This is a genomic window from Actinomadura chibensis NBRC 106107 (genome assembly GCF_001552135.1).
In the GTDB taxonomy this organism is placed as follows: Bacteria; Actinomycetota; Actinomycetes; order Streptosporangiales; family Streptosporangiaceae; genus Spirillospora; species Spirillospora chibensis.
Window position 1 is genome coordinate 54,854 of the sequence record NZ_BCQP01000045.1, and the last position, 55,693, is coordinate 110,546.

Annotated in this window: 52 protein-coding genes (1 of these 52 only partly in view); 28 read left to right on the forward strand and 24 right to left on the reverse strand. The window is 73.2% G+C overall.

The window, feature by feature from the left end:
• Together ACH01S_RS25975 and ACH01S_RS25980 are read right to left on the reverse strand one after the other, a co-directional pair.
• On the reverse strand, positions 1 to 41 hold the start of the coding sequence (locus tag ACH01S_RS25975) for an SCO6745 family protein (RefSeq protein WP_067896723.1). It extends 715 nt beyond the left edge of the window; the window shows 41 of its 756 coding nt (coding positions 1-41); it begins with the start codon at positions 39 to 41; its stop codon lies off the left edge, out of view.
• 60 nt (positions 42 to 101) lie between these two features.
• A complete protein-coding gene (locus tag ACH01S_RS25980) occupies positions 102 to 893 on the reverse strand; it encodes an SAM-dependent methyltransferase (protein WP_067896725.1) in 792 nt (263 codons plus the stop codon).
• A 115-nt stretch (positions 894 to 1,008) separates the two neighbouring features.
• Here ACH01S_RS25980 and ACH01S_RS25985 point away from each other — a divergent pair, with 115 nt between their 5' ends.
• Both ACH01S_RS25985 and ACH01S_RS25990 read left to right on the forward strand, forming a co-directional pair.
• Positions 1,009 to 1,881: an alpha/beta fold hydrolase gene (locus ACH01S_RS25985; RefSeq protein ID WP_067896728.1), complete on the forward strand. Its 873-nt coding sequence runs from the start codon at positions 1,009 to 1,011 to the stop codon at positions 1,879 to 1,881.
• A 121-nt stretch (positions 1,882 to 2,002) separates the two neighbouring features.
• Positions 2,003 to 2,794, forward strand: a complete 792-nt coding sequence (locus ACH01S_RS25990; RefSeq protein WP_067896731.1) for an SDR family oxidoreductase — start codon at positions 2,003 to 2,005, stop codon at positions 2,792 to 2,794.
• A 20-nt stretch (positions 2,795 to 2,814) separates the two neighbouring features.
• On the opposite strand, the gene casG is transcribed toward ACH01S_RS25990, so the two are convergent.
• Both casG and ACH01S_RS26000 read right to left on the reverse strand, forming a co-directional pair.
• Entirely contained in the window at positions 2,815 to 4,428 is a 1,614-nt protein-coding gene (casG, locus tag ACH01S_RS25995) for a steroid-24-oyl-CoA synthetase (protein WP_246236700.1), read from the reverse strand.
• 152 nt (positions 4,429 to 4,580) lie between these two features.
• Positions 4,581 to 5,924: an MFS transporter gene (locus tag ACH01S_RS26000; RefSeq protein ID WP_218010394.1), complete on the reverse strand. Its 1,344-nt coding sequence runs from the start codon at positions 5,922 to 5,924 to the stop codon at positions 4,581 to 4,583.
• Positions 5,925 to 5,944: 20 nt separating this feature from the next.
• On the opposite strand from ACH01S_RS26000, the gene ACH01S_RS26005 reads away from it, so the two are divergent.
• Positions 5,945 to 6,292 carry an ArsR/SmtB family transcription factor gene (locus ACH01S_RS26005; protein WP_067896737.1) on the forward strand — a complete coding sequence of 116 codons (348 nt, stop codon included), beginning with the start codon at positions 5,945 to 5,947 and terminating at the stop codon, positions 6,290 to 6,292.
• Between the two features lie 7 nt (positions 6,293 to 6,299).
• Here ACH01S_RS26005 and ACH01S_RS26010 read toward each other — a convergent pair whose 3' ends face one another.
• Positions 6,300 to 6,827, reverse strand: a complete 528-nt coding sequence (locus ACH01S_RS26010) for a CGNR zinc finger domain-containing protein (RefSeq protein WP_067896740.1) — start codon at positions 6,825 to 6,827, stop codon at positions 6,300 to 6,302.
• 26 nt (positions 6,828 to 6,853) lie between these two features.
• On the opposite strand from ACH01S_RS26010, the gene ACH01S_RS46180 reads away from it, so the two are divergent.
• The 4 genes from ACH01S_RS46180 to ACH01S_RS45470 are packed head-to-tail and all read left to right on the forward strand — an operon-like array spanning position 6,854 to position 10,168.
• Positions 6,854 to 7,213 carry a GNAT family N-acetyltransferase gene (locus tag ACH01S_RS46180; protein ID WP_067896743.1) on the forward strand — a complete coding sequence of 120 codons (360 nt, stop codon included), beginning with the start codon at positions 6,854 to 6,856 and terminating at the stop codon, positions 7,211 to 7,213.
• Positions 7,210 to 8,484 carry an MFS transporter gene (locus ACH01S_RS26020; protein ID WP_067896881.1) on the forward strand — a complete coding sequence of 425 codons (1,275 nt, stop codon included), beginning with the start codon at positions 7,210 to 7,212 and terminating at the stop codon, positions 8,482 to 8,484. The genes ACH01S_RS46180 and ACH01S_RS26020 overlap by 4 nt, the downstream gene beginning before the upstream one ends.
• Positions 8,481 to 9,470, forward strand: coding sequence for an RNA polymerase subunit sigma-70 (locus ACH01S_RS26025; protein WP_067896746.1), 990 nt, complete (start codon positions 8,481 to 8,483; stop codon positions 9,468 to 9,470). Before ACH01S_RS26020 ends, ACH01S_RS26025 begins: the two co-directional genes overlap by 4 nt.
• Positions 9,471 to 9,475: 5 nt before the next feature.
• A complete protein-coding gene (locus ACH01S_RS45470) occupies positions 9,476 to 10,168 on the forward strand; it encodes a DUF6069 family protein (RefSeq protein ID WP_067896750.1) in 693 nt (230 codons plus the stop codon).
• Positions 10,169 to 10,233: 65 nt separating this feature from the next.
• Here ACH01S_RS45470 and ACH01S_RS26035 read toward each other — a convergent pair whose 3' ends face one another.
• The 3 genes from ACH01S_RS26035 to ACH01S_RS26045 are packed head-to-tail and all read right to left on the reverse strand — an operon-like array spanning position 10,234 to position 13,054.
• Positions 10,234 to 10,926, reverse strand: a complete 693-nt coding sequence (locus ACH01S_RS26035; RefSeq protein ID WP_067896753.1) for a response regulator — start codon at positions 10,924 to 10,926, stop codon at positions 10,234 to 10,236.
• 4 nt (positions 10,927 to 10,930) lie between these two features.
• Complete coding sequence (locus tag ACH01S_RS26040; RefSeq protein WP_067896883.1) at positions 10,931 to 12,139, reverse strand: sensor histidine kinase; 1,209 nt, start codon at positions 12,137 to 12,139, stop codon at positions 10,931 to 10,933.
• A gap of 18 nt (positions 12,140 to 12,157) precedes the next feature.
• Positions 12,158 to 13,054 carry a CPBP family intramembrane glutamic endopeptidase gene (locus tag ACH01S_RS26045; protein WP_083981145.1) on the reverse strand — a complete coding sequence of 299 codons (897 nt, stop codon included), beginning with the start codon at positions 13,052 to 13,054 and terminating at the stop codon, positions 12,158 to 12,160.
• 466 nt (positions 13,055 to 13,520) lie between these two features.
• On the opposite strand from ACH01S_RS26045, the gene ACH01S_RS26050 reads away from it, so the two are divergent.
• From ACH01S_RS26050 to ACH01S_RS26095, 10 genes are all read left to right on the forward strand, one after another.
• Positions 13,521 to 13,901: a hypothetical protein gene (locus ACH01S_RS26050; protein ID WP_157406311.1), complete on the forward strand. Its 381-nt coding sequence runs from the start codon at positions 13,521 to 13,523 to the stop codon at positions 13,899 to 13,901.
• A gap of 74 nt (positions 13,902 to 13,975) precedes the next feature.
• Positions 13,976 to 15,157 (forward strand): NADH:flavin oxidoreductase, encoded by a 1,182-nt coding sequence (locus ACH01S_RS26055; RefSeq protein ID WP_067896759.1) that lies wholly within the window; start codon positions 13,976 to 13,978, stop codon positions 15,155 to 15,157.
• 6 nt (positions 15,158 to 15,163) lie between these two features.
• On the forward strand, positions 15,164 to 16,819 hold the full coding sequence (gene casI, locus ACH01S_RS26060) for a steroid-22-oyl-CoA synthetase (RefSeq protein ID WP_067896762.1): 1,656 nt from the start codon (positions 15,164 to 15,166) through the stop codon (positions 16,817 to 16,819).
• Between the two features lie 9 nt (positions 16,820 to 16,828).
• Complete coding sequence (locus ACH01S_RS26065) at positions 16,829 to 17,992, forward strand: acyl-CoA dehydrogenase family protein (RefSeq protein WP_067896765.1); 1,164 nt, start codon at positions 16,829 to 16,831, stop codon at positions 17,990 to 17,992.
• Entirely contained in the window at positions 17,989 to 18,927 is a 939-nt protein-coding gene (locus ACH01S_RS26070; RefSeq protein ID WP_067896768.1) for a bifunctional MaoC family dehydratase N-terminal/OB-fold nucleic acid binding domain-containing protein, read from the forward strand. The genes ACH01S_RS26065 and ACH01S_RS26070 overlap by 4 nt, the downstream gene beginning before the upstream one ends.
• Entirely contained in the window at positions 18,928 to 19,995 is a 1,068-nt protein-coding gene (locus ACH01S_RS26075) for an acyl-CoA dehydrogenase family protein (RefSeq protein WP_067896771.1), read from the forward strand.
• Entirely contained in the window at positions 19,992 to 20,414 is a 423-nt protein-coding gene (locus tag ACH01S_RS26080; protein WP_067896774.1) for a MaoC family dehydratase, read from the forward strand. The genes ACH01S_RS26075 and ACH01S_RS26080 overlap by 4 nt, the downstream gene beginning before the upstream one ends.
• On the forward strand, positions 20,411 to 21,586 hold the full coding sequence (locus ACH01S_RS26085; protein WP_067896776.1) for a lipid-transfer protein: 1,176 nt from the start codon (positions 20,411 to 20,413) through the stop codon (positions 21,584 to 21,586). Before ACH01S_RS26080 ends, ACH01S_RS26085 begins: the two co-directional genes overlap by 4 nt.
• A gap of 272 nt (positions 21,587 to 21,858) precedes the next feature.
• Positions 21,859 to 22,488: an HNH endonuclease family protein gene (locus ACH01S_RS26090; RefSeq protein WP_083981146.1), complete on the forward strand. Its 630-nt coding sequence runs from the start codon at positions 21,859 to 21,861 to the stop codon at positions 22,486 to 22,488.
• A 134-nt stretch (positions 22,489 to 22,622) separates the two neighbouring features.
• Positions 22,623 to 24,182: a FadD3 family acyl-CoA ligase gene (locus ACH01S_RS26095; protein WP_067896778.1), complete on the forward strand. Its 1,560-nt coding sequence runs from the start codon at positions 22,623 to 22,625 to the stop codon at positions 24,180 to 24,182.
• Here the strand turns inward: ACH01S_RS26095 and ACH01S_RS26100 are convergent.
• Both ACH01S_RS26100 and ACH01S_RS26105 read right to left on the reverse strand, forming a co-directional pair.
• A complete protein-coding gene (locus ACH01S_RS26100) occupies positions 24,166 to 25,065 on the reverse strand; it encodes an acyl-CoA dehydrogenase family protein (RefSeq protein WP_067896781.1) in 900 nt (299 codons plus the stop codon). The genes ACH01S_RS26095 and ACH01S_RS26100 overlap by 17 nt on opposite strands.
• Complete coding sequence (locus ACH01S_RS26105; RefSeq protein WP_067896785.1) at positions 25,062 to 26,192, reverse strand: acyl-CoA dehydrogenase family protein; 1,131 nt, start codon at positions 26,190 to 26,192, stop codon at positions 25,062 to 25,064. The genes ACH01S_RS26100 and ACH01S_RS26105 overlap by 4 nt, the downstream gene beginning before the upstream one ends.
• A gap of 348 nt (positions 26,193 to 26,540) precedes the next feature.
• Between ACH01S_RS26105 and ACH01S_RS26110 the strand changes: the two genes are divergently transcribed.
• The 3 genes from ACH01S_RS26110 to ACH01S_RS26120 all read left to right on the forward strand — a co-directional run bounded on the left by ACH01S_RS26110 (position 26,541) and on the right by ACH01S_RS26120 (position 30,520).
• The gene (locus ACH01S_RS26110; protein WP_067896788.1) at positions 26,541 to 28,184 is read left to right on the forward strand and encodes a carboxylesterase/lipase family protein; all 1,644 of its coding nucleotides are present in this window, start codon (positions 26,541 to 26,543) and stop codon (positions 28,182 to 28,184) included.
• A gap of 90 nt (positions 28,185 to 28,274) precedes the next feature.
• Positions 28,275 to 28,748: a LytR/AlgR family response regulator transcription factor gene (locus ACH01S_RS26115; protein WP_246198372.1), complete on the forward strand. Its 474-nt coding sequence runs from the start codon at positions 28,275 to 28,277 to the stop codon at positions 28,746 to 28,748.
• 188 nt (positions 28,749 to 28,936) lie between these two features.
• Positions 28,937 to 30,520, forward strand: a complete 1,584-nt coding sequence (locus ACH01S_RS26120) for an outer membrane protein assembly factor BamB family protein (RefSeq protein ID WP_067896795.1) — start codon at positions 28,937 to 28,939, stop codon at positions 30,518 to 30,520.
• Positions 30,521 to 30,579: 59 nt separating this feature from the next.
• Here ACH01S_RS26120 and ACH01S_RS26125 read toward each other — a convergent pair whose 3' ends face one another.
• The 4 genes from ACH01S_RS26125 to ACH01S_RS26135 all read right to left on the reverse strand — a co-directional run bounded on the left by ACH01S_RS26125 (position 30,580) and on the right by ACH01S_RS26135 (position 36,389).
• Positions 30,580 to 31,893: a phosphodiester glycosidase family protein gene (locus ACH01S_RS26125; protein WP_218010397.1), complete on the reverse strand. Its 1,314-nt coding sequence runs from the start codon at positions 31,891 to 31,893 to the stop codon at positions 30,580 to 30,582.
• A 107-nt stretch (positions 31,894 to 32,000) separates the two neighbouring features.
• On the reverse strand, positions 32,001 to 32,819 hold the full coding sequence (locus ACH01S_RS26130) for an SAM-dependent methyltransferase (protein ID WP_067896798.1): 819 nt from the start codon (positions 32,817 to 32,819) through the stop codon (positions 32,001 to 32,003).
• Positions 32,820 to 32,936: 117 nt separating this feature from the next.
• Entirely contained in the window at positions 32,937 to 33,074 is a 138-nt protein-coding gene (locus ACH01S_RS43850) for a hypothetical protein (RefSeq protein WP_157406313.1), read from the reverse strand.
• Between the two features lie 156 nt (positions 33,075 to 33,230).
• Positions 33,231 to 36,389, reverse strand: a complete 3,159-nt coding sequence (locus ACH01S_RS26135; protein WP_067896801.1) for an AfsR/SARP family transcriptional regulator — start codon at positions 36,387 to 36,389, stop codon at positions 33,231 to 33,233.
• A gap of 240 nt (positions 36,390 to 36,629) precedes the next feature.
• On the opposite strand from ACH01S_RS26135, the gene ACH01S_RS26140 reads away from it, so the two are divergent.
• From ACH01S_RS26140 to ACH01S_RS26150, 3 genes are read left to right on the forward strand one after another with little or no spacing between them, the layout of a single operon-like run.
• On the forward strand, positions 36,630 to 37,754 hold the full coding sequence (locus tag ACH01S_RS26140) for a hypothetical protein (protein WP_067896803.1): 1,125 nt from the start codon (positions 36,630 to 36,632) through the stop codon (positions 37,752 to 37,754).
• A 2-nt stretch (positions 37,755 to 37,756) separates the two neighbouring features.
• Positions 37,757 to 39,001 (forward strand): hypothetical protein, encoded by a 1,245-nt coding sequence (locus ACH01S_RS26145; RefSeq protein ID WP_067896806.1) that lies wholly within the window; start codon positions 37,757 to 37,759, stop codon positions 38,999 to 39,001.
• On the forward strand, positions 39,001 to 39,561 hold the full coding sequence (locus ACH01S_RS26150; protein WP_067896809.1) for a hypothetical protein: 561 nt from the start codon (positions 39,001 to 39,003) through the stop codon (positions 39,559 to 39,561). The genes ACH01S_RS26145 and ACH01S_RS26150 overlap by 1 nt, the downstream gene beginning before the upstream one ends.
• On the opposite strand, the gene ACH01S_RS26155 is transcribed toward ACH01S_RS26150, so the two are convergent.
• The 3 genes from ACH01S_RS26155 to ACH01S_RS26165 form a co-directional block, all read right to left on the reverse strand.
• Positions 39,480 to 41,600 carry an ATP-binding protein gene (locus ACH01S_RS26155; RefSeq protein ID WP_169809355.1) on the reverse strand — a complete coding sequence of 707 codons (2,121 nt, stop codon included), beginning with the start codon at positions 41,598 to 41,600 and terminating at the stop codon, positions 39,480 to 39,482. The two genes, ACH01S_RS26150 and ACH01S_RS26155, sit on opposite strands and share 82 nt — an antisense overlap.
• Positions 41,601 to 41,761: 161 nt before the next feature.
• Positions 41,762 to 42,718, reverse strand: a complete 957-nt coding sequence (locus ACH01S_RS26160) for a DUF5954 family protein (protein WP_067896815.1) — start codon at positions 42,716 to 42,718, stop codon at positions 41,762 to 41,764.
• 127 nt (positions 42,719 to 42,845) lie between these two features.
• Positions 42,846 to 43,898, reverse strand: coding sequence for a glucose 1-dehydrogenase (locus ACH01S_RS26165; protein ID WP_067896817.1), 1,053 nt, complete (start codon positions 43,896 to 43,898; stop codon positions 42,846 to 42,848).
• Positions 43,899 to 44,133: 235 nt separating this feature from the next.
• Here ACH01S_RS26165 and pqqA point away from each other — a divergent pair, with 235 nt between their 5' ends.
• Genes pqqA through pqqE form a run of 5 tightly spaced genes read left to right on the forward strand, consistent with a single transcriptional unit; the run spans position 44,134 to position 47,303 of the window.
• Positions 44,134 to 44,259 (forward strand): pyrroloquinoline quinone precursor peptide PqqA, encoded by a 126-nt coding sequence (gene pqqA, locus ACH01S_RS26170; protein WP_083981149.1) that lies wholly within the window; start codon positions 44,134 to 44,136, stop codon positions 44,257 to 44,259.
• 10 nt (positions 44,260 to 44,269) lie between these two features.
• Positions 44,270 to 45,169: a pyrroloquinoline quinone biosynthesis protein PqqB gene (gene pqqB / locus ACH01S_RS26175; protein WP_067896824.1), complete on the forward strand. Its 900-nt coding sequence runs from the start codon at positions 44,270 to 44,272 to the stop codon at positions 45,167 to 45,169.
• Between the two features lie 16 nt (positions 45,170 to 45,185).
• The gene (gene pqqC, locus ACH01S_RS26180) at positions 45,186 to 45,941 is read left to right on the forward strand and encodes a pyrroloquinoline-quinone synthase PqqC (RefSeq protein WP_169809356.1); all 756 of its coding nucleotides are present in this window, start codon (positions 45,186 to 45,188) and stop codon (positions 45,939 to 45,941) included.
• The gene (gene pqqD, locus ACH01S_RS26185; RefSeq protein ID WP_067896827.1) at positions 45,934 to 46,215 is read left to right on the forward strand and encodes a pyrroloquinoline quinone biosynthesis peptide chaperone PqqD; all 282 of its coding nucleotides are present in this window, start codon (positions 45,934 to 45,936) and stop codon (positions 46,213 to 46,215) included. Before pqqC ends, pqqD begins: the two co-directional genes overlap by 8 nt.
• Complete coding sequence (gene pqqE / locus ACH01S_RS26190; RefSeq protein ID WP_083981157.1) at positions 46,212 to 47,303, forward strand: pyrroloquinoline quinone biosynthesis protein PqqE; 1,092 nt, start codon at positions 46,212 to 46,214, stop codon at positions 47,301 to 47,303. Before pqqD ends, pqqE begins: the two co-directional genes overlap by 4 nt.
• A gap of 1 nt (position 47,304) precedes the next feature.
• On the opposite strand, the gene ACH01S_RS26195 is transcribed toward pqqE, so the two are convergent.
• Genes ACH01S_RS26195 through ACH01S_RS26225 form a run of 7 tightly spaced genes read right to left on the reverse strand, consistent with a single transcriptional unit; the run spans position 47,305 to position 55,656 of the window.
• Entirely contained in the window at positions 47,305 to 48,006 is a 702-nt protein-coding gene (locus tag ACH01S_RS26195) for a spherulation-specific family 4 protein (protein ID WP_169809357.1), read from the reverse strand.
• The gene (locus tag ACH01S_RS26200; protein ID WP_067896834.1) at positions 47,991 to 48,902 is read right to left on the reverse strand and encodes an NAD-dependent epimerase/dehydratase family protein; all 912 of its coding nucleotides are present in this window, start codon (positions 48,900 to 48,902) and stop codon (positions 47,991 to 47,993) included. Before ACH01S_RS26200 ends, ACH01S_RS26195 begins: the two co-directional genes overlap by 16 nt.
• A gap of 52 nt (positions 48,903 to 48,954) precedes the next feature.
• Positions 48,955 to 49,725 carry a sugar phosphate nucleotidyltransferase gene (locus tag ACH01S_RS26205; protein ID WP_083981150.1) on the reverse strand — a complete coding sequence of 257 codons (771 nt, stop codon included), beginning with the start codon at positions 49,723 to 49,725 and terminating at the stop codon, positions 48,955 to 48,957.
• A gap of 24 nt (positions 49,726 to 49,749) precedes the next feature.
• Positions 49,750 to 50,745 carry an SDR family NAD(P)-dependent oxidoreductase gene (locus tag ACH01S_RS26210; RefSeq protein ID WP_067896837.1) on the reverse strand — a complete coding sequence of 332 codons (996 nt, stop codon included), beginning with the start codon at positions 50,743 to 50,745 and terminating at the stop codon, positions 49,750 to 49,752.
• A 26-nt stretch (positions 50,746 to 50,771) separates the two neighbouring features.
• Positions 50,772 to 52,187 (reverse strand): hypothetical protein, encoded by a 1,416-nt coding sequence (locus ACH01S_RS26215; protein WP_067896839.1) that lies wholly within the window; start codon positions 52,185 to 52,187, stop codon positions 50,772 to 50,774.
• Positions 52,184 to 53,644: a GT4 family glycosyltransferase PelF gene (gene pelF / locus ACH01S_RS26220; RefSeq protein WP_218010398.1), complete on the reverse strand. Its 1,461-nt coding sequence runs from the start codon at positions 53,642 to 53,644 to the stop codon at positions 52,184 to 52,186. The genes ACH01S_RS26215 and pelF overlap by 4 nt, the downstream gene beginning before the upstream one ends.
• A 2-nt stretch (positions 53,645 to 53,646) precedes the next feature.
• Positions 53,647 to 55,656 carry an Agd3-related carbohydrate-binding protein gene (locus ACH01S_RS26225; RefSeq protein ID WP_067896845.1) on the reverse strand — a complete coding sequence of 670 codons (2,010 nt, stop codon included), beginning with the start codon at positions 55,654 to 55,656 and terminating at the stop codon, positions 53,647 to 53,649.
• Positions 55,657 to 55,693: the final 37 nt, after the last annotated feature.

The following is a 55,693-nucleotide window of genomic DNA, read 5'->3' on the forward strand; positions in this document are numbered from 1 at the left end:
CGTCCGATCGGCTCCGCCACCGCCGCCGCGATCTCCCGCATCCCCGTCGCCCCTTCCTAGAACCGAATTTCATTCAACCACGGCCCGGCGGGGAGCCCGGGTCAGGGCTTGCGGCCCACGCCGCCCGCGCAGGACACCAGGGGCGGGTCGCCGAACGGGCTGGGGTCGGGCCGCCACTCCGGGACGAGGACGACGCCGGGCTCCAGCACGTCCAGCCCGTCGAGATACCGCGCGATCTGCTCGATGCTGCGCGGCGTGTAGGGGACGGCGCCGGTGCCGGCGTTGTAGCGCCTGATGGCCTCGACATATCCCGGATCGGTGTCGGTGCCGTCGTAAACGGCGAGATGGCTGCCCGACGGCAATGCCGACAACAGCCGGTCGACGATCGAGCGCGCCTCGTCGTAATCGGCGACGAGACCGAGAATTCCCATGAGCATCAGCCCGACCGGACGGCTGAAGTCCAGGGTCTTGGACGCCTGCTCCAAGATGACGTCGGGCCGGCGGACGTCCGCCTGAATGTAGTCGGTCGCCCCTTCGGGGGTGCTCGTCAGCAGAGCCTGGGCGTGGACGAGAACGAGCGGGTCGTTGTCGACGTAGACGATCCGCGATTCCGGCGCGACGCGCTGCGCGACCTCGTGGGTGTTGTCCACGGTCGGAAGGCCGGTCCCGATGTCGAGGAACTGGCGGATTCCCGCGTCGGCGGCGAGGTAGCGCACCACCCGCGCCAGCATGTAGCGGGAATGGCGGGTGAGGTCGACCATGCCCGGGAAGACCTGGCGGACGGCGTCACCGGCCGCCTGGTCGACGGGATAGTTGTCCTTGCCGCCAAGAAGGTAATTCCAGACCCGCGCCGAATGCGGGACCGAGGTGTCGATCTCGGGGTGTGCGCTCACGGCTGCTCTCCCTGCTCTCCGTGGCTCTCCGTGCTCGCGACCGATGCTTCCAGGCGGACAACCCGCCCACAACCAGCACGGCCACGCGGAACCGGCCGTTCGGTACGGTCGGAGCATGGCGGCGGACGAGTTCGACCTCGACGCGGGCGGCGGGCGGAGGCTGCACGCCTACGACACCGGGACGGCCGCCCCTGGTGGACCCGTCGTCTTCTGGCACCACGGCACGCCGAACATCGGCGCGCCTCCGCGTCCGCTTTTCGCGGTCGCCCCGGACATTCGGTGGGTGTCGTTCGACCGTCCCGGATATGGCGGCTCGGATTCGGTCCCGGGACGCGATGTGGCGTCCGCCGCCGCCGATACGGCGGCCGTCGCCGACGCGCTCGGCATCGACCGGTTCGCGGTCATGGGGCATTCGGGCGGCGGCCCGCACGCGCTGGCCTGCGCCGCGCTTCTGCCGGACCGTGTCCTCGGGGCGGTCAGCGTCTCCGCATTGGCCCCCTTCAACGCCGACTTCCGCGCGGTCTTCGGGGCCGACTTCGGCGCGGACGGGCTCGACTGGTTCGCGGGAATGGGCCCTTCCAGCGCCGCTTCACTGCGCGCCGCCGCGGCCGGACGGGCCGCGAAAGAGCGATACGAGGCGGCCGCCGAGTACGACCCGGAAATGTTCACTCCGGCCGACCACGCCGCGCTCCAAGGCGAATGGTCGTGGTTCGAGGAAGTGGTCGGCCCCGCCGTCGAGAACGGCATCGGCGGCCTGGTCGACGACGACCTCGCCTATGTCGCGCCGTGGGGATTCGACCCGGCCGCGATAGAGGTGCCGCTCCTCGTCGTCCACGGGGAGCGGGATCGGATCGTCCCGAGTTCGCACGGGCGGTGGCTGGCGGCCACCTGCCCGACCGCGCGGCTGCGCCTTTCCCCGGAGGACGGGCACATCTCCGTCCTCGGCACGGCGCCCTCGGCGCTCGGCTGGCTCCGCCGGTGCGCCTGATGAGCTTCAGGTCACAAAAGGCCATGTCACATCCACTGTTCGGTGCTCCGTCCTTGGTGGTGAACCGCGCATCGAATCGGTTCGGCCGGGGACGATCCCCCGGCGAGGGTCTGGAGGAGCCATGGCGTCAACGATCCTGGTCACCGGCGGTACCGGAACGCTCGGACGGCAGGTCGTCCCGCTGCTGCGGGACGCGGGCCGCGACGTGCGCGTGCTCACCCGGCGCGCCCGCGAGTCCGCGGACGGCGTCGACTACGTGACCGGCGACCTGGCCGAGGACGTGGGGGTGCGGGCCGCCGTGGAGGGGGCCTCCGTCGTCCTGCACCTGGCGGGCGGCGCGAAGGGCGACGACGTGGTGGCGCGCAACCTGGTGCGGGCCGCGAAGGCCGCCGGTGTCGAGCACCTGGTGCTGATCTCCGTCACCGGCGCGGACCGGCTCCCGCTGAAATGGGTGCGGACCCAGCACGAGGTCGAGAAGACCGTGATGGAGTCGGGCATCCCGTGGACGATCCTGCGCGCCGCGCAATTCCATGACCTCGTCCTGAAAATGGTGCGGACGATGGCGAAGTCACCGGTCGTCCCCGTCCCGCGCGGGCTGCGGATGCAGCCCGTCGACGCGCGGGACGTCGCGGAACGGCTCGCGGAACTGACGCTCGGCGCCCCCTCCGGCCGCGTGCCCGATTTGGTCGGCCCCAAGGTCTACGGAATGGGCGAACTGATCCGGAGTTACCTGCGGGCGAGCGGGAAACGCCGCGCGCTGCCCGCCGTTCCCATCCCCGGCAAGGTCGGACGCGTCTATCGCGCGGGCGAGAACATCGTCCTGGAAGGCGCCGTGCACGGCACCTGCACGTGGGAGGAGTTCCTCGCCGACCACGTGACCCGCGCCGCGAAGGCCCCCGCCGCGTCCAGGTGACCCGGCCGGGACCTACGGCCTCAGGTCATGGACGCCTCGACCTGCCGCCGCATGACCTTCCCGGTCGCGTTGCGGGGGAGCGGGTCGGACGTGATGTGCCAATGTGACGGCACCTTGAAATAGGCGAGGCGTTCGCGCGCGTAGGCGGTCAGTTCCTCCGGAGTGGGCGGGAGCCCGGTGAACACGACCACCGCCCCGACCTCCTGCCCGAGGTCGGGATGCGGGACGCCGAGGACGACGCACTCCCGCACCGCCGGATGCTCCGCGAGGACGTGCTCGACCTCCGCCGGGTACACGTTCTCGCCGCCGCGGATGATGAGGTCGGAGCGGCGGGTGGTGAGCCGGAGCCGCCCCTGCTCCATGACGCCGATGTCGCCGGTGCGCAGGCGGCGGTCCGCGTCGAGGGCGCGCGCGGTGGCGTCCGGGTCCCGCCAGTAGCCGATCATGTTGTAGGCGCTGCGGGCGCAGACCTCGCCCTCGACGCCGTCCGGGACGGGACGGTCGTCCGGCCCGCGGATCTCCACGTCGACGCCGATCGTCGGACGGCCCAGCGTGCCGGGCGCCTCGGCGAGGTCGGCGGGCGTCGCGACGGAGATCGCGGTGCACGACTCGGTGAGGCCGTAGCTGTCGACCAGCGCGCCCTTCGCGGGCGGGAACACGGCCCGCAGCCGCTCCTTGAACGCGGCCGACGACGGGGCGGTGGCCAGCGCGAACGCCGTCAGCGACGACACGTCGTAGCGGGACAGGTCGCCGTGCTCGACCAGCCGGTGCGCCATCGTCGGGACGGCGCCCCAGTTCGTCACCCGCTCCTTCTCGATCAGCCCGAGCACGGCGTCCACGTCGAAGCCGCCCTCGTGCATGATCACCGCGGTTCCGGTGGCGAGCCTCGGGACGGCCAGGTTGTGCAGGCACGCGATGTGGAACAGCGGCAGCGCCAGCAGGTACCGGCGGGCGGACGGGTCGTCCCCGAACGCGCGCAGCATCGCGTCGTTGAACCGGTGGTACTCGATCACCGAGGTCAGGTTGCGGTGCGAGTGGACGGCGCCCTTCGGGCGTCCCGACGTGCCGCTCGTGTAGAGGATCACGGCCGGGTCGTCCTCGGCGACGTCCGGGACCTCCAGCTCGGCGCCGGGGTAGCGGCGGGTCAGCGAGGGCACGTCGGACTCGACGGTGAGGACGTCCTCGGACGTCAGCGCCGCCCGCTTCCCGTCCGCGACGACGATCTTCGGGTCGGTGTGGCCGAGCGCGTACTCCACTTCGCGCGGCGCCCACCAGGCGTTGTAGCCGACCGCGACGGCGCCGGCCGCGATCGCCGCCCAGAACGAGATGATCCACTCCGGGCTGTTGGCGGCGTTGATCGCGATGCGGTCGCCCGGCTCGACGCCGAGATCGTCCCGCAGCGCCTTCGCCATCGACGCGACCGCCGCCGCGTGCTCGGCGAACGTGATCCGCCGGGACGCGGTGACGAGGTAGTCGCGGTCGCCGTAGGAGGCGGAGCGCCGCAGGACCTCGCCGAGGCTCCGGGCGCGGTTGGCGAACACGGGCAGCCGGGCGCCGAGGACGTCCTCGTCCCGCAGCTCGAACTCGCCGCCGGGGCCGGTCAGCTCCTGGACGATCTCCATCGGACTGGACACCCGCGACCTCCTCGTGCGCACCGGACGGCCCATTCTCCGTCCCCACCCCCACCACCCCCAGCGCCATACCGCTCAGCGGGACGTCCCTCACAACGCCCGCGCGTTGACGGCGGCGAAGAGGCCTTGAAGGTCGCTTGCGAAGGGCGCGGCGATCAGGCCGCAGGTGTCGTATCCCACGGATGACTACCGCGCGGGCTGCTGAGGCCGCGCTCGCGGTGGCCGGTGCGGGTGAGTGCGAGCAGTGCGAGGAGTACGAGCAGGCATAGGGCGGCGACGGTTCCGGCGAACCAGGTCACGGCGGTGGTGAGGCCGATGGCGGTGGCGAGGACGCCGACGCCGAGGACGGGCAGCCCGACGCCCGCGTAGACGATGACGTAGAAACCGGACAGCACCTCGGCCCGGTTGCTGCTGGGAGCGGCGTTGTTGACGGCGGTGAGTCCGCCGAGGAACACCAGTCCGTGGCCGATGCCAGCCAGCGCTGTCGCTCCGAGAAGTAGGGCGAGGGAGGATCGGTCTCCGGCAAGCACGAGGAGTCCCAGCCCCAGGGCCAGCAAGGGCAGGCCGGCGAGTTGCAGGTGGCGTGGCGGGCGTCCGTAGCCGAGAAGTTGGACGGTCGCCGAACTCGCCAGCATCAAAGCCGCGGTTCCTCCACCGAGGAGCGGGTCGGTGCTTTTCGCGAGCGCGGCGACGTAAGCCGGGATGAGGGTCAGGAACAGCCCGATCACTGCGAACGCCAGGAAATTGGCTGTGCCGCTGGTTGCGAACACCGCTCGCATCGCGGGAGGAATCGCGGGGCGCCGGGGGCGCCACCGAGTCTGCTGGTGCGTGGTCGGCAGCCCCATGACGGCGACGGCCGCTGGAACCAGCAGGACGATTTCGGCGACGAACGGCACCACGTCCGGCGCCGTCGCGATGTATCGGGCGACCAGGCCCGCCAGGACGGGGCCGAGACCCAATCCGCCGACGGACGCCACGGTCGAGACGAGGGCGGCCTTGCGGTGGCTGCCCGACGGTTCGAGTTCACTCAGCGCGGCGGTCAATGCCCCCGATGCCGCACCAACGGCAAGGCCCTGCGATATGCGCGCGGCGAACAGCCACCAGGTATCGGTTGCGAGTGCGAATCCCAGCGATCCCAGGCCCGCCAGCGCGAGGGCGGGCAGGAGGACCCGGCGGCGGCCGACCGCGTCCGACAACGGGCCTGCCACCAGCAGGGACGGGATGAGCGCGGCCACATAGACGGCGAAGATCAGCGTGACGACGAAGGGCGAGAATCCGAACCTGTCCTCGTAGCCGCGATAGAGCGGTGTCGGCAGGTTCGTTCCGGTCAGCAGGATCAGCAGCGTGTAGGCCGTGGCCCAGAACCGCCACCGGCCCGCACCCGGGCCCGGCGCCCGACCACGTCCCGCTCCGGTGTCGCTGAGATCGTTCGGCACGTCTCCCGCCTCCATCATGTTCGGCTTTTCCGAACATAACAGATGTTCGCGAGAGCCGAACATGTCCGGATAGGATCGAGACCATGGCGAGCCGCACCGCGACCAGGCTTGTGCATCCCGACCGGAGCGAGTTGGAGTTCACGGCCGTGATGGCCGCGCTCAGCGACCCCGTCCGGCTGGCCATCGTCACCCGGCTCGCCGACGCCGGGCCCGATGGCGAACTGGCCTGCGCCACCTTCGCGCTGCCGGTCAGCAAGTCCACCCAGAGCGGCCACTTCAAGACCCTGCGCGAGGCGGGGGTCATCTACCAGCGGGACGAGGGAACGCGACGGTTGAACCGGCTCCGTCGCGACGACCTCGACGCCCGCTTTCCCGGTCTCCTTGAACTGGCCGTCCCGCAAGGGCGCGACATCATCGCCCGCTGGGCGTGAACGCGGATCAGGGTGTGGAGGTGGTTCGGGCGCGGTGGCGGCGCACGGCGTCGCGGTTGGCGCACCGGTGGGAGCAGTAGCGCTGCCGGCCGAGCCGGGTCGTGTCGGCGAAGATCGTGGTGCATTCGCGGACGGCGCACCGCCCGAGCCGGTGCATGCCCCGTCCGGCCAGGTGCAGCGCGGTGCCGACCGGGATCAGCGCGGACAGCACGGCGCCGAGCGGCTGGAGGTCGTCGCGGTAGTGCAGGTGCCAGCCGCTGCCCGCGTGGTCGGTCAGCCGCGGGTAGGCGACGGCCGCCGCGAGGAGCCGGTCGACCCGCTCGGCGCGCTCGGGTCCGGCCGCCGCGTCGACGATCTTCTCCCACTCGTCCAGGAGGGCGAGGGTCTGGTCCAGGTCGCGCGGGGCGACGGGGCGTTCCAGCACCAGCCCGAGGGCGCGGCAGCGGTCCGCGAGTTCTCCGGCGGTCGCGGGACGCTGGTTGGCCAGGTCGGCGGCCAGCTTCACGGCATCCGCGCCGTAAGGGTTGAGATGCATAAGCCTATTACAGCACCGTGGGCGCCATGGCACCTGGCACCCACGTACGGCAGGCGGCGGAGACCGACGTCGCCGAGCTCGTCCGCCTCCGCGCGCTGCTGTTCGGCACCCTCGGCGGCGACTTCTTCAACCCCGCTTCGGCGGGCGACGAATGGCGCGACGCGCTGGCCCGGGTCTTCAAGGAGAAGCTGAAGGACGCCGACGCGCGGATCCTGGTCGTGGACGGCGACGGCCACGGACGCGCGATCATGCAGGCCCTGCTCGCCTGGTTCCGCGAACGCGACGCCGTCCGAGTGGACCTGTACGCGTCGCGCGACGGGGAGCCGCTCTACCGGGAACTCGGCTTCTTCGACCATCCCGACCCCGCGTTGTGCTGGCGTCCGTGACGGACGTCCGCCCGCACCCGGCGACCGGGCAGCCGCACCACGCCTGGCGCTACCGGTGGACGATCCTCGGCGTCGCCACCTTCGTCCAGGCCGCCTCCGGCTTCTTCGTGCAGGGCATCGGCGCGATGGGCGTCCATCTCCAACGCGATCTGCACCTGAGTACGGCGGAACTGGGATTGCTGCTCTCGGCCGCCCAACTGGTCCCGCTGGTCGGGCTGCTGGTGGCGGGGGAAATGCTCGACCGCTACAACGAGCGCTGGGTCGTCGGCGCGGGGGCGGGCGTCGTCGCCGTGAGCCTCGGCCTGGGGAGCATGGCGCCGGGTTATGTGTCGCTGCTTCTCGTCCTGCTGGTGGTCGGCGCGGGGTACAGCACCGTCCAGCCTGGCGGTAGCAAATCGGTGGCGTCCTGGTTCGGCGAGTCCCAGCGCGGGCTGGCGATGGGCATACGCCAGGCGGGCCTGCCGCTCGGCGGCGTGGTCGCCGCCGCCGCGATGCCCGTCCTCGCCACCGCCTTCGGCTGGCGGGTCACGCTCACGGTCGGCGGGCTCGTCGCGCTGGCAGGAGCGGCCGCGTTCATGGGCTTCTACCGCAGGCCGCCCGTCCGAGGCCGGTCCCTGGAGCGCACACAGCGGGACGTCACGCTCAAGGCCCGGCTGCGGATACTCCGCCAGCCGCCCATGGTGAAGATCATCCTTTCCGGGGTGTGCCTGGTCTCCGTGCACAGCGCCGTGGGCGTCCTGACCGTGGTGTATCTCCACGAGACGGCGTCGATGGGGGCGGGCGACGCGGCCCTCGTCCTGGTGGCGGCCCAAGGAGCGGGCGCCGCCGGACGCGTCTGCCTCGCAGCGTGGAGCGACCGCGGCGGATCGTCCGGACGCTACGGCACCGTCATGACCTGCATGGTCGCCGTGACCGCGGGGATGGCGGCGCTGATGACCCCGGCCGGACACTCGCCCATCGCGGCCTCCCTGCTGTTCCTCTGGCTCGGCTTCTTCGGAATCGGCTGGTACGGGCCGTGGGTCGCCCACCTGGCCGAATCGGCGCCGCCCGGCCAGACCGGATTCGCCATCGGCCTGGCCATGGCCGTCACCCAGATCGCCGTCATCCTCGCCCCGCCGTCCCTCGGCCTGCTCAAGGACGCGACCCACAGCTTCACCCCGGTCTGGGGGGCCCTCTCCGCGATGACCGTCCTCGCCCTGGTGATGAGTTCTCGCGTCCGGACCCGTCATACCTGTGACAGGACGCGACGAGGCGGAAGGGTGAGGTCATGAAGGCGAACACGCTGCTGGAGGAGCTGGGCGTGAGCGGTATGGACGAGGTCGACGAGCCGGCGTTCTCCGGCCTGGCGGAGCGGCACCGGCGGGAGCTGCACGTGCACTGCTACCGGATGCTCGGGTCGTTCGAGGACGCGGAGGACACCGTCCAGGAGACGTTCCTGCGCGCCTGGCGTCGGCGGGAGACCTTCGTGGGACGGTCGACGTTCCGGGCCTGGCTGTACCGGATCGCCACCAACGCCTGCCTGGACCTGCTCGCCCGGCGCCGCCCGGAGCCCGCGTCCGGCGGCGAGGTGCCCTGGCTCCAGCCCTACCCGGACCGGCTGCTGGACGAGCTGCCCGCCGGCGACGCCGACGAGCCGGAGAGCGTCGCCGTCGCGCGGGAGACGATCGAGCTGGCGTACCTGGTCGCGGTCCAGCACCTCGCGCCGCGGCCACGGGCCGTGCTGATCCTGCGGGACGTGCTCGGCTGGCCCGCCAAGGACGTCGCGGAACTCCTCGGGGACTCGGTCAACTCCGTCAACAGCGCGTTGCAGCGGGCCCGCGCCGGTATGCGGGAGCACCTGCCCGCCGAGCGCCAGGACTGGACGGGCAGCGACGAAGACGCCGAAACACGCGAACTGGTGCGCCGCTACACCGAAGCCAGCGTGGCCACGGACATCGACGCGCTCGCCGCGATGCTGCGCGACGACGTCCGCTTCTCGATGCCGCCGACGCCGGGGCTGCACGTCGGCCGGGACACGATCGTGAACGGCTGGGTCGAGAGCGGTTTCGACGAACTGAAGGGCCTGCGCGGCCTCCCGACCGCCGTGAACCGGCAGCCCGCCGTCGCCTTCTACCTGTGGCGCGAGCGCGAGGGCGCGTACCTGCCGCTGACGATCGACGTCCTGCGCGTCACCGGCGGGACGATCACTGAGATCATCACCTTCCACGACGACCGTTTCCCGCGGCTCGGGCTGCCCGAGCGCCTCCCGGCCGAGTAGTCCCGGTGCGGACGCTCGCGCTGCGCGGCGGCGTGCGTGTCGCGGTGGTCGCCGCCGAATGGCGCGACGCGTTCGGCGTCGTCACCCATGGGCGGGTGCAACTGGAACTCCGCAATGGCGAGCCCGGCCCGGTCCTCGGCCCCGACGCGGGGTTCTGGCTCCGGGGCACCGGCGTCCGAGCCCTGCGCAACCCAGACCGCCGCACGGCCAAGGTGCGCATCGTCACCCGCCAGTCGACAAACTCCGACGCCCGTCACCGAACAACGGAGCACAACATGAACGACACCAGGATCGCCGCAGCCCCGGCATCACACCGATTCCGTGGCCTCGCGATCAGGGGCTTGATCGCCACACTCGCAGCGATGGCGGCCACCACCCTCGCCGCCGCACTCGCCCGAACAGCCGGAGCCGACTTCGAAATCCCCGCCGACGGCGAGCCAATTCCCCTGCCCGGATTCGCCGTCGTGACGGGCTTCTTCTGCCTCGTGGGCACCGCCATAGCCGCCGCACTCCTCCGCTGGAGCGCCCGCCCCGCCACACGATTCCTCTGGACGACGGTGTCACTGACCGCGATCTCGCTGATCCCGCCCCTGATCTCCGGCGCGAACACCGCCACAACCACGGCCCTTCTCGCCCTGCACCTCGTCCCCGCGGCGATAATGATCCCCACCCTGACCCGAACCCTCCAAACCCCGTGACAAGGCCACCGCACCCCAAGCCGTCTCTCGTGCTCACTTCGGTGTCCAGGTCGACGAGCGCAGGGTCAGTCGGTGGGGGAGACCAGGCCGATCCGGTAGGCGAGGACGACGGCCTGGACTCGGTCGCGCAGGCCGAGTTTGGCGAGAATCCTCGACACGTAGGTCTTGACCGTCTCGGGGGTGATGAAGAGCTCCGCGGCGATCTCCGCGTTCGACAGCCCCTCGGCGATCTGCCGGAGCACCTCCAGCTCGCGCGGGGTCAGTGCCCGTACCACGTCCTCCCTGGCCGACCGGGAGGTATCGGCCGGGCGCAGGTGCTCGGCGAAGTGGCCGATGAGGTGGCGGGTGACGGCGGGGGCCAGCAGGGCCTCGCCCCTGGCGACCGTCCGGACGCCGTTGACCAGCTCCGCCGGGGGCGCGTCCTTGAGGAGGAAGCCGCTGGCCCCGGCCCGCAGCGCGTCGTAGACGTAGGCGTCGACGTTGAAGGTGGTGACGACCAGCACCTTCGGTGGCGCCTCGGCGTCGGGACCGGCCAGTTGCCGGGTCGCCTGGATGCCGCCGAGCAGGGGCATCCGGATGTCCATCACCACCACGTCGGGCCGCAGGCGCCCCGCGGCCTGGACCGCCTCGTGCCCGTTCTCGGCCTCCCCGACGACCTCCATGTCGGGCTGGGCGGCGAAGATGGTGACGTAGCCGGTGCGCACCAGTGCCTGATCGTCGCAGACGAGCACACGGATCGGTGGCGGCGCATCGCTCACGGGGTCACTCCGATGCGGGCTTGGACGGGATCGTGGCGTGGACCTCGAACCCGCCTTCGGGCCGGGGTCCGGCCTCCAGTTCACCATCGACCATCCGCGCCCGTGCGCGCAGCCCCGCCAGTCCACGCCCGCCCGCGGGGGCCGCTTCCCGGACGGCGGGTGCGGCCGCCGGGGAGGCGTCGGTGGTCACCGTGATCTCGATGCGCTCCTCGCCGTGCCGGACCAGGACCTGTGTCGGCTGCCCGGCGGCGTACTTCATCGCGTTGGTGAGCGCCTCCTGCACCACCCTGTACGCGGCCAGTTCCACGTCCACGGACTGCGCTCGCCGCTCGCCCCGCTCGCTGAACTCGACCGGCTGCCCCGACCTGCGGGCCTGTTCGACCAGGTCCCCGAGCCGTCCCAGGGCGGGCGCCTGGTCCGCGCGCGCCGGGTCGGCGGACGCCGACTCGCCGGTCGCCTCCAGCACGTCGAGCAGGTAGCGCAGCTCTGCCAGCGCCCGACGGCCGGTGTCGCTGATGGCCGAGAGTCCCTCGCCCGCCTTGTCCGGTGCGGAGGTGAGGACGAACTGTGCCGCGTCCGCCTGGACCACCATGGCCGTCACATGATGGGTGACCACGTCGTGCAACTCGCTGGCGATTCGTGCCCGCTCCGCGGCCGTGGCCACGTCGGCGGCCAGCCGCCGCCGCTGCGCCTCTTCCGTCCGCCGTGTGCGCACGATGCTTCCCACCAGCCAGAACGCGGCCAGAACCAGGTAGAACGCGAGATAGTCCGCGATGCCCAGCGGTGAGCCGAGCCGGTCCAGGACGAGGGCCAGCGCGGCATAGCCCGCGCTCACCACGCCCGCCAGACCATGGCGGAAACGGACCTGGTGGGCGCCGGCCGAGTACAGGGCCAGGTAGAGTCCCAGACTCCCGAACGTCGTCGCGAAGCCCAGCGCCTGGTACGCGGCGAACGGGCCCGCGACGACGGCCAGACAGCCCGCGGGCCACCTCCGGCGGACCGCCAGCGGCAGTGTCTGGGCCAGGATCAGCCCGACGCTCAGCGCGCTCGCCGGCCGCTCGGGCAGATCTCCGATCTGCGCTCCGATGCCGGACAGGGTGGGAACGAAGGCCAACAGGGCCAGCGCCAGGGCGAGGAAGCCGTCCTTGAGGAAGGCGTCCCGCTCCTTCCACCAGTCGAGCGGCGCACGGCTCCAGGGCGCCTGAGCGGACATCACTACCGTTTCCTCCGGTCAGGCCTGAGTGCGTCGAGCGGATCGCCGGGGCAGCAGACGGCCGCCCCGGCGGGCGAGGACGAACATTCGGAAGGCGAGCAGCGTACCGAGGACGACGGGCGCCAGCGCCGCCTCCAGGCCGAAGGCACCGCCGCTCAGCGCGGCGGACCCATGCACGTCGACGGTGAACAGGCCCTTGGAGGCGTGCCCGGAGACCGGGATGCCGAGCAGTTGCTCGGCGGTGTTCCAGGCGAAGTGCAGACCCACGACGAACCAGATGTTACGCCGCCACAGGAACGCGGCCCCGAGCATCACGCCCGCCTCCAACGCGATCGCCAGCGCACTCCACGCATTGGCTCCCGGAGTGCCCAGATGGGCGATGCCGAAGAACAGCCCGGTGATCACGATGGCGGCCCGGCTGCCCCACCTCTGCTCCAGAGCCTGCAGCGCGAGACCGCGGAACAACAACTCCTCGGTGACCGCGGCGCCGATCTGCACCATGACCGCGGACCAGACGACCGCCATGAAGCCATGGCCCGCCCAGGAGAACGAGTAGCCGCCGAACGCCGTGATCAGCAAGGCGGACACCGCGACGAAGCCGAGGCCGATCGCGCCGCCCAGCAGCGCCTCCCGGCCCGCTCCCCGGCGGGCGATCTCCGGCGTCTCGCGTCGCGCGACACGACGCGTGACCAGCCAGTACACGGCCACCGCGGCCACCGCGCCCAGCGCCGGAACCGGACCAGGCCCCGTCGCGGTCAGACCCGAGACCAAGCCGACGCCGACCATGCCCGTCAGCATCCAGCCGAGCGGAGAGCGGACGATCCGGCCGAGACGACCACCGCGAGCGTCGTGACCGTCGGGGCCCGTGTCCGGGCAGGGGCCTCCGTCGTGCCGCGCGGTGGACGTCGTACTCATCGTGGCCTCCTCTGTAGCGGTCGCACCGGCTGCGACCCGACGACCACGCTAAAAATCCGGCGCCGTCCACGAATCACCCGCACATGGACAGCTCTTGTAGCTCTCGCGGGGGATGCGCCCCGAAAGCGGTGAGTTCGTCCTGCAAATCGCGCTGGAACCTGAGCACATTGATGAGCAGCACAGCGTCGGACCGCTCCTGAGCCGACACCCCGGAGAGCGGTAGGCCCCCGAAATGAGCGACGATGAGTGAAATCGCATCATCCGCTTGGTGAAGCAGGACGAGCCCGCGTCTGGCTGGGGGTTTGGGACTCGTCGGACGTCATGCCGGTGTGCAGGGGAGACGACGACGGGCTTGGCGGAAGAGGGCTGCCGCTCGTGGCGGCTCTGGCGGCTGGGTGCGGGGCCTATCGCGTCCTGCCGTGTGGGAAATGGGTGTGGGCTCGGGTCGAGCGAAAGGGTGTGTGAGGTGGCGCGGGGTGTGTGTCAGGCGGTCGCGCGGTGGCGGCTCGTCCTGGAAGTGCGGACGCACCTGGGCCATGAGGAGGCGGTCAGGAGATTGGAGCTGCTCCGGGTGGCGCTCATGCCGAAGGGGTGGCGGAGCGTCGGGCTGTACGAGAAGCGGGAGTTTCGGTTCCCGGTTCCGCTGCTGTGGGTCTATGCGAGTGGGGCGGCCGATGACGTCGGGGCCGTGGTCACCGTCCGGGCCGTGCCGGGTGAGGCGTGGGGCTACTTCGAGGCGGGGGACGGGCGGGGCGGGTTCGTGTCGCCGTGCGGGGACGTCGAGGCCGCGGCCGAGGCGCTCGACTTGATCCTGAAGGACCGCATGTTCCCCCGCCGGGACTGGTAGCGCTCCCGGTCAGCGGGATCTCCGGAGCCGTCCGCCGTCTCGCTGATTAACGTCGTGGGTCGGACGGAGGACTGATGGACGACCCGACACCCGACGTGCTCGCTCCCGCCGAACTGGGGCCCGTCACCTTGCGGAACCGCGTGATCAAGGCGGCGACGTACGAGGGGCTCAGCAAGAACAGCCTGGTCACCGATGAGTTGATCGAGTTCCATGTGCGGCACGCCGCCGGGGGCGTCGGCATGACGACCGTGGCCTACTGCGCGGTCGCGCCGGACGGGCGCACCGAGCGCAAGCAGCTCCTCTGGACCGACGACGCCCTCCCCGGCCTGCGGAAGCTGACCGAGGCCGTGCACGCCGAGGGCGCCGCCGTCGCCGCGCAGATCGGGCACGCGGGGCCGGTCGCCGGGTCGAAGAGCAACCGCCTGCCCGCGCTCGCGCCCAGCCGCTTCTACGCGGCCGCCAGCACCGGCTTCACCAAGGCGGCGACGCGGGCCGACATCGAGCGGGTCGTCCAGGGGCACGCGCACGCGGGGCGGATGGCGATCGAGGCCGGGTTCGACGCCGTCGAGATCCACTTGGGCCACAACTACCTGGCCAGCTCGTTCCTCAGCCCGCGGATCAACCGCCGCAAGGACGAGTACGGCGGCTCGCTGGAGAACCGGGCCCGGCTCTCCCGGGAGATCGCGCGGGCCGTCCGGGACGCCGTCGGCGACCGCATCGCGATCACCGCAAAGCTCAACATGGACGACGGCGTCCGCCGCGGCTTCCGGCTGGACGAGGCGACCCGGGTCGCGCAATGGCTGGAGGCGGACGGCTCCCTCGACGCCCTCGAACTCACCGCGGGCAGCTCGCTGCTCAACCCGATGTACCTGTTCAAGGGGGACGCGCCGCTCCGCGAGTTCGCCGCCGCCATGCCGCAGCCGGTGCGGCTCGGCATGCGGCTGGTCGGCCGCTGGTTCCTGCACGAATACCCCTACGAGGACCTCTACCTCCTCAAGGACGCCCGGAAGATCCGCGCCGCGGTGAAGATGCCGCTGATCCTGCTCGGCGGCGTCACCGACAAGGCGGGCATGGACACGGCGATGGCGGAGGGCTTCCAGTTCGTCGCGATGGGGCGGGCGCTGCTTCGCGAGCCCGACCTGATCAACCGCATCAACGACGAGCCGGACACCAAGTCGCTCTGCATCCACTGCAACAGGTGCATGCCCACGATCTACAGCGGGACGCGCTGCGTCCTGGTCGAGCAGGCGGGCTGAGCGCGCATGCGGGACGAGACGATCGCCGGGATGCTGCTGGCCAGGCTGGGGGACGACCGCCCCGGCCTCCGCAGCCGCGACCGGACGTGGACCTGGGACGAAGTCGTCCGGGAGAGCGCGGCCCGCGCCGGGCTGGCTCGCGCGCTGCGTCGGGAAGGACCGTTCCACATCGGCGTGCTGCTGGAGAACGTCCCCGAGTACGTGCTGTGGCTCGGCGCGGCGGCGCTGAGCGGCGCGACGATCGTCGGGATCAACCCGACCCGGACCGGCTCCTATCTGGAGCAGGAGGTCAGGCACACCGACCTTCAACTGCTCGTCACCGACCGGGCCGGGGTCGAACTGCTGGACGGGCTCGACATCGGCGTTCCGCGCGACCGTTTCCTGCTCGTCGATGACGACGGCTATCGAGCCGAAGTCGAAGCGCACGTGTGCGAGCCCGAGCTCGACCCCTCGATCACTCCTAAGACGCAGATTCTGTTGCTGTTCACGTCCGGGACGACGGGTGCGTCCAAGGCGGCGCGCTGTTCGCAGGGAAGGCTCGCCGAGCTGGGACGCAACAACGCCGCCAAATACGACGTCAAGCGCGACGACATCAGCTATTGCCCGATGCCCCTCTTCCACGGCAACGCGCTGATGGCGCTCTGGGCGCCGTCGCTCGCGGTCGGCGCGACGGTCGTGCTGACGGAGAAGTTCTCCGCGTCCGGATTCCTCCAAGACGTGCGCTATTTCGGTGCGACGTTCTTCACCTACGTCGGCAAGGCCATCGGCTACGTCCTCGCCACACCCGAACAGCCGGACGACAGCGACAACACCCTCACCCACGGGTTCGGCACGGAAGCGTCCCCGGAAGACAAGGCCGAATTCCGCCGCCGCTTCGGCGCGGAACTCCTTGAGGGCTACGGCTCCAGCGAGAGCGCGGGGATGATCAAGCGGGTGCCGGGCACGCCGCCGACCGCGTTCGGGAAACCGGCCCGCGACGGCGTCCGGATCGTCAATCCGGAGACGCGCGAGTTCTGCGCGCCCGCCGTCCTGGACGAGCACGGACGCGTCACCAACGCCGAAGCCGCCATCGGCGAAATCGTCGACATCGACGGCGCCGACCGCTTCGAGGGCTATTACAAGAACCCGGAGGCGGACGCCGAACGCGTCCGGCACGGCTGGTACTGGACGGGCGACCTCGGCTACGTCGACGGCGACGGCTTCCTCTATTTCGGTGGCCGTTCCGGCGACTGGATTCGCGTCGACTCGGAGAACATCTCCGCGCTGCTCACCCAGAACGTCGTCCGGCGGCATCCGAGGATCGTGGACGCGGTGGCGTTCGGCGTCCCCGACCCGCGCTCCGGCGACCAGGTGATGGCGGCCATCGAAATCCCCGCCGGCGTCGAATTCGAAGATCTCGACTTCCCCGCCTTCCTCGCCGCTCAGGACGACCTCGGCACGAAGGGCGCGCCGCGTTTCGTCCGCGTCTCGCACGCGCTGCCGACGACCGGCTCCGGAAAGCTCAGGAAGAAGGAGATGCAGCTCGACGGCTGGCGCACCGCCGATCCCGTCTACCGCTGGGCCGGACGGGGCGCGCCCGAATACACGCTGATGACCGAGGCCGACAAGGAGGCGCTCCGCGCGGAGTTCGCCGCCGCCGGACGTCAGCGCTTCCTTCCGTGAGGGGTGTGAATGGATCTGCGTGAGACGGCGGCGCACCGGGAGCTGCGCGCGGAGCTGAGAGCCTATTTCGCGAACCTGCTGCCCGCCGACGTGCGCCGCCGTGCCGGGGAGCAGGGCGTCGGCGGCGACCGGTTCCGCGAGATCGTCAAGATGCTCGGCAACGACGGCTGGCTCGGCTACGGCTGGCCGGAGGAATACGGCGGGCAGGGGAAGTCGATCTCCGAGCAGTACGTGTTCTTCGACGAAGTTCAGCGGGCAGGGCTGCCGTTCCCGTTCGTCACCGTGAACACGGTCGGCCCGACGCTGATGCGCTACGGAACGGACGAACAGAAGCGCGCCTATCTGCCCGGCATCCTCTCCGGCGACATCGTCTTCGCCATCGGCTACACCGAGCCCGACGCGGGCACCGATCTCGCCTCCCTCCGGACGAAGGCCGTCCTCGACGGCGACCATTTCGTCATCGACGGCAGCAAGGTGTTCACCAGCGGCGCGAACACCGCCGACCACATCTGGCTCGCCGCCCGGACCGATCCGGACGCCCCCAAGCACAAGGGCATTTCCATCCTGATCGTGCCGACCGACGCGGACGGGTTCTCCTGGAGCCCGATCCAAACCGTCGGCGGAATGGTCGTCACGGCCACGTACTACAACGGCGTCAAGGTGCCCGCGTCGGCCGTGGTCGGGGACGTCGACGGCGGCTGGACGCTGATCACCACCCAGCTCAACCACGAGCGCATCGGCCTGGCCGCGCTCGGCGGCCGGATGGTGCGGCTGTGGGAGGACGTCCGCGACTGGGCGCGCGACACCGGCGTCCTCGACCTGCCCTGGGTGCGCGCCGACCTGGCCCGCACGCACGCCAGGCTGGAGGCGATGCGGCTGATGAACTGGAAGATGACCATGGCCGTGGAGGCGGGCACGCTGACCGGCGCGCAGGCCGGGGCCGCGAAGGCGTACGGGACGGAGACGCACATCGACGTCCAGCGCACGCTGACCGGCATCCTCGGCGCGGCCGGGCGCGTCCGTCCCGAGTCGCCCGGCGCCGTCCTCCACGGGCAGATCGAGCAGCTCTCCCGCCAGGGGATCGTGAACACGTTCGGCGGCGGCGTCAACGAGGTGCTGCGCGACATGGTCGCCGTCCAAGGGCTGGGCCTGCCGAGGTCGAGGCGCTCATGACCGACTACGAGGCCCGTCTCCAAGCGTGGACGGGACGCGAGCTGATGGCGCCCCGCTTCGGCCAGGACGCGGTGAACGTCCCGATGATCCGCCATTGGGTCGAGGCAATGGAGGACGACAATCCCGTCTACCTGGACGAGAAGGCGGCAAAGGCGACGGGACGCGACGGGATCGTGGCACCCGCCTCGATGATGCAGGCGTGGACGATGCGCGGCTACGCGGCGTCCGTCCGGCCGCCCGCCGCCCCATCGCCCGCCGACGAATTGACCGAACTGCTCGCCGAAGGCGGATACACGTCCGTCGTCGCGACCGATTCGGAGTTCGAGTTCCACCGCGAACTGGTGCCGGGCGACCGCGTCAGCGTGGAGGAGACCGTCGAGTCGATCTCGCCGGAGAAGAAGACCGCACTCGGCGCGGGCCGCTTCGTCAGCACCCGGAAAACCTACCGGGACGCGAACGGCGAGGTCGTCGCGACTCAACTGTGGCGGATACTCCGCTTCCGCCCCGCCGAAAAGCCGCAGGAGAAACCCCCGCGCCCGCGACCCGCGATCAACCATGACAACAAGTTCTGGTTCGACGCGGCACGCGAGCACCGCCTCGTCATCCAGCGGTGCGCCGAATGCAAATCGCTGCGGCATCCGCCTGGCCCGTGCTGCCCGCAATGCGGCTCGTTCGACTGGGACACGGTCGAGTCGTCCGGCGAAGGGCACGTCTACACCTACGTCGTCAACCACCACCCCCGCCACCCCGCGTTCGAGTACCCGCTGATCGTCGCGGTGATCGAGTTGGCGGAGGGGACGCGCCTGATCGCAAACCTCATCGATATCGAACCCGCCGACGTCGAGATCGGAATGCCGGTCGTCCTCGACTGGATCGACGCGGACCCCGACCTTTCCCTGCCCGCGTTCCGTCCCGCTGAGAAGAAGGGCAGCTAAATGGACTTCACCCTCGGCGAGGAATTGGAGGCCGTCCGGGACCTCGCCCGGCGGATATTCACCGACCACGCCACCCAGGAACGGATCAGGGCCGCGGAACGGTCGGTCACCGGGCTCGACGAGACGCTCTGGTCCGCGCTCGCCGACGCGGGCCTGCTCGGCGTCGCGCTGCCCGAGGACGCGGGCGGCGCGGGGCTCGGCGCCGGCGGGCTCGCCGTCCTGCTGGAGGAGCAGGGCCGCGCGGTCGCGCCCGTCCCGGTGTGGCCCGCCGTCGTCTCGGCGCTCACCCTCGCCGGGCACGGCACGCCGGAGCAGCGCGAACTCCTCCCCGCGTTCGCGGACGGCTCGCAACGCGCCACCCTCGCGCTCGAAGAGTTCACGCCGGGCGAGCCGCGCTGCGCGGCCGTCCCCAATGGCGACGGCTGGGTCCTGACCGGGACGAAGGCGGTCGTCCCGACCCCGTACGGCGCGAGCCACGTGCTGGTCGCGGCCCGGTCGGCGGACGGCCCCGGCCTCTACCTGCTCGACGCGTCCGCGCCCGGCACGTCCTGGGAGCGCGCCGAGACCACCACCCACGACAGCGCCGGTCACCTCACCCTCGACGCGGCCCCCGCCCAGCCCCTCGGCCCCGACGCGCTCGGCGCCGCGCTGCGGCTGGCGCGCGTCGCGGTCGCCGCCGCCCAGGTCGGCGTCGCGGAGGGCGCGCTGCGCCTGGCCGCCGCCCACCTCGCCGGACGCGAGCAGTTCGGACGCCCGCTCGCCGCGTTCCAGGCCGTCCAGCACCAGCTCGCCGACTGCTACATCGAGATCGACGCGCTCCGCGTCTGCCTGTGGCACGCGGTCTCGCTGATCGCCGCCGGGGAGGACGCCGAGTCCGCCGTCCTCGTCGCCAAGTGGTGGTCGGACGAGGGCGGGCTGAACGTCGTCCACCGCGTCCAGCACCTGCACGGCGGGATCGGCGTGGACGTCGACTACCCCGTCCACCGGCACTTCCTGTGGGGCAAGCAGCTCTCCGGGACGCTCGGCGGCGCGTCCGCCGACCTGGCCCTGCTCGGGGCGGCGCTGTGAGCCGCCGCTTCGAGGACGTCACCGTCGGCGACGCGCTGCCTCCGCTGGACATCCCGCTGACCCGGACGCTGATCGTCGCGACCGCCATCGCGAGCCGCGACTACCAGGACGTCCACCACGACCCGTCGCTCGCCGTCGAGCGCGGCTCCAAGGACGTCTTCATGAACATCCTGACCACGAACGGCCTGGTCGACCGGTACGTGACCGGCTGGGCGGGGCCCGCGGCCGTCGTCACGGCCATCAAGATCAGGCTGGGCGCGCCGAACTACCCGGGCGACACGATGGTGCTGACCGGGTCCGTCTCGGCCAAGCACCCGGACGACCGCCGCGTCGAGATCGCCGTGCGCGGCGTCAACGCGCTCGGCCCGCACGTCACCGGCACGGTCGTCGTCCGACTGGCAGGGGAGGACGGGGCATGAGCGTGCTGCCGGGCGCCGCCGCGATCGCGGGCATCGGCGCGACCGAGTTCTCCAAGGACTCCGGGCGCAGCGAACTGCGGCTCGCCTGCGAGGCGGTGCTCGCCGCCGTCACCGACGCGGGGCTCCAGCCGTCCGACGTGGACGGCATGGTCACCTTCACCGCCGACACCAGCTCGGAGATCCACCTCGCCCGCAACCTGGGCATCGGGGAGCTGACGTTCTTCTCCCGGATCGGGCACGGCGGGGGAGCGGCGTGCGCGACCGTCCAGCAGGCGGCGATGGCCGTCGCGACCGGCGTCGCGGAGGTCGTCGTCTGCTACCGCGCGTTCAACGAGCGGTCCGGCGAACGGTACGGGCTGGGGCAGGCGGACCGGCCGCTGGGGGCCGGCGCGGACCGCGCCGCCTACTCGTGGATGACGCCGTTCGGCCTCGCGACGCCCGCGCAGTGGGTCGCCATGTTCGCCCGCCGCTACATGCACGAGTACGGCGCGACCAGCGAGGACTTCGGCCGGGTCGCCGTCGTCGACCGCCGCCACGCCGCCGCCAACCCGGCCGCCTGGTTCTACGGGCGCCCGATCACGCTCGAAGACCACCAGGCGTCCCGGTGGATCGCCGAGCCGCTGCGCCTCCTCGACTGCTGCCAGGAGAGCGACGGCGGGCAGGCGCTCGTGGTCGTGTCCGCCGAGCGGGCCCGTGATCTCCCGCACCGCCCGGCGCTGGTCTGGGGGGCGGCGCAGGGGTCCGGCAACGACCAGCACATGATGACGAGCTACTACCGCTCCGAGATCACCGGCATCCCCGAGATGGGCCTCGTCGGACGGCAGCTCTACGCGCAGTCGCGGCTCACCCCGGCCGACGTGCAGGCCGCGATCCTGTACGACCACTTCACGCCGCTCGTCCTGCCGCAGCTCGAAGAGCTGGGCTTCTGCGCCAAGGGCGAGGCCAAGGACTTCGTCGCGGACGGCAACCTCGACCTCGGCGGGCGGCTCCCGTTCAACACCCACGGCGGGCAGCTCGGCGAGGCCTACATCCACGGGATGAACGGGATCGCGGAGGGCGTCCGGCTCGTGCGCGGCACGTCGCCGAACCAGCCGGGCGACGTGCACAACGTCCTCGTCACCGCCGGGACGGGCGTCCCGACGAGCGGCCTGATCCTCGGCGCGGACGCCTAGCGAGCCGACGCGGAAAGGGCGCGTTAGCCAGGTTTTCACCGCCGCGACGGCCCCGCGTACCGCCGTCCGGCGCCCGCCCCGGCGGGCATCGTCGCAGGTCAGCCGCCGGGCCGGGGGGAGCCAAGGGCAGGTTCCGCCCAACCCGCCCCGCGCCTTGGGCAAAGCGTGACATTTAAGACACTTACCGTAAATGTCACGGTCCTAGTGCCGCCGTTCCCGCCCCCCTCAGGAGCCTCCGGCCCTGGCCGGGAACGGCCGCAGGAGGGCACCCCATGCGACGAATGGTCCTGTTCCCGCTGCTCGCCGTCCTCGGCGCGGTGCTGCTCGGCGTCCTCGGGACACCGGCGTCCGCGACCCCGCCGAACATCCCGTCCGCCGCCACGGCCGCGTCCCGGCTGGCCGAGCTGACCGTCGCCGCCGAGTCCCACGGCGACACCTACGACCGCAGCCTGTTCCCGCACTGGATCACCATCTCCGGGACGTGCAACACCCGCGAGACGGTCCTCAAGCGGGACGGCACGAACGTCGTCACCGACTCCTCGTGCGCCGCGACGTCCGGCTCCTGGTACTCGCCCTACGACGGCGCCACCTGGACGCAGGCGTCCGACCTCGACATCGACCACATGGTCCCGCTCGCGGAGGCGTGGGCGTCCGGCGCCTGGTCCTGGACGACGGCCCGCCGCCAGTCCTACGCCAACGACCTTGGCGGCCCGGAGCTGTGGGCCGTCACCGACAACGTCAACCAGGCCAAGGGCGACAAGGACCCGGCCGAGTGGCAGCCGTCGCGCGCCGCCTTCCGCTGCACCTACGCCCGCGCCTGGATCCAGGTGAAGTGGTACTACGGCCTCACCGTCGACGGCGCCGAGAAGAACGCCCTGACCACGATGCTCGGCACCTGCTGACCGCCCGGCGGCGCGAGCGTCGCGCCCGGTCGGCCGGACGGTCGGACGGCCGGACGCGACGCTCGCCACCCGGGGTATCGGTGAGCGGGACCGCGCGATGCCCGCGGACCGGGTGGCGGTCATCATGGAAAGTTATGGACGAGCTGACGATCCCGGGCGTGCTGGCGCGGGCCGCCGAGGAGTTCCCGGACGTGGAGGCCGTTGTGGACGGCGACGTCCGCGTCACCTACGCCGAGCTTCGGGAGCGGGTGCGGGAGGCGGCGGGCGCGTTCGCCGCCGCCGGGATCGGGCCGGGCGACCGCATCGCGATCTGGGCGCCGAACAGCCTGCGCTGGATCGTCGCCGTGCTCGGCGCGCTGCGCGCGGGCGCGACGCTCGTCCCGCTGAACACGCGGTTCAAGGGGGACGAGGCCCGGTGGCCGCTCACCAAGGCCGAGGTCCGGATCCTCTTCATCGAGGACGGCTTCCTCGGCATCGACTACCCGGGCATGCTCGGGCTCGACGCGTCCGGCGACGTCCCGGGACTGCCCGCGCTGCGGACGATCGTCACCTTCAACGGCCCGGCGCGGCCGGGCGTCACCGCCTGGGACGATTTCACCGCCAAGGCCGCACCGGCCGGCGCGGCGGAGGCCCGGCCCGGTGACATCGCCGACATCCTGTTCACGTCCGGGACGACGGGACGTCCCAAGGGCGTGCTGTGCACGCACGAGCAGAACGTCCGCACGTTCCTGGCGTGGGCGGGACGGACGGGCGTCCGCCCCGGCGACCGGTACCTGATCGTCAACCCGCTGTTCCACTCGTTCGGCTACAAGGCGGGCGTGCTGGCGTGCCTGCTGATGGGCGCGACGATGGTGCTCCAGCGGACGTTCGACGTCCCCGAGACGCTGGAGCTGATCGAGCGGGAGAAGATCACCGTCCTGCCGGGGCCGCCGACGATCTACACGTCGCTGCTCGACGCGCCCGGCCGGGACGGCCGCGACCTGTCCTCGCTGCGGCTCGCCGTGACCGGCGCGGCGGACGTGCCGGTCGCGCTCGTCCGGCGGCTGCGCGCCGAGCTGTTCCCGCAGGTCGTGACCGCGTACGGGCTGACCGAGGCGACCGGGACGGTGTCCGCGTGCTCGGTGGACGACGACGCCGAGACCATCGCCACCACCTGCGGCAGGCCGATCGCCGACGTGGAGGTCGCGATCGTCGGCCCGGACGGCGAGCGGCTCCCGGCGGGCACGGACGGCCGGGTCCTCGTCCGCGGCTACAACGTGATGAAGGGCTACCTGGACGACCCGGAGGCGACGGCCGCCGCGATCCAGGACGGCTGGCTCGACACCGGCGACCGGGGCCGCCTGGACGAGCGCGGCAACCTCGCCATCACCGGCCGGACCAAGGAGATGTTCGTCGTCGGCGGGTTCAACGTGTACCCGGCGGAGGTCGAGGACGCCCTCGCCCGGCACGACGCCGTCGCCGAGTCGGGCGTCGTCGGCGTCCCGGACGCCCGGCTCGGCGAGGTGGGACGCGCCTACGTGCGGCTCCGCCCCGGCCGCGCCGCCACCGCGGACGAGCTCATCGCCCACTGCCGGGAGCGGCTCGCGAACTTCAAGGTCCCCCGGGAGGTCGTCTTCGTGGACGACCTCCCGAAGACCGCGTCCGGCAAGGTCCGCCGCGTCGAGTTGAAGGGCGCGCTCAGAGCGCGGCCATGACCCGCGCCCGGTGCTCGGCCACCGACCCCCACGCCGCGTACAGGGCGCGCGCCTTCCGGATCCACAGCGACGGGTCGTACTCGTCGGTGTAGCCGATCGCGCCGTGCACCTGGAGGGCGGTCTTGGCCGTCTTGTAGGACGCCTCCGAGGCGGCGACCTTGGCGGCGGACACGTCGCGCGCGAAGTCCGGCGTCCCGTACGACAGCGCCGCCCCGTAGACGAGCGGGCGGGCGAACTCCAGCTCGACCAGCGCGCTCGCCAGATGGTGCTTGACCGCCTGGTACTCGCCGATCGGACGCCCGAACTGCCGCCGCGTCTTCGCGTACTCGACGGACACGTCCAGCAGCGCCCGGCCGAGCCCGATTTGCTGCGCCGCGCACAGCAGCGCACCGAAGCCGGTGAACCCGCCGCCCTCCGGGACGCGGAACAGCCGCCGCGCCGGGTCCAGCGACGCGACCCGCTCCCCGGCCGCGCGCTCGACGCCGTCCGGGGTGAGGACGAGGTCGGCGGCGTCGGCGTCCAGCGCGTGCGGGACGGCGAGCGACACGACCGCCGCGCCTTCCGCGATCCGCGGCAGCCACGGCGACTCGCCCAGCAGCTCCGCCGCCGCGAGCGTCTCCACGTACGGGCCGGGGGCGGCGGCACGCCCCAGCTCCTCCAGCGCGACGACCAGCTCGACGGGCAGCAACCCGGCGCCGCCGAACTCCTCGGGGACGGCCAGCGCGAACACCCCGGCCTCGGCGACCGCCGACCACAGCGCGCGGCCGGGCCCGGCGTCCCCGGCCGCCCACGCGCGGACCGCCTTCGGCGTCCCCGCCTCCGCGAGCAGCCTCCGCAGCGTCGCGCCGAACATCGCCTGCTCATCCGACAGAACGAACTTCATCGTGAACCCCTCGGAAGGCCGAGCAGGCGCTCGGCGATCACGTTGCGCTGGATCTCGTTGGTGCCCGCGTAGATCGGCCCGGCGAGGGAGAAGACGTAGTTCTCCAGCCAGTCCGACTCCAGCTCGCCGTCCGGGCCGAGGAGGTCGAGGGCCGTCTCGTGGAGCGCGACGTCCAGCTCCGACCAGAACACCTTGTTCAGGCTGGACTCGGAGCCGATGTCGTCGTCCCGCGAGATCGTCTCGAAGCCCTTCAGCCGGTACGCGCGGGACCTGATCCAGGCGTCCGCGACCCGGTCCCGCAGCGCCGTGTCGGACGGGTCGGCCCGCTCCTTCCACAGCGCGACGAGCCGCTCCGCCGCCGCCGTGAAGCGGCCGGGGGAGCGCAGGGTGAGGCCGCGCTCGTTGCCCGCCGTGGCCATCGCGACGCGCCAGCCGTCGCCGGGGGCGCCGATCACGTCCTCGTCCGGGACGAACACCCCGTCGAGGAACAGCTCGGCGAACGCGGGCTTGCCGTCCAGGCGCCCGATGGGGCGGACGGTCACGCCGTCCGCGTCCAGGGGGAACATCAGGTAGGTGAGCCCGCGGTGCCGCTCCGCGTCGGGGTCGGAGCGGAACAGGCCGAACCCGCGGTCGGCGAACGCGGCGCGCGAGCTCCAGGTCTTCTGCCCGTCGAGGAGCCAGCCGCCGTCCGCCCGGGTGGCGGTGGCGCGCAGGCCCGCGAGGTCGCTGCCCGCGCCGGGCTCCGACCACGCCTGCGCCCAGATCACCTCGCCCGCCGCCATCGGCGGCAGCACCCGCGCGAGCTGGTCGGCCGTGCCGTGCTTGAGCAGCGTCGGCGCGAGCAGGTTGATGCCGTTCGCGCTGACCCGTCCCGGCGCGCCCGCCGCGTAGTACTCCTCCTCGAAGATCAGCCAGCGCAGCGCGGACGCGCCGCGCCCGCCGTACTCCCGCGGCCACGACACGACGCCGAGCCGGGCCGCGCCGAGCGTCCGCTCCCACTCGCGGTGCGCGGCGAAGCCCGCCGCCGTCTCCAGCGACGGCAGCGGCTCGGCCGGGACGTGGTCGCGCAGCCAGGCCCGCACGTCGGCGCGGAACTCCTCGTCCGCCGCCGCGAAGTCCAGGTCCATCTCGCCCCCCCTTCTTTCTAACAATTGTTTGGTAGAGTAAACGCCCGCTGGCCGGTCGCGCGAGCCCCCCTCCCGGGGACCGCCCGTTGGAACCGCTTGGCGAGTGGACGCCGCCGCCCGCCGCGCCCGGCCCGGCTGCCCCTGTCAAACCGCCTGTAACCGGATTTATCGTCCTGCCGCTGAGTCAACACTTCTCATCCGGCCCGCCTCGCCGAGGCAAGGCCCGTCCTCACCCGACCGAGGATGAGGGGTGATCAGCCGACGGGACGGCCGACGCCGAGGTCGGCACGAGGACCGCGCGCATGTCGGACGCCCGTCGAACCGCTCCCGACGGTGAAGGAAACAGGCATGAAGACACCGGGCAAAGCACCGGGCAGAACGCGGAGATGGCTGCTCCCGGCGGTCGGCGCGGCGGTGGTCGCGCTCACTCCCGCGATCCCCGCCGCCATGGCCGACGACGGTGGAGGCGCCGCCAAGGTCGCGGCGTGTTCGGACGGCACGACCGTCACCACGGACAAGGGCCCCGTCTGCGGCACCATCGCCGACGGCGTCAAGACGTGGCTCGGCGTCCCGTACGCGGCGCCGCCCCTCGCCAACCTCCGCTGGGCCGCGCCGCAGCCGCACGCGGCGTGGACGACCCCCATCCAGGCCACCGACCAGGGCCAGCCCTGCGCGCAGCCGGCCGGGCTCGGCAACCAGTCCACCAACGAGGACTGCCTGAAGGTCAACATCACGGCGCCGCAGAACGCCACCGGCCCGCTGCCGGTGATGGTCGAGCTGCACGGCGGCGGCTTCAGGTTCGGCGGGCCGTCCGACGGCAAGACCCTGGTCAAGGCCGGGCCGGTCATCCACGTCGGCGTCCGCTACCGGCTCAACGTGATGGGCTTCCTCGCGCACAAGGGCTTCGGCGAGCACGCGGGCAACTACGCGTTCCGCGACCAGCAGGCCGCGCTGCGCTGGGTCCAGACCAACATCGCGAAGTTCGGCGGCGACCCGAAGAACGTGACGATCTTCGGCGCGTCCGCGGGCGGGTCGAGCGTGTGCGCCAACGCCGTCTCGCCGGGCTCGAAGGGGCTCTTCCAGAAGGGCATCCCGCAGAGCGGCGAGTACAACTCGCGGCTCGGCAACGACGTCCAGTGGCAGCCGCAGGACTGCGCCGCCAAGCTGCCGACCGAGGCCGAGGCGCAGGCGGCGGGTGACCGCTTCGCCGCGGCCGTGGGCTGCGGGAACGTCGCCGACGCGGCGGCGTGCCTGCGGGCCGTCCCGGTGGAGAAGCTGCTCCAGCAGTCCGGCCGGGGCGTCGGCGCGGACGTCGGCACCCAGGGCCCCGTCGTGGACGGCGAGGTCCTCCCGCAGTCGCCCGGCCAGGCGTTCGCCGACGGCAACATCAACGACATCGTGATGATGCACGGGGTGAACCGCGACGAGACGCAGCTCCCGGCCGCCACCACGCCAGAGCAGTACAAGACGAACGTCCAGCAGCAGTACGGGCCGATCGCGGACCAGGTCATGAAGCTGTACCCGATCGAGCGGTTCCCGGACCCCACCGGGTTCATCGCCTACCGGACGATCGTGGCCGACTCCAACTCCGTCTGCCCCGCGCTGGTCATCGACCAGCGGATGGCCAAGAAGATCAAGGTGTACGCGTGGCAGAACGACAACGCCGACGCGCCGCCGATGTTCTTCCTCGACAAGACGAAGCCGAACGGCGCCTACCACATCAGCGAAAGCATGTACCTCAGCCCGATGCCGAACCAGGCCGAGCTGACGCCGAACCAGAAGGCGCTCGCCGCGCAGGTCGTCTCCCAGTGGACGGGCTTCGCCCGCACCGGGACGCCCGAGGTGCCCGGCACGCCCGCGTGGACGCCGTTCACCACGTCCGACAACGCGGTGCTCTCGCTGGTCTCGGCCGGTGACAGCGAGCTGACGAGGGAGATCTCGCGGCAGCACCACTGCGACTTCTGGTCGAAGTACGTCGCGTTCAAGAAGTGAGTTGTTGTGGGATGCCGCAACGTGTGCCGTACGTGCCAGATGTCGCACCCGCCCCTTGATCGTCCCCGGCCGCGCGGATTCCATGAAGCCATGGGAGCCACAGTGATCGTGGTCGTCGTGCGGTCCGGGGAAGGCGGGGACCGCAGGGACGACGGCGCCGACGAGCTGATTCCCGTCGGGCTGGGGCGCGCGGTCCGGTTCGTCCGGCGGTCGGACGTCCGGTACGCCGAGGCGCAGGGCGACTACGCGCGCCTGTACACGCAGGCGGGCAGCCACCTCGTCCGGGTCTCCCTCGCGGCCCTTGAGGAGGCTTGGGGGGACGCGGGCTTCGTCCGCATCCACCGGTCGCACCTGGTCTCGCTCGCGCACGTCGACGAGATGGTCGTCGAGTCGGGGCGGTGCACGCTCCGGGTCGGCGGCGCGCGGTTGACCGTGAGCCGGCGCAACACGGGCGCGCTCCGGGACCGGCTGGTCCGGGGCGTGCTGCCTGGGGCATCCCGCAACGCCCGGGCACCGCGGGGAGCGCGCGACCCCCGCGGTTCCCGGGCCCTGCCCAGCCCCTGAGACCAGCCCCTGAGACACGCTGAAAGACTCCCGCTCCCGGGCCGTCGGCTCGTGGGCTGCCAAGCTCCTGGCCCCAGAGGGTCCGGATGATCTGAGGCCCCGCACCCGGGGCCTCGCACCCCCGCCAGCCTCGGACCCACGATCGCCTCCGGGCCCGAGGCGTCCAGCTCCCGAAGGGAAAACGAGACATGCGTCTCACGAGACGTGCGGCGGCGCTGGTCGCCGCCGCGTGCCTGGTCGTGAGCGGAGCCGTCGCCTCCGGGCCGGCCGCGTCCGGGCGCCCGCGCGCCGCGGACTGGCCGTCCTGGCAGAAGGACCTGAACGGCACCCGCTACAACCCGGCCGAACGCGCCATCACGCCGGAGAACGTCGGCAACCTGAAGCTCAAGTGGGCGTTCGGCTTCCCGAAGCAGGCCGGCTCCCCGCACAGCCAGCCCGCCGTCGTCGGCGACACGATCTACTTCGGCGGCCCGGACGGGATCTACCGCGCGGCCGACGCCAAGACCGGCAAGGTGAAGTGGCAGTTCAACGTCGGCACCGTCGGCACCGGCCAGGCGCAGGTCCGCGACGGCGCCGCCGTGGCCAACGGCAAGGTGTTCTTCGGCGACACCCGCGGCTACTTCTTCGCCGTGGACCAGGCGACCGGCAAGCTCGCCTGGTCGCAGCGCGTCGACACCACCATCAGCGCCAACACGACCAGCTCCCCGATCGTGTTCGAGGGCCGGGTCTACGTCGGCGTGTCCAGCGGCGAGAACATCCTCGGCAAGGACCACGCCTGCTGCACGTTCCGCGGCCACCTCGACGCGATGGACGTCAACACCGGCAAGCTCGACTGGCGCTACTACACCGTCCCCGAGCCGAAGCAGAACGGCACCTGGCCGAACGGCCAGCCCCGCTACGAGCCGTCCGGCGCCGGCGTGTGGAGCACCCCGTCGATCGACCCGGAGACGAAGACCATCTACGTCGGCACCGGCCAGAACTACACCGGCAGCGGCGGGCACTTCGACTCCGTCCTGGCGCTTGACACGGCGACGGGCAAGGAGCGCTGGACGCGCAAGATGACCGACGTCGACACCTGGCGCCGGGAGTGCAACAGCCAGTCCCCCGAGGACCAGAAGTACTGCCCGAACCTGAAGGACGGCACCGCGCTGGACTTCGACCTCGGCGCGGCCCCGAACGTGTTCACCGCGGGCGGCAAGCGGCTGATCGGCATCGGCCAGAAGGTCGGCGTCTACCACGTCCTCGACGCGGCCACCGGCGACATCGTGTGGCAGCGCCAGCTCTCCACCCCGATGCCGGGCGGCGGGCTGAGCGGCATCCAGTGGGGGACGAGCTTCGACGGGCAGCGCCTCTACGTCGCCACCTACATGGGCAACCCGGGCACGCTGTACGCGATCGACCCCGCCAACGGCCACGTCATCTGGAGCACGCCGAACCCGTCGGACGGCTGCACCACCGGCGGCGCGGCCCAGTACCCGAACGTGTGCAAGCTCGCCCACCCGCCCGCGGTGTCGAGCACGCCCGGCATCGTCTGGGAGGGCAGCGGCGACGGCAAGTTCCGCGCCTACTCGGCCGAGACCGGCAAGGTGCTGTGGGCGTTCGACACGATCGCGGACTTCCCGACCGTCAACGGCGGCACCGGACGGGGCGGCGCCCTCTCCGGCGGCGGCGGCGCGGTCATCGCCAACGGGATGGTCTACGTCCTGACCGGCGAGATGTTCGTGAACTACCCGAATGACAAGGGCTACGTCCTGCTGGCCTTCGGCCAGTGATCGAGTGATCGCGCCCTGAAACGCGCGGGCGGCGTCGTGCACGGCGCCGCCCGCGTCCTTTACCGGCGGCGGGCGTCGGTGAAGACGCCGATGCCGTTCGCGACCGCCCGTTCCTCGCCGTCCGAGGGGACGTTGCGGACGTCGGTCCCGTCGCCGTCGCGGGTGACGACCGTGGACGAGCCGCCGCCGTCGAGGTTCACCGCGTCGTCGGCGCCGACCCCGTCCAGCAGGGACGCCAGCTCGGCGACCGTCACCCCGGCGCTCTCGGCGGAGCGCCCGTCGACCACGACGAGGAACACGCGGCGGCCGTCGCGGCTCACCCCGGCCGCCGTGCGCGGGGCCGGGCCCTTCGGGTCGAGGCCCTGGAGGGGCTCGCCGTCCCGCAGGATCGGGAACCCGCCCACCGCGAAGCGATAGCGGGCGCCGAACCCATAGTCGACCTTCACCCTGTCGCCGGGCCTGAGGCGGCGCAGGTCGTCCGCGCCCTTCTCGCGTCCGACCAGCACGACCGTGTCGGCGGGGATCGCGCCCGCGCCGACCTCGCCCGCCACCGCCGTGACGACGCCCCGCCGGACGGTCACCTCCGCCGTGTCGGTGCTGCACGGGGCGTTGCGGGCGGTGTCCGTTCCGCACACCGCGCGCCGCCGCGACACCGCGCCCCAGTCGGCGGTGAACGCGCCCGCGCTCCCGACCGGGATCGCGTACTGGTTGAGGCCGCGCAGCGCCACCTCGACGCCCTTCCTGCGGCCGCCGTCCGTGCGGACGACGCCGGTCAGGTGGAGGCGCTCCACGCGGGCCCGGCCGTCGGCGGCGATCCCGACGACGTCCTCGGCGGACGTGCCGGGCGGTAGCGCCGGGCCGAACCGCTGGCCGTCCGGCACCGCGCCCTTGAGCGGCCGCCCGGCGTCCACCTCCGGACCGGACGACGACCCGGTCGGCGGCACCCCGGGGTGCGTCTCGCTGATGTTGAAGAAGTCGCCGTTGATCCCGGCGACGGCCCGCTGGGCCTCCGCCATCTCCGACACCGTCCGCCGCTGCGCGATCGCGGGCGGGTGCAGCAGGCCCACGCGCACGCCCGGGCTGCTCAGGTCCACGTTCACCAGGTAGCCGACGACCGGGCCGCCGACGCCGGTCGTCTCGAACGTCCGGAACTCCACGCCCGGCGCCGGGCGGCTCGCCGACGTGAACCGCAGCGCCCCGACCCGGGCGGACGGCGGCAGCGCCCGCGCCCGCGCGTCCGGCCGCTCGCCCGAACCGGCGCCGTCCGCGCCCGGCACGCCGGGCACGACCGGCGCGCCCGCGGCCGCCGGGACGACCCCGACCACGACGACCCCGACCACGGCGGCGGCCGCCCCGACCAGCACTCTTCGCACCGCGACGCTCCTCTCAGCGGGAAACCAGGCCCGCTGATCATGACGCGCGGCGGATTAAGGCAGGGCGATCTCCGGCTCAACAATCCCCGAAGATCGCGTTGCCCCGGTCACGGGACGCGGGCGACGCCGCAGAACGCGTCCACCTCGGGCGGCTCGGCGAACGGGGACGGCTCGGGCCGCCACCGCGACACCGTGACCACGCCCGGCTCCAGCAGCTCCAGGCCGCTGAAGTAGCCGGTGATCCGCTCGGGGGAGCGCAGGTTGTAGGCGATGCCGCCCGCCTCGACGTAGCGGGCGATCGCGCGGGCGCGGGCGCTCTCGTCGACGCCGTCCGCGCCCGGCGTCCCGACGACGTCGGTGCCGTCGTTGATCACGACGTGGCTGCCGGGGGCGAGCGCCGCGACCAGGCGGCCGAGGACGCCCTCCGGGTCCTCCTCGTCGGTGAGGTGGCCGAGGATGCCGAGCAGGAGCAGCGCCACCGGACGGTCGAAGTCGAGGGTCTCGGCGGCGCTCGCGAGGATCGCGTCCGGGTCGCGGATGTCGGCGTCCACGTAGGCCGTGGCGCCCTCCGGCGTGGACGTGAGCAGCGCGCGGGCGTGGACGAGCACCAGCGGGTCGTTGTCGACGTAGACGATGCGGGCGTCGGGCGCGACGCGCTGCGCCACCTCGTGCGTGTTGTCGACGGTCGGGAGGCCGGTGCCGACGTCCAGGAACTGCCGCACCCCCGCCTCGCCCGCCAGGTACCGGACGGCGCGGCCGAGGAACGCCCGCGAATGGCGCGCGATGTCGACCTGCCCCGGAAAGATGCTGACGAACTCGTCCCCGACCTCGCGGTCGACCGGGTAGTTGTCCTTGCCGCCCAGCCAGTGGTTCCAGATGCGCGCCGAGTGCGGGACGGACGTGTCGATCTCCGGATGCCCCGTCATGGGCCCCTCCAACGCGGGGGAGTCGTGGTCGCCGCGAGTTTCCCACGGCCGGACGGTCTTCGCGAGGGACGATGCGGCCGGGTGGGAGATTCCACCCACCCGGCCCCAGGCCACCCGTCAGGTCATGTGGACCTTGGTCCTGTTGACGGTCTGCGCGGAGGCGATGTCCACCTGCTCCGCAGCGCCCGCCTGACCCGCGGGCAGGACAACGGCGGCCGCGAAGACCGCGGCCGCCAGCAGAAGACGCTTCGTCATCGAAGAAAGGTCTCCCATGCATATATGTGATTCACCGGGGTGATCCCCGTTGCTGGTGCGCCAGATTACCCCGCCTCGTCACCCCATGTACGGCAAATGGACATCGCCTTGGTAAGACGGCTTGTCGGAGCCTTGGTGGGGGCTGGTCCCTTTTGTCTAGGTGCCGGTGATCTCGTCCGTGTCGGCGAGACGTTCGCGGAGGTCGTCGGCGGGCAGGCCGATGGACTCGAACACCCGGACCGCGCGGCGCCAGTGCTCGCGGGCGGCGTCCTGGCCCTGGACGTGCAGCAGCGCCGTGCCGAGCCCTTCCAGCGCCTTGCCGATCTCGAACGGGACGCCTATCTCGGTCGCGAGCGCGTGCGCCCGCCGCAGATGGTCGACGGCCGCCGGATACCGGCCGGACGCCGCCAGCGTCTCCCCGAGATGGCGGAGCGCGAGGGTCTCCTCATAGCGTTCGCTAATGGCGCGGGAAATGGCCAATGCGCGCTCGTGGTGGATGAGCGCCTCGCCGTACCGGCCGATGTCGTGGAAGGTCGCGCCGATGCCGATCAGCGTCTCGACGGAACTGCGCCTGTCGCCGATCTCCATGGAGATGGCGAGCGCCTTGCGGTAATTCAGCAGCGCGGCCTCGGGCTCGTCGGTGTGCCGGTGCACGTTGGCCATGTTGATCAGTGAGATCGCCTGGTGCTGGCGGCCGAGTTCGGCCGCGGCGGCGGCCGTCCGCTCGTAGTAGTCCACCGCGCGGTCGACGTCGCCCATGCGGAGCAGCAGGTCGCCCATGTTGTTGAGCGCCATCGTCCGGCCGCGCGGGTCGTCCAGCTCGGTGAACATGTCGATCGCCCGCAGCCGCAGCCGCTCGGCCTCCCGGTGGTCGCCGGTGTACTCCAGGAAGATCGCGGTGTGGTCGAGGCCGCGCGCCTCGCCGTGCCGGTCGCCCACGGCGCGGCGGATGTCCAGCGCCTCCCGGCAGCGCTCCAGCGCCTCGGGGAAACGCGACTGGTGCCAGTGGACCAGGCTCAGATGGCCGAGGACGTCGGCCTCGCCGCGCCGGTCGCCGAGGGCGCGGTAGATCGCCAGCGCCTCCTCGGCGTCCTCGCGCGCCGCGCCGTACTCGCCGCCGCGGAACCGGATGAGGCTGCGGTCGGCGAGCGCCCGGGCGGTGCCGGGCGCGTCGTCCAGACCGCGCAGCGCGGCGATCGCGCGGGTGTGCAGGCGCGCCGCCGCGTCCCACCGGCCGCGCGCCTCCAGGTGCCCGGCGAGGGCGTGCGCGAGCCCGGCGACGTGCGCGGGCAGGCCGCTGCGGTCCGCCTCGGCGGCGGCGTTCAGCAGGCAGTCGTGCTCGGCGGTGAGCCAGGCCGCGGCCCGCGCCTCGTCCGCGAACTCGGGCAGCTCGGGGGCCGGATGGCGGATCCGGACGCGGTCCGCCGGCCGGTGCGGGGACAGCAGCCGGTCCGCCCGGTCCGCCGCCGCGAGGTAGTAGTCGAGGATCCGGTGGACGGTCCGGCGCCGCTCGTCCGCCGGGTCGACCTCGCGCGCGAGCCGCCGCGCGTAGTCGTGGACGAGGTCGTGGAACCGGTACCGCCCGCCGACCGGCTCGGTGATCAGGTGCCGGTCGAGCAGCTCCTCCAGCACCCGCTCGGCCTCCCGGACGGGACGGCCGAGCGCCGCCGCCGCGGCCTGCGCCGTCAGGTCCGGCCCCGGGTGCAGGCCGAACGCGCGGAACGCCTCGCGCAGCCGCGGCGGCAGCCCGCGGTAGGAGACCTCGAACACCGCCGTGATCTCGTGGCCCTCGTCGCGCAGCTCGTCCAGCCGCCGGTCGCCGGGGCCGAGCCGGGCGAGCAGGTCGCCGACGCCCCAGGCGCGGCGGTGCCGCAGCCTGCTCGCCGCCATCCGCACCGCGAGCGGCAGCCGCCCGCAGCGCCCGACGACGGCGGTGAGGTCGGCGTCGGTGCCCGCGCGGCCCGGCCCGGCGACGGTCGTGAACAGCGCGATCGCGTCCCGGACGGGCAGCACCTCCAGCGACAGCGGGACCGAGTCGTGCAGCCCGGTCAGCCGCCGCCTGCTGGTCACCACCACCAGGCACCCGGCGGACGCGGGCAGCAGCGGCCGCACCTGCTCGTGGCTCGCGGCGTCGTCCAGGACGAGGAGCAGCCGCCCGCCCGCGAGCTGCGACCGCCACAGCGCGGACCGCTCGTCCAGCGAGCGCGGGACGCGGGTCGCGGGCACCCCGATCATGCGGAGCAGCGTGTCCAGCGCGGCGGCCGCGTCGACCGGCTCCTGCCGGGGGTCGTGCGCGTGCAGTTCGAGGAAGACGGCGCCGTCCGGGAATTGGCCCGCCAACCGGTGCGCCAGCCGCACGGCCAGCGCGGTCTTTCCCACTCCGGGCATTCCGTCAATGGCGATTACGGTCGTCGCCGAACCCGCCGGCGGCGCGGCGAAATCCGGTTCGCGGACGGTCGGCGCCGCGGTCAGCAGCCGCCGCAGCTCTTCCTCGCGGCCGACGAAGGCGCGCTGGTCGTACGGCAGATTGTGCGGACGCTGATCGACGTTCAACTGCGTCCCCGGAACGCGCAGCAGCGCCGGATCATTGCGCAGAATCCGTTGCTGCAATTCCTGTAACGCGGGCCCGATGTCGGTGCCGAACTCCTCGACGGTGCGGTCGTGGGCGGCGCGGTAGACGTCGAGGGCCTCGGCCGGGCGCCCGCACCGGTAGAGCGCGACCATGAGCCGCCCGATCGGCCGCTCGTCCAGCGGGAACCGCTCGGCCAGCTCCGCCAGCTCCCGGACGGTGTCGGAATGGTTGCCGCGGTGCAGCTCCAGGTCGATCCGCTCGATCGCGGCGGCCAGGTACTCGTCCTCCAGGGTCTGCCGGGTCCGCTCCGCCCAGTCGCCGGTCAGGTCGGCGAGCGGCGCGGCCCGCCACAGCTTGGCCGCGCGGCGGTGGTGGTCGAGGGCGTACTCGTCGTCGCCGCTCTCGGCGATGGCCCTGGCCTGGCCGCGCAGCAGCCGGAACTGGTGCAGGTCGACCGACTCGTCCGGCACGTCGATCAGATAGGCGCCCTGCCTGGACACCAGCGCGGCGCCGTCGACGTCCGCGAGCCGTCCCCGCAGCCGGGCCATGTAGGAGTAGAGGCCCTGCTTGGCCTTGGCGGGCGGGCGGTCGCCCCACACGCGCCGGATGAGGGAGTCGGCGGGCACCGGCTTTCGCGGGTTCAGCAGCAGGACCGCGAGGACGCACCGTTCCTTCGTCGTTCCGAGGTCGCGCCGCCGGCCGTCGGTCCACAGCTCAACGGGGCCTATCACGCGGAACTCCACCGGTGCCCCTTTGTGGAAATCTCCTCCTGAGCCGATTTTTGCATCATCCGTCCGGAATGGCCAGGCCCGAGCACGCCTCACTTGGCCACCATGGGACGGACAACTTGACAAGTCAGGACGATTGCAAGTTTTCGTCAAGTTCCCCGATCGACACTCGAATGCGGAGGGCAGGTCATTTCGATCTGCGACGGAGGAGAGCGGGTTACCGCATCCAAGGTCAAAGGAGGTTCATTGACGGGGATGTCCGGCTTCGAATGGCGTCGGGCCCTGACCGGGTTCGACCCGGGCTGGTGGGGCGGCCCGGGCGACCGGCGCACAGTGCTGATCGTGGTGGGCGCGCCCGTACCGGGGCAGCCCGTCCTCGACGTGGCGCGGCTCGCGGACGCGGACCCGCGGCTGCGCGTGGTGTGCGCGGCGGCTCCCGGGCCGTCCGCCGCCGCCGTGGAGGCGATGCTCCGGGACGCGGGCACGGCGCCGCTGTCCCGCCGGGACGCCGCGGGCGGCGGCTTCGGCCTCGCCGTGGCCGCGCCGCCGCGGGCGGCCGGGGCGGGGGCGCCGCTGGTCGTCCTGCCCGGGACGCCGCGGCCCGCCGCCCGCGGGCCGCGGGCGGTGTACGCGTGCGCGCACGACCTGGACCGTCCGGCCGGGGGCGCGCCGTCGGTCGTGGTCGGCGACGCCACGCACGACCGGCTGGTGGCGAGCCTGCCGCTGCGCGACTTCTACCGGCGGGCGCTCGGCGTGGGGGAGCGCGCCCGGCTCGTCGTCGTCGCGCTGCCCGACGCGACGCCCCGGTGCGCGGGCGCGGGGTGCCCGCCGGGGGACGCCGTGCGCCGCCTGCTCGGCGGGGTCGCGCCCGGCCACCACGTCCTCGGCGTCCCGGAGCCCGGGCCCGGCGCGTGCGACGCCGGGCTCGGCGCCCACCTGCGGAGCGGCCTGCGGCTCCTGCCGCCGGACGCGGACTGGCGCGCCGCGCTCGTCGCCGCCGACTGGATCGTCGGCGCGCCGGGCCCGGTCACCCGGTACGGGACGCTCGTCGGCGTCCCCGTCCTGCTCACCGGCACCGGCGCCGGAGAGGAGTGGGACGGCCCGCCCCGGCTCGTCCCGCACCGCCCGGTCGCCGCGCAGCTCGCCGAGGCGGCCGCGCGGTGGCGGCCGGAGCGCGTCCGTCCGGTGGCGGAGCGGATCACGTCCGCGCCCGGGCGGTTCGACCGCAACATGCGCCGCCTGATGTACGGGCTGCTGCGGCTGCCGCAGCCCGCCACCATCCCGGTGGCGGACCCGGTGTCGCCGCCGTACCGGATGGAGACGCCGTCCGCGCCGGTGTGCCCGGCGGGCCGCCCGAGCCGCGCCTGCCAGGGAGGGTGAGCATGGACTGCACGATGGACGCCTGGGCGTCCGGTCCCTTCGGCCTGGACGCGCCGCGCGGCTCGACGCTGCCCGCGCGGCGCACGGTCCTCGCCGTCGCGCACCACCTGACGGCCGCGACCCGGCTGTCGGACGTCATGCCGCTGCTGGAGAGCGACCGCCGGGTCGCCGTCGCCTACACGGCCGCGCCCGCGTCGCCGTTCACCGGCGGCCTGGACGAGTTCCTCCGCGACCTCGGCGGGTTCGTCATGCCGTGGTCGCAGGCCGTCCGGTCGCGCTTCGACCTCGTGGTCGCGGCGAGCCACGGGATGCTGGAGAACCTGCACGCCCCGGTGCTGACCGTGCCGCACGGCTCGGGGCCCGGCAAGCTGCTCGGCCGGCGGCCCGGCCTCGGCCCGCCCGCCGAGCGCCCCGTCACCGGGCTGATCCGGGAGCGGCTCGTCGTGGCCGGACGGGTGGTGCCGTCGTCGGTCGTCCTGCCGCACGACCGGCACCTGCTCGGGCTCGCCCGCGACTGCCCGGAGGCGCTGCCGGTCGCGTTCGTCGGCGGCGACCCGTGCCTGGACCGGCTCATGGCGAGCGTGCCGTACCGGGACGTGTACCGCAGGGCGCTCGGCGTCGGGCCGGACGAGTGCCTCGTGCTCGTCAGCTCCACCTGGTGCCCGGACTCGCTGCTCGGCAGCGACCCGGAGCTGCTGGACCGGATCGCGGCGGAGCTGCCGCGCGACCGGTACCGGGTCGTCGCCGCGCTCCACCCGCACATCTGGACGTGGCACAGCAGGCGGCAGGTCATGTCGTGGTACGCCGACTGCCGGCGGCTCGGCGTCCGGCTGCTCCCGCCCGAGGAGGGCTGGCGCGCCGCGCTGGTCGCCGCGGACCGGGTGATCGGCGACCACGGCTCGGTGACCTGCTACGGCGCGGCGCTCGGCGTCCCGGCGCTGCTCGGCGCCTTCGCCGAGGACAGCGTCGCGCCCGGCTCCCACGTCGCCCGGCTCGGCGCGGTCGCGCCGCGCGTCGACTGGGACCGGCCGCTGCCGCCGCAGGTGGACGACGCCGTCCACGCCTACGGGCCGCCGGTGCACGAGGCGCTCCGGCACGACCTCAGCTCGCGTCCGGGGCAGGCCGCCCGGCTCATCCGAGGGGAGATGTACCGGCTGCTGCGGCTGCCGGACCGGGACCGTCCGCCGGACGTGACACCCGTCCCGATGCCGGGCTCGGTGCCCTTCCCCGCGCTGCGGGCGGCGTGATGGGCGCGGACGTCGCGCTCGTCCGCGCCTGGGACGACCCCGCCGGGCTCCGTGCCCGGCGGGGCTCCGGCGCGGCGGGCGTCCTGATCGACGCCCCCGGGAGGGACCCGCTGCTCGTCAACCTGTGGCGCTCGCCCGTCCGCGACGACGCGGCGGCCTGCGGGACGGCGGCCGACGAGCATCTCGTGGCCGGGCCCGGCGAGACGTCCCGCGCCTGGCTGGCGTGCGCGGACGTGGTCGTCCGCCGCCCGGGCGGCGGCGCGCCGGGGGACTTCCCCGGGGCCCTGGTCGTCGCCGTCGCCGCGCGGCGGGAGTGCGTCGTCGCGGTGCGCGGGTGGCGGGCGCGGCTCGTCCCCGTCGCGGGCGGCGGATGCGGTGAGGGCGACGCGGCGTGCTACGCCTCGGCGCTGCACCTGTGGGTGTGCTCGGGCCGTCCGCTGGACGCGCTGGCCGGTGCGCGGCTCAGCGTCATCCGGGGTCAGGCGCCGGAGGCGGGGGGCGGCGTTCCGGCGAGCCGCGCCCTGACCGCCTCCGTGTGCGGCGAGCCGAGCCCGGCGTAGATCGCGAGGGCCCGTTCGAGGTTGCGGCGCTCGGCCGCCGCGTCGCCCCGGCGGGCCGCGACGACGGCGAGGTCGCGCAGCGCGTCGGCCTCCACGTGCGGCGCGCCCGCCGCGCGGGCGATCTCCAGCGCGCCGCGCAGCGCGTGCGCGGCCTCGTCCAGCCGTCCGGCGACGAGCCGTGCCCTGCCGAGGCAGGTCAGTGTGCGGGCGCGGTGGTACGGCTCGTCCAGGTCGGTGAACGCGGCGAGGACGGCGGTCAGCGTCTCGATGGCGGCGTCGTGCCGTCCGGCGGCGCTGAGCGCCTCGCCGATGTGCCGCCGCATCAGCGCGACGCCGCGCGGCCGGTCCAGCGCGGCGTGCACGTCGCGGGCCGCGCCGAACAGCTCCACCGCGCCGGACGGGTCGCCGTCGGCGAGCGCCGCGTTGCCGAGCCCTTCGAGGGCGGACGCCTCGCCGAGCCGGTGCCCGGTCGCCCGCTCCAGCTCCAGCGCCGCCTCGAAGCACGGCCGGGCGGCGCCGGTGTCGCGGAGGTTGAGGTGGGCCGTCCCGAGCCCTTCGAGCATCCGCGCCTCGGCCCGCCGGTCGGCGCACGCGGCGGCGGCGTCCCGGCCGAGCTCGTGCGTCCGGATCCACGACCGGTAGTGCTTGCGCTGGACGAACAGCGGCCACATCGCCTCGCAGAGCTGCCACGCCATCGGGTGCAGCCCGCCGGCGTGCGCCGCGCGCGCCACCGCGGACAGGTTCTGGTGCTCGCGTTCGAGCCAGTCGACGGCCTCCCGGCGGTCGGGGAAGACGTCCTCGCGGCGGACGGCCCCGTAGCGGGGGCCGAGGTGCCAGCGCCCGGGCAGCAGCGCGAGGTCGGCGGCGACCGCCGTCGTCAGGTACCAGTCGGCGAGCCGCGCGAACGCCGCCGCGCGGTCCGGCTCCGCGCCCGGCTCGCCCGCCTTGCCGCGCGCGTGCAGCCGGACGAGGTCGTGGAACCGGTACCGCTCGTCGGCGTCCTCCAGCAGGAGGCTCGCCTCGACGAGGCCCTGCAGCAGCTCCCGCGCGGCCTCCGCGCCGCGGTCGAGCAGCGACGCCGCGGCGGCCAGCCCGAGGTCGGGCCCCGGATGGACGCTGAGCAGCCGGTAGGCCCGCGCGTGCGGCTCGTCGAGCGCCTGGTAGGAGGCGTTGAACACGGCGTCCACGGAGATGTCGTCCTCACCGGCGCGCAGCGCCGCAAGGCGGCGCGCCTCGTCGTCGAGTTCGGCGACCGCGCGGGCGATCGGCCAGCGCCGCCGGGCGGCGAGCCGGGCCCCGGACGCGCAGACCGCGAGCGGCAGCGTCCCGCACAGCGCGACGAGCGACCGGGCCTGCTCGCGCTCCGCGCCGATCCGGTCCGGGCCGATGAGGCGCTCCAGCAGCTCCAGCGCGCCCCGCGTGCCGAGCGGCGGGACGTCGAGGAACCGCGCGCCGTCCACCACCAGCCCGGACAGCCGCCGCCGCGACGTCACGACGACCAGCGAGGAGCCCGCGCCGGGCAGCAGCGGCCTGACCTGCGCCGCCGACACCGCGTTGTCGAGCATCACGATCAGGCGGCGGCCGCTGGTCAGCGACCTGAACAGGGCGGCCTGCTCGTCCACGCCGGACGGCATGGCCTCCGCGCCGGTGCCGAGGGCCCGCAGGAAGCGGCCGAGCGGCTCGTCCGGCGGGAGCGGCTCGGCGCCGGAGAAGCCGCGCAGGTCGACGAACAGCTGGCCCTCGTAGCCGGACTTCACCTGGTGCAGCCAGGCCAGCGCGAGCGTCGTCTTGCCGACCCCGCCGGGGCCGTTGACGACCACGAGGCCGGCGCCGTCCGCGAGCGCCCGCAATTGCGCCAATTCGCCGTGCCGGTTCGCGAACAGCCCGGGGGCCGGGAGTTGCGCGGGCGGCGGAAGCGACGCCGCGAGCCCGGTGGTGATATGCACGCCGCCCGCGATGGAACCGGCCTGGACGCTGGAGCCCGCTATTGTCCCGGTGAGCTCGTTGGCGCGGATTTCCGGTTCGTCGGGAGACTGCACGATCCCATCCATCCCATCAGCGCCCGCTCGGCATCGGACCGCTTCGTCCGCACCTTACCCGCTGATAGCGTGGCCGGAATTAAAGCATGCATGAATTCGTTTATTTTGGCCTGTAAGAATGGCGGTCAGGCGGGCGGGTCAGAGGCCGCGCGGGGCCCGGCTCAGGCGTCCGCGTTCAGGCCGTAGCGGGCCTGGTCGCAGGGCCGGGGCGCCTCCGGGCCGTCCCGGCCGAGGCGCAGCATCCGGGACACGCGGACGGTGCGGAACTCGCGCCCCCGCACGCGGATCCGGTGCCCGGTCGCGGCCCGCACCCCGGCCGCGAGCGCCTCCCACTCGGCCACCTCGGCGGCGGACGCCGGGTCGCCCTGGAACTCGCGCAGCCTCGGCAGCAGGTCGGTGAAGTGCCGGGCGAGCCGGTCGACGGCCTCGTGCGGGACGTCCCCGCCGGTGATCGGGGACCACGCGTCGCCCGCCACCTCCACCACCACGAAGGTCGGCGGGAGGAGCACGACGCCGGGGTGCGTGCGGATCGCGTGCCGCGCCTCGGCGCGCACTTCGTCCGGGACGGTCCCCGCGACCGGCATGTACCCGACGAGGTTCAGCCGCAGCTGCGCCTCCCACTGCCCGCACGGCGCGGCCGGGTCGAGCGGGTGGCCGCGGAGCAGGCCGTCGGCGGCGAGGTCGGCGTCGGTGGCGCGCGGCGGCTCCATCACCCGGTCGCCGATCAGCATGAACTTCTCCGCCCTGACGACCCGGTACCGGCGGGGGCCGATCTCCCACTCGTCCTTGGCGAGCTGGTCGCCCTCCTCGGGGTCGAGCCGCGCGGCGGCGGCGCGCATCGCCCGCGCGGTCCCGGGGTCGGGCTCGTCGGCGGCGGCCGTCCGGAGGTCGAAGGCGAGGCCGTACCGGGCCGAGGACGGGTCGTCCGAGCCGAGCGACCCGATCCGCCACTCCCCGTCCTCCTGCACGGCGTGCCCGAACTCGGGGGACCCGGCGGGGAGCAGCTTCGGGTATTCCAGAATTCGCTCGCCGAGCTCCCGGTCGCGCACCGCCGCGACCGGATCGAGCGCGGCCACGACATTGATGTGGTCGTACCCGTGCATGAGCGGGAAGGTCATGCCCGGCATCCTCGCCGTCCGCGCCCGTTCCCCGCATGATTTTCCGTATATCGCGAGCCCGGCTTGCCCCATTTCTGTGGTTAATTATGAATTGTTTTTTCGATCATGAACCGGGGCGGGGCGGCGGTCAGTCGGCCAGGGTGACGACGACCTTCACGTCGTCCCGGCGGGGGGTGAAGGCGTCCGCGAAACGTTCCAGCGGGACGCGCCGCGAGACCAGCCCGCCGAGCCAGCCGGGGTCGGCCTTCGCGAGCGCCCGCGCGGCGGCCGCGTAGTGCCCCAGGTTCGCGTTCACCGACCCGATGATGGCGTCGTTCTCCAGGACGATGTCGCGGTTCAGCCCGCCCATGTCCACGTGCAGCATCCGCCCGGCGGGCGACACCCCGGTCAGGCACACGACGCCGTACGGCGCGTTGTTCGCCATCGCGCCGAGGATGAGCTCCGAGGCCCCGGTCGCCTCGATCACGATGTCGGGCGTCGCGACCGCGACGGCGTCGTCCAGCGTCCCGTGGTGGTAGGTGGCGCCGAGGTCGGCGACGAGCCCCGGCTTCGGCCCCTCGGTGACCCGGTCGAGGACGTGCACTTCGAGCTCGCGCTGGACGCCGAGCAGCGCGGCGAGCAGCCCGATCGGCCCCGCGCCCGTCACGAGCGCCACGCGCGGCTCGAACCAGGCCCGCGCGCCGACCTTCTCGACCTGGTCCCATGCCTTGGCGACGACGGACGCCGGCTCCATCAGCACCCCGACCTCGGCGAGCCGCGGGTCCAGCGCGACCGCGTAGGCGGCGTCGACGGCCCACGCCGTGCTCGCGTAGCCGTCGATCTCCTTGATGCCGCGCTCGGTGTAGCGGCCGTTGCGGCACATGTCGAACTCGCCGTGCGCGCACGCCCCGCACGGCTCGGGGTCCGGCCGCCGCACCACCCCGACGACGAGGTCGCCGGGGGAGAACCCGCTGCCGGACGGCGCCTCCCGCACCCGGCCGAGCGACTCGTGCCCGATGACGAGCCGGTCGCGGCCGGGCGGCGGCCAGCCGTACTCGCCGTCCGCGATCTCCCGGTCGGTGCCGCACACGCCGACGGCGAGGCCGTCCACGAGCAGGTCGCCGGGGCCGGGCTCCGGGTCCGGGACGTCCGTGGCGGCCAGCGACCCGCGCTTCAGCGGCTCGACGGTCAAGGCGCGCATGCCGAATCTCCTCCCCGAGTGGTGAGCGCCCCTGACCTACCCGCGATCGTCCCGGTCTGTCGCGGCGGTCCTCAACGTTCCGGTCAACTCGCGCTCACGGCGCCGCCGCCGCGAAGCCGCCGGAGGGTCGCGGGCACGGCGCGCCGGGTTGGCACGGAGTTCATGATGTCTGGCACGCACGTCCTCGGAATGCGCTCCGGCGCGTCCTTACGATTCGGTGCGCCTCCGGGTGGGCATGCCCATCCGGCCCCCGCAACCGAGAGGAAGGTGCACCATGACCGAGAACACCTGGGTCACGCCCGACTACGAGATCGTGGAGACCGCCATGGAGGTCACCGCCTACCTGACGGACAAGGGCTGACCGTCCCGCGATGCGCGTGCTGGTCCTCGGCACCGCCGCGGGCGGCGGCGTGCCCCAGTGGAACTGCTCCTGCGCCGGGTGCTCGGCCGCCCGCGCGAACCCGTCCCGGCGGCGGCGTCACGCCTCCATCGCCGTCGAGGCCGGGGCGGGCCGCTGGTACATCGTCAACGCCACACCCGACATCGGCGAGCAGATCGAGGACCATCCGGCACTGCATCCTGGCCCGGAGCGGCGGGCCACGCCGGTCGCCGGAGTGATCCTCACCGACGCCGAGCTGGACCACACGCTCGGCATCGCCCGGCTCCGGGAGGCGTCCGGGCTGCGGATCGCGGCGACCGGCACGGTGCGGTCGGCGCTGTCGGTCTGCCTCCGGCTGGACGCGGTCCTCGGCCCCTACGCGGGCGTGTCCTGGACGACGCTCCCGCAGAAGGAGCCCGAGCCGATCGACGGCGGGCCGCTGGAGTTCCAGGGCATCCGGGTGTCGGGCAAGCGCCCCCGGTACGCCGCCGACCTGAAGGAGCCGGACGACGCCTGGGTGGTCGCGCTGCGCGTCCGCGACCGGCGCGACGGCAAGGCCCTCGTGTACGCGCCCGCCCTCGCCGCCTGGCCGGAGGAGTTCGAGCGCGCCGTCCGCGGCGCCGACTGCGTCTTCGTCGACGGCACGTTCTGGGACGACGAGGAGCCCCGCCGCACCGGCATCGGCGGGAAGACGTCCGGCCAGATGGGCCACCTGCCGATCACCGGCCCGGACGGCACCGTCGAGCGCCTCGGCGAACTGCCCGCCGAGCGGCGCCTCTACACGCACCTGAACAACACGAACCCTTTGGTCGACCCGGACGACCCCGGCCACCGGCGGCTCGCCGCGGCGGGGATCGAGGTCGCCAGGGAGGGAGCGGTGATCGAGGTATGAGTGCGGTGAGCGAGAGATGAGCACGATGACGCCGGCGCAGGAGGTCCACGCGCCGCTGCCCTGGCCGGACACGGTCCTGGACGAGCGCCTGCGCGACATCGGGGACCGGCGGTACCACCACCGGCACCCTTTCAACCTGCGCATGCACGAAGGCGTCCTGACGAGGGCCGAGCTGCGCCTCTGGGTGCTGAACCGGTTCCACTACCAGCGCCACATCCCGATCAAGGACGCGCTGATCCTGGCGAAGCTGCCCTCCCGGGAGCTGCGCCGCGCGTGGATCCGCCGGATCCACGACCACGACGGCGCCCCGGACGGCGACGGCCGCGACGGCGGCATCGAGCGGTGGCTGCGCCTCGGCGAGGCGGTCGGCCTGGACCGGGACCTGCTGCTGTCCGGCGAGGGCGTGCTGCCCGGCGTCCGGCTGGCCGTGGACGGCTACGTCGGCTTCTGCCGGACGGGCTCCGCGCTTGAGGCGGTCGCGTCGTCCCTCACCGAGCTGTACGCGCCCGACCTGATGGCCACGCGGATCGCCGCGTGGGAACGCCACTACCCGTGGGTCGACCCGGAGGGGCTGCGCTATTTCCAGGTGCGCGTGGGACAGGGCCGCCGCGACTCGGAGGAGGCGCTCGCGCTCGTCCACGCGTGGGCGCGGACGCGGCACGACCAGGAGCGCGTGCTGGCCGCGTTCACGTTCAAGTGCGAGGTGCTGTGGGCGCTGCTCGACGCCGTCGAGAAGGCGTGCGAGCTGGGCGGGGCCGTCCCCGATGACTGATCCGGCCGATCCCGCCGACCCGGCGTGGCGTCCCGTGCTGGACGGCTCGATCGTCCTGCGGCACGACCGCGTCCGCGGCGCCGACCTGCTGCTGATGCCCGAGCGCGCGGTCCGGCTCAGCGGGACCGGCGGCCGCATCCTGCGGCTGTGCGACGGCAGCCGCACGGTCGACGGCATCATCGCCGAGCTGGCCGAGACCTTCCCGGACGCGCCGCTCGCCGCCGAGGTGCCCGCGTTCCTGGACCGCGTCCGCGCGCAGGGATGGCTCCGATGACCGCTGCCGGGATCCCCCCGCCGTGGGGGCTGCTCGCCGAGGTCACGCACGCGTGCCCGCTGCACTGCCCGTACTGCTCGAACCCGCTGGAGCTGGTCCGGCCGAGCGCCGAGCTGTCCACGGCCGAGTGGACGCGGGTCTTCGGCGAGGCCGCCGAGCTCGGGGTCGTCCAGGCGCACGTGTCCGGCGGGGAGCCGCTGCTGCGCGCCGACCTCGCCGAGATCGTCGCGGCCGCGCACGGCGCCGGGGTCTACACCCAGCTCGTCACGAGCGGCGTCGGCCTCACCGCCGGACGGCTGGCCGAGCTGCTCGCCGCCGGGCTGAACAGCGTCCAGCTCTCCCTGCAGGACGCCCGCCGCCCCGGCTCCGACCTCATCGCCGGGCGCGTCTCCTACACCGAGAAGGAGGAGGCCGCCGGGGTGATCCGGGACGCGGGGGTGCCGTTCGGGCTGAACGTCGTCCTGCACCGGCGCAACCTCGACAACCTCCGGAAGATCATCGAGGTCGGGGCCCGCTGGGGCGCCGACCGGATCGAGCTGGCCAACACCCAGTTCTACGGCTGGGCGCTGCGCAACCGCGCCGCGCTGCTGCCGACCCGCGCCCAGCTCGACGCGGCGAAGGCCGTGGTCGCGGCGTGGCGGGAGGAGCGGGACGAGCCCGAGCTGGTCTGGGTGCTGCCCGACTACTACGAGGGCGTCCCGAAGCCGTGCATGGGCGGCTGGGGCGCGCGGACGATCACGGTCGGCCCGGACGGCACCGCGCTGCCGTGCCCCGCCGCCTACGCCGTCCCCGACCTCGGCGCGCCGAACGTCCGGGAGCGTCCGCTCGGCTGGATCTGGGCGGAGTCGCCGGCGTTCAACGCCTACCGCGGCACCGCGTGGATGGGCGAGCCGTGCCGGAGCTGCCCGCGCCGCGAGGTCGACTTCGGCGGCTGCCGGTGCCAGGCGCACGCCCTGACCGGCGACGCGGCGCGCACCGATCCGGCGTGCGCGCTGTCCCCGGACCACGACCTCGTCCGCGCCGCGACGGAGGCGCCGCGGGCCGACGAGTTCGTGTACCGGCGGCCCGGGCGCCCCATCTCCGGGTGAGTCACCGGTCCGGGTAGACGAGGTCCATCTCGCGGTCGAAGTAGTCGGGAAGACCGCTCCAAGGGTTCGCGCCTGCCCGGTCGGTGACGTACACGACGCCCGCGTTGCCGCGCCCCGCGCGGGCCAGCGCCCGCGCGAGGACGGCCTGCGGCGCCGCGTACACGAGGTGGCAGAACGTCTCGGCCGGGACCCGGGCCGCCCACGCGGGCGGCCGGAAGTGCTGGTAGGCCGACCAGGGCCCCTCGAACGTGACGAGCATGTCGGCGAGCCGCGCGTACGCGGGGTCCGGGTAGATGCCGTGGTTGAGGACGACGCACTCCGCGCCCCGCACCTGCGCCGCCGTGACGGCGCGGCAGTAGCGCGGCACGTGCCCGGCGATCGCGGACACCTGGTCCATGAACGCCGTCCGGACGCCGTACCACTTCCGGTACCGCGTCACCTCGTCCTCGATGTCCTCCGGCGGCCGTTCGCCGTAGGAGGTGTCGATGTAGCCCGCGAGCTCCACGCCGTTGGCCGCGAGGCGGTGCGCGACGGCGGCCCAAGCGCGGTCCCGGACGGTGCCGGGACCGTTCGCGATGTTGAACACCACCCATTTGAGGCGCTCGTCGGTGAGGTCCGCCCATTCCAGCGCGTCCGCGTGGAAGTACGCGGGCACGAGGACGGACGAGACCCGCCCCCTCGTCCCGCTCATCTGCCAGGCCATGCCGTCTCCGCCCATAGGTCGCGCAACGAGGTGGTGAGGTCGGTCGCGGGCTTCCAGCCGAGCGCGCGCCCGGCCGCCCTGACGTCGGCCTGCTGCCAGCCGACGCCGGAGGACCGCTCGGATCCGGCGGCGGCCTCCAGGACCCGGCGCGCGGAGCCGGTGACGCGCACCAGCCCGGCCGCGAGGTCGCGCAGCGGCGTCGCCCGCCCGCTGCCCACGTTCAGCACCGGGGGCAGCGGTCCGTCCGCGCGGACGGCGGCGAGCACCGCGTCCGCGACGTCGCGGACGTCGACCAGGTCGCGGCTCGCCGCGAGCGAGCCGACCCGGATGTCGTCCGCGTCGTCCCGGCCCGCCGTGCGGCGCAGCTCGGCGGCGAGCCGCCCGGCGAGCGTCGACTCGGGCGACCCGGGGCCGATCGGGTTGAACACGCGGAGCACGACGGCGTCGAGGCCGTCCCCGGCCGCGGCGCGGACCAGCTCCGTCCCGGCGAGCTTCGTCACGCCGTACGCCGACACGGGGCGCGGCGGCGTGGCCTCCGACACGGGGGTGCCGCGCGGCACGTCCCCGTACTCGGCGGCCGACCCGAGGTGGACGAGCCGCGCCTCGACGCCCGACGCGGTCAGCGCCGCCAGGAGGTTCGCGACGGCGACGACGTTGCCGCGCACGAGGTCGGCCGGGTCGCCGCGGGTGGCGCCCGCGCAGTTGACGACCGCGTCCGGGGCGACGTCGCGGAGCGCGTCCGCCACCGGCCCCGCCCGTTCGGCGAGGTCGAGCGTCAGGCCGCCGAGCTCGGGCGTCCGGGCGGCCGGCACGACGTCCACGCCCGCGGCGGCCGCCCGCGCGCGGACGTGCCGTCCGACGAACCCCGTCGCGCCGACCAGCAGGACCCGGCTCACGTGCCACCTCCAGGCGGGGGTACGGCCCCCCGCGCGCCCCGGTTCGCGCCGCTCATGACTGGCTTCCCGAGGACCCGTTCTGCGCGGGCGTCCCGCCCGCCGTCACCGCGACGCGGCCCTCCAGGAGCTGCGGGCGCAGCCTGGAGAACTCGGCGTTGGCGCGGTCGTAGTCGTCCGGGCGGCCGATGTCCAGCCAGTACCCGTCGAAGCGGTACTCGCGCGGGTGCCGGCCCTCGGAGAGCAGGTCGAGGACGAGTTCGTCGAAGCCGAGCGCGCGGCCCGGCTCGTACTTGGCGAGCGCCTCGTTGGAGACGCCGTACACGCCCATGCTGACCTGGTAGTCGAGCGTCGGCTTCTCGCTGAAGCCGATGACCCGGCCCGCCTGCGTCGTGAGGACGCCGAAGTCGATGGCGACCTTGCGCGCGTACGTGGCGACGGTCAGCGGGGGGCGTGTCGCCGCGTGTTCCAGGAGCATGGCGGCGAAGTCGATGTCGGTGAGGATGTCGCCGTTCGCGACCAGGAACTCGGCGGGGAGCCTGTCCCGCATCGTGAGCAGCGGCCCGATCGTGCCGAGCGGCGCCTCCTCCACCGCGTAGTCCACGCGGAGGCCCCAGCGGCTCCCGTCGCCGACGTAGGACCGGATGAGGTGGCCGAGATGCCCGATGGCGAGCGTCACCGACCGGAAGCCCTGCCGGGAGAGCTGGTGGAGCATGATCTCCAGGATCGCGTACTCGTCGCCGATGGGGACGAGCGGCTTGGGCAGGGTGGTCGTGTACGGCCGGAGCCGCACTCCCTTGCCGCCCGCGAGGATTACGGCGTGCATGGTTCCTCTCCGTGCCTCTAGTGGCTAGATGTTGTACGTGGACGGCCGGTAGCGCGCCAGGTTGGCGGGGTCGAGGAACCATTCGACGGTGTCCTTCAGCCCCTCTTCGAGCGTGTGCCGGTGCCGCCAGCCGGTGGCGCGGCGCAGCTTGCCGCTGTCGCAGACGAGGCGCATGACCTCCGACGCCGCGGGCCGCTCCCGGGCGGCGGCCGAGCGGAACTCCGGCGCGGCGCCCATCAGGCCCGCGATCGTGCGGGCGAGCCGTCCCATCGAGATCTCGTGGCCGGTGCCGGAGTTGAACACCTCGCCGACGACGTCGTCGGCGGGCGCGGTGCCCACCGCGACGAACGCGTCCGCGGTGTCCTTGACGTAGCTGAAGTCGCGGGTCGGCGCCAGCGAGCCCACCTCGACGGCGCCGGTGTCCGCGGCGATCTGGCTGATCACGGTGGGGATGAACGCGCGGGCCGACTGCCGGGGCCCGAACGTGTTGAACGGCCGCAGCGTCACCGCCTGCACCCCGAAGGACGCGTGGTAGCTCGCGACGAGCTGGTCGGCGGCGACCTTCGTCGCCGCGTACGGGGACTGCGCGTGGATCGGGTGCGACTCGTCGATCGGGACGCGCTGCGCCGTCCCGTAGGTCTCGCTGGTGGAGGTGTGCACGAGCCGCGGCGTGCGCATGTCCCGGACCGCCTCCAGGACGTTCAGCGTCCCGGCGACGTTCGTGTCGACGTAGGACTGCGGCGCCCGGTAGGAGTAGGGGATCGCGATCAGCGCCGCCAGGTGGTAGACGACCTCGGCGTCCCGGACGAGCTCGCGCACCGAGGCCCGGTCGCGGACGTCGCCCGGCTCCACCTCGACCTCGTCGAGGACGTCCGGCGCCAGCGAGTCGAGCCAGCCGTGCGACCCGAACGAGTTGTACTGGACCATCGCCCGGACGCGGTGCCCGCGGTCGACGAGCGTCTCGACGAGGTGCGAGCCGATGAAACCGTCGGCTCCCGTCACGGCGACCATGCTGTTCATATGGAACCTGGCCTTTCAGCGGGGGGCTATCGATGGGACGTCGCGCGGGCCAACACGCGTGCGGCGTACGCCGACAGGGCGGCGAGCAGCACTCCGGCGATGACGAGCTGGACCGTCCCCGGCGCGACGTGCGGCACGGCCAGCGCGGCCCCGGCCTCGGCGGCGAGGGCGCAGGTGTACAGGGCGAGGACGACGCCGACGCGGGCGCACGCCTGCAGGATCAGGGCGAGGAAGAACGCGCAGCCGAGCTCGGCGAAGCCGCCGAGCGTCCGCAGGTTCACCCCGGTGGCGGGGAGCCGGGCGAGGACCCCCGCCGCGGCGACGAGTCCGAGCAGCGACGCCGCGTACCGGGCGAGCGCGCCGCCGAGCGCGGCGCGCGCGGCGCGCGTGAAGGCGTCCATGGCGGTGTGGGTGCGGAGCAGGTCGTGGACGCGGCGGCGGTAGGCGTACAGGATCCATTCGGCGCCGCCCATCGACAGCGACAGGGACAGCACCGCCACCGTCGTCGTCCCCGCCGGGACGGGCCGCCCGGCGAGCGCGGACAGCAGGGTGTAGGTGAGGAGCCCGCCGGTCAGCAGGCCGAACAGGGAGAACGGCAGCGCCGCCCACAGGTCGCGGCGGCCGACGGCGGCGGCGGCCGGGCCGCGCTCGCGCGCGGGCCCGCGCGGCCGCCGGGTCGCGAGGAGCGCCAGCCCGGTCGTCGCCGCGAGCGACACCCCCCACGCGGCCCAGACGGCGGCCGGCACGCTCTGCGGCGGGCCGTCCCGGTGCCCGGCGAGGTGGACGGCCGCCGCGCCGACGCCCGGCAGCAGCGCGAGGAACAGCCGGACCTCGCCGCCGTGCACCTGCACGACCGTCGCGGACAGCAGGTAGCAGCCGAGCCCGGCCGACATCGCGGTCGCCATCGCCCCGGCGTCCATCAGCGCGCCCGCCGCGACCGTCACCGGCACGACGAGCAGCAGCCCGGCGCCGAGCCCGTACCGCAGCACGAGGGACGCGGCGTCCCGCTTGCCGTACCCGAGCCGGACGTACCCGAGGTAGGCGGTGCCCTGGCTGACCGTCCACGCGAGCACCAGGGACAGGACGAGCAGCACGCCCGCCCCCGTCCGCGTCAGCACCGGCGCGCCGACGACGTAGCAGAGCCCGGGCAGCCCGAACAGGACGCCGCGCAGCAGGTGCCGCCACGGGACGGCCCGCCACGGCGCCTCCGGCGTCTCGCCCTCCGGCGGGCGGCGCGGCGTGCTCGTGTACAGGTCCTCGGCGAGGGCGAACACGTCGGGGTGGCCGTAGCCGCGGGCCGCCTCGTCGTTGATGCCCTCCGCCTCGAGACCGGCCGTGACCTCCAGCGCGTCGACGGCCCCGGCGCACAGGTCCGCCATGCGCTCGCGCAGGTCCGCGACGCTGTGCGTCCGGGTCTCGACGTCCCCCGGCGCGGCGGTCATGCGAGCCTCGCCTCCGCCTCGGCCGGCGCGCGGCGCGCCGTCCCGTCGGCGGCGACCAGCTCGTCGTAGATCGCCCGGAAGGCGTCCACCGCGCGGTCGACCGTGAACAGTTCGAGGGCCCGCTCGCGGGCGGCCCGGCCGAGCCGCCGCCGGGACACCTCGTCGCCGAGCAGCCGCAGGCAGGCGTCGGCCATCTGGCGCGGCTGCCGCGGCGGGACGACGAGCCCGGTGTCGGCGACCGCCTCGGTGACGCCGCCGACGTCCGTCGCGACCGTCACGCGGCCGCAGGTCATCGCCTCGATCAGGGTGTAGGGGAACCCTTCGGAGATGCTGGAAAGGACGACGACCGTGCCCGCCGCGTAGGCGTCCTTGATGTCGTCGACCCGTCCCTCGAACGTGGTGTGCTCCAGGACGCCGAGGTCGCGGGCGAGGTCCTCGCAGCGGGTCTTGTACCGCTCGCCGCCCGCCGGGGTGCCGCCGAACAGCCGCAGCTTCGCGTCCGGGACCTTCTCCCTGACCATCGCGAACGCCCGGATCAGCGTCTCCAGGTCCTTGATGGGGTCGACGCGTCCGGCCCAGCTCAGGGTGGGGACCGCGGGCTCGGCGCCGGCCGCGGGGAAGCGGGCCGGGTCGACGCCGTTGTAGACGGTCTCCATGATCTCGGGGTCCGCCCCGCAGCGCACCTCCCAGCGCTGGTTGTAGAGGTTGCAGGGGGTGAGCAGGTCCGCGGCCTTGTACCCGGCGACGCACAGCAGCCGCATGAAGCCGAGCAGCACCGACTTGACCGGGTACGGGTACTGCGCCCGGCGCATCCCGATGTAGCGTTCCCGCAGGTAGATGCCGTGTTCGGTGAGGCAGAACGGTGTTCCGTAGGTCCACTTGGCGGCGAGGCACGGCAGGACGGGGATGCCGTTCGACACCGCGTGGACGACGTCGCCGCGCGGCGGCGGCTCGTGCAGCGGGCGGAGCATGTGCTCCAGGAGGTCGATGGTGGTCAGGGCGTCGTGGACGGTGGGCCGCACGCCGACCTCGTCGAACCGGGCGCGCTGGTCGTTCCAGGCGTCCATCAGCCAGCGGACGGGCCCTTCGGTGCGGAGCGCGGCGCCGAGGTCGTTGGTGCGCCCGAAGTCGAAGAGCCCGCGCAGGATGTGGGGGAACACGTCCGCCATCCGGCCGGACGGGGAGAGCACGGTGTAGAGGAACGAGCGGAACAGCCGCTCGAAACGCCGCGCCTCCCCGCCGGACGGGGGCCGCCCGGAGGGCGGCCCCCACATCGCCACGGGCTCCACGGTCACGTGCCCGGGCAGGTCCCAGACGGTGGGCTCCGCTCCGGTGGTGGTGAGCGCCAGGACGGTGAACCGGTGTTCCGGCATGCCCCGTACGAGCTGGTCGCACCAGACGCTCACACCACCGAAGTTGTGCGGATAGGTCCCCTCCGTCACCAGGGTGATCTCCAAGGTCAGGCTCCGGGCACCGTGAGCGTCACTTCCCCGGGCACGTAGGCTGACCGGTCACCGGCGTACGCCTGGCCGAACGCCTTGCCGCCCGTGCCCTCCTTCGTCCCCTCCGGCGCCGTGACGGGGATGCTGAGGTCGTCCGGTCCGGTGACCGTGACCTTCCCGTCCTGGACGTAGGCGGTGATGTTGGAGCCGTTCTTCAGCGCGGCCCTCCAGAGGTCCTGGCGGCGGAGTTCGGCGCCGAGCGACGCCATCGGGTCGTTCACGACCGGGGTGTTGTCGGCGAACGCCATCCGGTACTCGCCGAGGACGTTGTTGAGCATCGTGTAGAGGATGCGGTCCTCGGTGAGGTTGGACTGGTGCGCGTAGTGCGGCCGCGGGTCGTTGCCGGTGACGTGGGACAGCGTGATCCGGCTGTCGACCGGGACGATGTACGACTTGTACCCGCTCTCGGCGGCGAGCGGCTTGATGCAGGTCATCGTGTCCGGGTGGTCCTCGCACAGACCGCTGCCGCCGTCCGCCCGCTTGGTGTAGATCCAGTTGTACTCGTCGACCTCTTCCTCCTCGGTCCCGACGTTGAAGTACACGCTCATCGGGTGCCGGGGGAGGGTGCGCGCCTGGCCGATGGAGCGCATGGCGGGCTCCCGGGACGCGTCGCCCGCGAGCCAGGTGATGTCGGTCTGGTCCAGCGCGGGGGCGAGGTTCGGGTTGTCCTCGGGCTGCTGCGGCAGGACGCGCATGCCGGAGTGCTCACCGGTGACGACCTCGGTCTTGGGCACCGAGAGGTCGTGCTCCTGGGCCCAGTCGAGGTTCTTCGTGATCTGCTGCTCGATGGTGCTCTCGTCGACGTACTCGGTGTCGCCCTCCGGGTCCTTCACGCAGACCCACGGCCGGACCGTCTGGTCCTGCTTGCAGCCGAGGAACAGGTGCGAGTACGTGTGGTTCAGCCAGCGGAACTGGCTCTTGCCCATGAGGAGCGCCTCGCTCAGCAGGTCGATGCCGTCGTGCTCCTTCTTCCAGTCCTCGGCGCCGCCGCCGTTGAAGGCCAGGTCGAGCTTGAACCGCTGGTCCTTCTGCCACATCTCGGCGGCGACCACGTCGTCGACGTCCATCCGGATGTCGGGGGTGGTGACGCCGGTCGGGCAGTCCTCGCCGGGCGTGCAGTTGTCCTTGGTGCTCCACCGCGCGTCCGGCAGGAAGACGTCGTCGACGTGGACGCTCATGTAGTTGCGGTTGAAGCCGAGGTGGACGCCCTTGGTCAGCCAGGTGATCAGGCCGTGGCCGAGCGTCCTCGACTGCCACTGGTCGTAGTTGGCGCTGTAGGTCAGCACCATCTCGCTGCGGCCGTCGTGGGTGTAGATGCCCGCGATGGTGCCGGTCTTGTCCTTGACCTCGACGTTCACGAACGGCTTGAACGACTTCCCGGCGACCTTGTCGTCCGGCAGCGGGGTCGAGACGTAGCCGTAGCTCTCGTCGATGTCGGGGGCGAGGTCGTTGAACCGCACCGGGCCGCGCAGGTACCGGAACGCGTCGGAGCGCGCGGCGGGGAGGACCTCGGCGACGGTGCCGTCCAGGATCCCCGCGTACGCCGGGGTGTTCAGGCCGACCGCGGCGGACGGGTAGACGTAGGCGTCGAGCTGCCTGATCCCGTACTTCACCTCGTAGTCGGCGATCGCCGTCATCTCGGCGGCGTCCTGGAACGGCGCGGAGTTGGGCAGGACGACGGCCTGGTACTTGGCGCGCGGCGTCCCGTTCACCGTGTCGGCGAGGAAGGCCGCGTCGATCTTGGGGCGGCCCGAGTCGCGCAGGTCGACGGTCTTGTAGGGCACCCCCTCGGCCGCCAACTGGCCGGCGATGGCCGACACCGAGGCGCCGCCGTCGCTCACGACGAGGACCTTGAGGTCGACGCGGGGACCCGCGGCCGAGGCCGGTCCCTGCGGACCGACGGTCAGGACGCCCGCCAACAGCACCGCCGAAAGGGCGCCGAGAGCGGGCCGGCGAAGGACTTTCACCAAGCCTCCCTGGACAGGATGACGACCGCAACCGAAA

Bases quoted from the DNA above. Each gene is read 5' to 3' on its own strand.
- ACH01S_RS25985 (WP_067896728.1), top strand. From the start codon at position 1,009: ATGGCGGCGGACGAGTTCGACCTCGACGCGGGCGGCGGGCGGAGGCTG.
- ACH01S_RS25990 (WP_067896731.1), top strand. From the start codon at position 2,003: ATGGCGTCAACGATCCTGGTCACCGGCGGTACCGGAACGCTCGGACGG.
- ACH01S_RS26000 (WP_218010394.1), bottom strand. From the start codon at position 5,924: ATGTTCGGCTCTCGCGAACATCTGTTATGTTCGGAAAAGCCGAACATG.
- ACH01S_RS26005 (WP_067896737.1), top strand. From the start codon at position 5,945: ATGGCGAGCCGCACCGCGACCAGGCTTGTGCATCCCGACCGGAGCGAG.
- ACH01S_RS26010 (WP_067896740.1), bottom strand. From the start codon at position 6,827: ATGCATCTCAACCCTTACGGCGCGGATGCCGTGAAGCTGGCCGCCGAC.
- ACH01S_RS46180 (WP_067896743.1), top strand. From the start codon at position 6,854: ATGGCACCTGGCACCCACGTACGGCAGGCGGCGGAGACCGACGTCGCC.
- ACH01S_RS26025 (WP_067896746.1), top strand. From the start codon at position 8,481: ATGAAGGCGAACACGCTGCTGGAGGAGCTGGGCGTGAGCGGTATGGAC.
- ACH01S_RS26040 (WP_067896883.1), bottom strand. From the start codon at position 12,139: ATGTCCGCTCAGGCGCCCTGGAGCCGTGCGCCGCTCGACTGGTGGAAG.
- ACH01S_RS26045 (WP_083981145.1), bottom strand. From the start codon at position 13,054: ATGAGTACGACGTCCACCGCGCGGCACGACGGAGGCCCCTGCCCGGAC.
- ACH01S_RS26055 (WP_067896759.1), top strand. From the start codon at position 13,976: ATGGACGACCCGACACCCGACGTGCTCGCTCCCGCCGAACTGGGGCCC.
- casI (WP_067896762.1), top strand. From the start codon at position 15,164: ATGCGGGACGAGACGATCGCCGGGATGCTGCTGGCCAGGCTGGGGGAC.
- ACH01S_RS26065 (WP_067896765.1), top strand. From the start codon at position 16,829: ATGGATCTGCGTGAGACGGCGGCGCACCGGGAGCTGCGCGCGGAGCTG.
- ACH01S_RS26070 (WP_067896768.1), top strand. From the start codon at position 17,989: ATGACCGACTACGAGGCCCGTCTCCAAGCGTGGACGGGACGCGAGCTG.
- ACH01S_RS26075 (WP_067896771.1), top strand. From the start codon at position 18,928: ATGGACTTCACCCTCGGCGAGGAATTGGAGGCCGTCCGGGACCTCGCC.
- ACH01S_RS26085 (WP_067896776.1), top strand. From the start codon at position 20,411: ATGAGCGTGCTGCCGGGCGCCGCCGCGATCGCGGGCATCGGCGCGACC.
- ACH01S_RS26090 (WP_083981146.1), top strand. From the start codon at position 21,859: ATGCGACGAATGGTCCTGTTCCCGCTGCTCGCCGTCCTCGGCGCGGTG.
- ACH01S_RS26095 (WP_067896778.1), top strand. From the start codon at position 22,623: ATGGACGAGCTGACGATCCCGGGCGTGCTGGCGCGGGCCGCCGAGGAG.
- ACH01S_RS26100 (WP_067896781.1), bottom strand. From the start codon at position 25,065: ATGAAGTTCGTTCTGTCGGATGAGCAGGCGATGTTCGGCGCGACGCTG.
- ACH01S_RS26105 (WP_067896785.1), bottom strand. From the start codon at position 26,192: ATGGACCTGGACTTCGCGGCGGCGGACGAGGAGTTCCGCGCCGACGTG.
- ACH01S_RS26110 (WP_067896788.1), top strand. From the start codon at position 26,541: ATGAAGACACCGGGCAAAGCACCGGGCAGAACGCGGAGATGGCTGCTC.
- ACH01S_RS26115 (WP_246198372.1), top strand. From the start codon at position 28,275: ATGGGAGCCACAGTGATCGTGGTCGTCGTGCGGTCCGGGGAAGGCGGG.
- ACH01S_RS26120 (WP_067896795.1), top strand. From the start codon at position 28,937: ATGCGTCTCACGAGACGTGCGGCGGCGCTGGTCGCCGCCGCGTGCCTG.
- ACH01S_RS26130 (WP_067896798.1), bottom strand. From the start codon at position 32,819: ATGACGGGGCATCCGGAGATCGACACGTCCGTCCCGCACTCGGCGCGC.
- ACH01S_RS43850 (WP_157406313.1), bottom strand. From the start codon at position 33,074: ATGACGAAGCGTCTTCTGCTGGCGGCCGCGGTCTTCGCGGCCGCCGTT.
- ACH01S_RS26140 (WP_067896803.1), top strand. From the start codon at position 36,630: ATGTCCGGCTTCGAATGGCGTCGGGCCCTGACCGGGTTCGACCCGGGC.
- ACH01S_RS26145 (WP_067896806.1), top strand. From the start codon at position 37,757: ATGGACTGCACGATGGACGCCTGGGCGTCCGGTCCCTTCGGCCTGGAC.
- ACH01S_RS26150 (WP_067896809.1), top strand. From the start codon at position 39,001: ATGGGCGCGGACGTCGCGCTCGTCCGCGCCTGGGACGACCCCGCCGGG.
- ACH01S_RS26160 (WP_067896815.1), bottom strand. From the start codon at position 42,718: ATGACCTTCCCGCTCATGCACGGGTACGACCACATCAATGTCGTGGCC.
- ACH01S_RS26165 (WP_067896817.1), bottom strand. From the start codon at position 43,898: ATGCGCGCCTTGACCGTCGAGCCGCTGAAGCGCGGGTCGCTGGCCGCC.
- pqqA (WP_083981149.1), top strand. From the start codon at position 44,134: ATGCCCATCCGGCCCCCGCAACCGAGAGGAAGGTGCACCATGACCGAG.
- pqqB (WP_067896824.1), top strand. From the start codon at position 44,270: ATGCGCGTGCTGGTCCTCGGCACCGCCGCGGGCGGCGGCGTGCCCCAG.
- pqqC (WP_169809356.1), top strand. From the start codon at position 45,186: ATGAGCACGATGACGCCGGCGCAGGAGGTCCACGCGCCGCTGCCCTGG.
- pqqD (WP_067896827.1), top strand. From the start codon at position 45,934: ATGACTGATCCGGCCGATCCCGCCGACCCGGCGTGGCGTCCCGTGCTG.
- pqqE (WP_083981157.1), top strand. From the start codon at position 46,212: ATGACCGCTGCCGGGATCCCCCCGCCGTGGGGGCTGCTCGCCGAGGTC.
- ACH01S_RS26195 (WP_169809357.1), bottom strand. From the start codon at position 48,006: ATGGCCTGGCAGATGAGCGGGACGAGGGGGCGGGTCTCGTCCGTCCTC.
- ACH01S_RS26205 (WP_083981150.1), bottom strand. From the start codon at position 49,725: ATGCACGCCGTAATCCTCGCGGGCGGCAAGGGAGTGCGGCTCCGGCCG.
- ACH01S_RS26210 (WP_067896837.1), bottom strand. From the start codon at position 50,745: ATGAACAGCATGGTCGCCGTGACGGGAGCCGACGGTTTCATCGGCTCG.
- ACH01S_RS26215 (WP_067896839.1), bottom strand. From the start codon at position 52,187: ATGACCGCCGCGCCGGGGGACGTCGAGACCCGGACGCACAGCGTCGCG.